Origin of the sequence: Chiayiivirga flava (assembly GCF_014202825.1) — a bacterium.
Lineage (GTDB): Bacteria > Pseudomonadota > Gammaproteobacteria > Xanthomonadales > Xanthomonadaceae > Chiayiivirga > Chiayiivirga flava.
Genome location: NZ_JACHHP010000002.1, coordinates 918,591 through 975,792, shown reverse-complemented (window position 1 = coordinate 975,792; position 57,202 = coordinate 918,591). Strand labels below are relative to the sequence as shown.

Annotated in this window: 50 protein-coding genes and 1 tRNA gene (1 of these 51 running past the window's edge); 23 read left to right on the top strand and 28 right to left on the bottom strand. The window is 68.9% G+C overall.

The window, feature by feature from the left end; all coding sequences use genetic code 11:
- Nucleotides 1-5: 5 nt before the first annotated feature.
- Entirely contained in the window at nt 6-2,330 is a 2,325-nt protein-coding gene (locus HNQ52_RS08520; protein WP_183960672.1) for a right-handed parallel beta-helix repeat-containing protein, read from the bottom strand.
- Nucleotides 2,331-2,470: 140 nt separating this feature from the next.
- On the opposite strand from HNQ52_RS08520, the gene HNQ52_RS08515 reads away from it, so the two are divergent.
- From HNQ52_RS08515 to HNQ52_RS08450, 14 genes are all read left to right on the top strand, one after another.
- Nucleotides 2,471-3,688 (top strand): magnesium transporter, encoded by a 1,218-nt coding sequence (locus HNQ52_RS08515; RefSeq protein WP_183960671.1) that lies wholly within the window; start codon nt 2,471-2,473, stop codon nt 3,686-3,688.
- 316 nt (nt 3,689-4,004) lie between these two features.
- On the top strand, nt 4,005-4,454 hold the full coding sequence (gene aroQ / locus HNQ52_RS08510; protein ID WP_183960670.1) for a type II 3-dehydroquinate dehydratase: 450 nt from the start codon (nt 4,005-4,007) through the stop codon (nt 4,452-4,454).
- 69 nt (nt 4,455-4,523) lie between these two features.
- Complete coding sequence (gene accB, locus HNQ52_RS08505) at nt 4,524-4,991, top strand: acetyl-CoA carboxylase biotin carboxyl carrier protein (RefSeq protein WP_183960669.1); 468 nt, start codon at nt 4,524-4,526, stop codon at nt 4,989-4,991.
- A 7-nt stretch (nt 4,992-4,998) separates the two neighbouring features.
- Complete coding sequence (locus HNQ52_RS08500) at nt 4,999-5,295, top strand: hypothetical protein (RefSeq protein ID WP_221281980.1); 297 nt, start codon at nt 4,999-5,001, stop codon at nt 5,293-5,295.
- A 31-nt stretch (nt 5,296-5,326) separates the two neighbouring features.
- A complete protein-coding gene (gene accC / locus HNQ52_RS08495) occupies nt 5,327-6,694 on the top strand; it encodes an acetyl-CoA carboxylase biotin carboxylase subunit (protein WP_183960667.1) in 1,368 nt (455 codons plus the stop codon).
- A complete protein-coding gene (locus HNQ52_RS08490) occupies nt 6,694-6,948 on the top strand; it encodes a DUF1902 domain-containing protein (RefSeq protein WP_183960666.1) in 255 nt (84 codons plus the stop codon). Before accC ends, HNQ52_RS08490 begins: the two co-directional genes overlap by 1 nt.
- A gap of 233 nt (nt 6,949-7,181) precedes the next feature.
- Entirely contained in the window at nt 7,182-8,090 is a 909-nt protein-coding gene (gene prmA, locus HNQ52_RS08485) for a 50S ribosomal protein L11 methyltransferase (protein ID WP_183960665.1), read from the top strand.
- 44 nt (nt 8,091-8,134) lie between these two features.
- Nucleotides 8,135-8,890: a zinc-ribbon and DUF3426 domain-containing protein gene (locus HNQ52_RS08480; protein ID WP_183960664.1), complete on the top strand. Its 756-nt coding sequence runs from the start codon at nt 8,135-8,137 to the stop codon at nt 8,888-8,890.
- Between the two features lie 231 nt (nt 8,891-9,121).
- Nucleotides 9,122-9,409, top strand: coding sequence for a DNA-binding transcriptional regulator Fis (fis, locus tag HNQ52_RS17140; protein WP_281377987.1), 288 nt, complete (start codon nt 9,122-9,124; stop codon nt 9,407-9,409).
- A 148-nt stretch (nt 9,410-9,557) separates the two neighbouring features.
- Nucleotides 9,558-11,147 (top strand): bifunctional phosphoribosylaminoimidazolecarboxamide formyltransferase/IMP cyclohydrolase, encoded by a 1,590-nt coding sequence (gene purH / locus HNQ52_RS08470; RefSeq protein WP_183960663.1) that lies wholly within the window; start codon nt 9,558-9,560, stop codon nt 11,145-11,147.
- Nucleotides 11,148-11,150: 3 nt separating this feature from the next.
- Nucleotides 11,151-12,233: a calcium/sodium antiporter gene (locus tag HNQ52_RS08465; RefSeq protein WP_183960662.1), complete on the top strand. Its 1,083-nt coding sequence runs from the start codon at nt 11,151-11,153 to the stop codon at nt 12,231-12,233.
- Nucleotides 12,230-13,516, top strand: a complete 1,287-nt coding sequence (purD, locus tag HNQ52_RS08460) for a phosphoribosylamine--glycine ligase (protein WP_183960661.1) — start codon at nt 12,230-12,232, stop codon at nt 13,514-13,516. The genes HNQ52_RS08465 and purD overlap by 4 nt, the downstream gene beginning before the upstream one ends.
- Before the next feature lie 126 nt (nt 13,517-13,642).
- Nucleotides 13,643-14,467, top strand: a complete 825-nt coding sequence (locus tag HNQ52_RS08455) for a hypothetical protein (protein ID WP_183960660.1) — start codon at nt 13,643-13,645, stop codon at nt 14,465-14,467.
- A gap of 60 nt (nt 14,468-14,527) precedes the next feature.
- A complete protein-coding gene (locus tag HNQ52_RS08450) occupies nt 14,528-16,423 on the top strand; it encodes an MFS transporter (RefSeq protein ID WP_183960659.1) in 1,896 nt (631 codons plus the stop codon).
- 15 nt (nt 16,424-16,438) lie between these two features.
- On the opposite strand, the gene HNQ52_RS08445 is transcribed toward HNQ52_RS08450, so the two are convergent.
- The 5 genes from HNQ52_RS08445 to HNQ52_RS08425 all read right to left on the bottom strand — a co-directional run bounded on the left by HNQ52_RS08445 (nt 16,439) and on the right by HNQ52_RS08425 (nt 19,978).
- Nucleotides 16,439-17,347 carry a cobalamin biosynthesis protein gene (locus tag HNQ52_RS08445; RefSeq protein ID WP_183960658.1) on the bottom strand — a complete coding sequence of 303 codons (909 nt, stop codon included), beginning with the start codon at nt 17,345-17,347 and terminating at the stop codon, nt 16,439-16,441.
- 34 nt (nt 17,348-17,381) lie between these two features.
- On the bottom strand, nt 17,382-18,344 hold the full coding sequence (nudC, locus tag HNQ52_RS08440; protein ID WP_183960657.1) for an NAD(+) diphosphatase: 963 nt from the start codon (nt 18,342-18,344) through the stop codon (nt 17,382-17,384).
- Between the two features lie 14 nt (nt 18,345-18,358).
- On the bottom strand, nt 18,359-18,724 hold the full coding sequence (gene erpA / locus HNQ52_RS08435) for an iron-sulfur cluster insertion protein ErpA (RefSeq protein WP_183960656.1): 366 nt from the start codon (nt 18,722-18,724) through the stop codon (nt 18,359-18,361).
- Nucleotides 18,725-18,812: 88 nt separating this feature from the next.
- Nucleotides 18,813-19,247: a bactofilin family protein gene (locus HNQ52_RS08430; RefSeq protein WP_183960742.1), complete on the bottom strand. Its 435-nt coding sequence runs from the start codon at nt 19,245-19,247 to the stop codon at nt 18,813-18,815.
- Between the two features lie 2 nt (nt 19,248-19,249).
- Nucleotides 19,250-19,978 (bottom strand): DUF6776 family protein, encoded by a 729-nt coding sequence (locus HNQ52_RS08425; RefSeq protein WP_183960655.1) that lies wholly within the window; start codon nt 19,976-19,978, stop codon nt 19,250-19,252.
- A 137-nt stretch (nt 19,979-20,115) separates the two neighbouring features.
- Here HNQ52_RS08425 and HNQ52_RS08420 point away from each other — a divergent pair, with 137 nt between their 5' ends.
- The 3 genes from HNQ52_RS08420 (at nt 20,116) to HNQ52_RS08410 (ending at nt 25,944) form a co-directional block, all read left to right on the top strand.
- A complete protein-coding gene (locus HNQ52_RS08420) occupies nt 20,116-20,703 on the top strand; it encodes a DUF4126 domain-containing protein (RefSeq protein ID WP_183960654.1) in 588 nt (195 codons plus the stop codon).
- A 79-nt stretch (nt 20,704-20,782) separates the two neighbouring features.
- Entirely contained in the window at nt 20,783-23,518 is a 2,736-nt protein-coding gene (locus tag HNQ52_RS08415) for an EAL domain-containing protein (protein WP_183960653.1), read from the top strand.
- Nucleotides 23,515-25,944, top strand: a complete 2,430-nt coding sequence (locus HNQ52_RS08410; RefSeq protein ID WP_183960652.1) for an ATP-binding protein — start codon at nt 23,515-23,517, stop codon at nt 25,942-25,944. The genes HNQ52_RS08415 and HNQ52_RS08410 overlap by 4 nt, the downstream gene beginning before the upstream one ends.
- A gap of 39 nt (nt 25,945-25,983) precedes the next feature.
- Here HNQ52_RS08410 and bfr read toward each other — a convergent pair whose 3' ends face one another.
- The 3 genes from bfr to HNQ52_RS08395 all read right to left on the bottom strand — a co-directional run bounded on the left by bfr (nt 25,984) and on the right by HNQ52_RS08395 (nt 27,714).
- Entirely contained in the window at nt 25,984-26,454 is a 471-nt protein-coding gene (gene bfr / locus HNQ52_RS08405) for a bacterioferritin (protein WP_183960651.1), read from the bottom strand.
- A 374-nt stretch (nt 26,455-26,828) separates the two neighbouring features.
- Nucleotides 26,829-27,032: a (2Fe-2S)-binding protein gene (locus tag HNQ52_RS08400; protein WP_183960650.1), complete on the bottom strand. Its 204-nt coding sequence runs from the start codon at nt 27,030-27,032 to the stop codon at nt 26,829-26,831.
- A 112-nt stretch (nt 27,033-27,144) separates the two neighbouring features.
- Nucleotides 27,145-27,714 carry an RNA pyrophosphohydrolase gene (locus tag HNQ52_RS08395; RefSeq protein WP_183960649.1) on the bottom strand — a complete coding sequence of 190 codons (570 nt, stop codon included), beginning with the start codon at nt 27,712-27,714 and terminating at the stop codon, nt 27,145-27,147.
- A 459-nt stretch (nt 27,715-28,173) separates the two neighbouring features.
- Here HNQ52_RS08395 and HNQ52_RS08390 point away from each other — a divergent pair.
- Nucleotides 28,174-28,250: transfer RNA gene (locus HNQ52_RS08390), tRNA-Met, on the top strand.
- Between the two features lie 222 nt (nt 28,251-28,472).
- Here HNQ52_RS08390 and HNQ52_RS17565 read toward each other — a convergent pair.
- From HNQ52_RS17565 to gpmI, 8 genes are all read right to left on the bottom strand, one after another.
- Nucleotides 28,473-32,210, bottom strand: a complete 3,738-nt coding sequence (locus tag HNQ52_RS17565; RefSeq protein WP_221281979.1) for a pilus assembly protein — start codon at nt 32,208-32,210, stop codon at nt 28,473-28,475.
- A 59-nt stretch (nt 32,211-32,269) separates the two neighbouring features.
- Entirely contained in the window at nt 32,270-32,767 is a 498-nt protein-coding gene (locus tag HNQ52_RS08380; RefSeq protein ID WP_183960647.1) for a pilus assembly PilX family protein, read from the bottom strand.
- A 14-nt stretch (nt 32,768-32,781) separates the two neighbouring features.
- A complete protein-coding gene (locus tag HNQ52_RS08375; RefSeq protein ID WP_183960646.1) occupies nt 32,782-33,921 on the bottom strand; it encodes a PilW family protein in 1,140 nt (379 codons plus the stop codon).
- A gap of 10 nt (nt 33,922-33,931) precedes the next feature.
- Nucleotides 33,932-34,459 carry a type IV pilus modification protein PilV gene (gene pilV / locus HNQ52_RS08370; RefSeq protein ID WP_183960645.1) on the bottom strand — a complete coding sequence of 176 codons (528 nt, stop codon included), beginning with the start codon at nt 34,457-34,459 and terminating at the stop codon, nt 33,932-33,934.
- Nucleotides 34,460-34,461: 2 nt separating this feature from the next.
- Nucleotides 34,462-34,959: a GspH/FimT family pseudopilin gene (locus tag HNQ52_RS08365; protein WP_221281978.1), complete on the bottom strand. Its 498-nt coding sequence runs from the start codon at nt 34,957-34,959 to the stop codon at nt 34,462-34,464.
- A 173-nt stretch (nt 34,960-35,132) separates the two neighbouring features.
- On the bottom strand, nt 35,133-36,482 hold the full coding sequence (locus HNQ52_RS08360; protein WP_183960643.1) for an NHL repeat-containing protein: 1,350 nt from the start codon (nt 36,480-36,482) through the stop codon (nt 35,133-35,135).
- Nucleotides 36,483-36,626: 144 nt separating this feature from the next.
- The gene (locus HNQ52_RS17560) at nt 36,627-37,793 is read right to left on the bottom strand and encodes a peptidoglycan DD-metalloendopeptidase family protein (protein WP_183960642.1); all 1,167 of its coding nucleotides are present in this window, start codon (nt 37,791-37,793) and stop codon (nt 36,627-36,629) included.
- 7 nt (nt 37,794-37,800) lie between these two features.
- Entirely contained in the window at nt 37,801-39,348 is a 1,548-nt protein-coding gene (gene gpmI, locus HNQ52_RS08350; protein ID WP_343059254.1) for a 2,3-bisphosphoglycerate-independent phosphoglycerate mutase, read from the bottom strand.
- 136 nt (nt 39,349-39,484) lie between these two features.
- Between gpmI and HNQ52_RS08345 the strand changes: the two genes are divergently transcribed.
- Entirely contained in the window at nt 39,485-40,135 is a 651-nt protein-coding gene (locus HNQ52_RS08345) for a DUF4097 family beta strand repeat-containing protein (protein ID WP_183960640.1), read from the top strand.
- 334 nt (nt 40,136-40,469) lie between these two features.
- Complete coding sequence (locus HNQ52_RS08340) at nt 40,470-42,209, top strand: M28 family metallopeptidase (protein WP_183960639.1); 1,740 nt, start codon at nt 40,470-40,472, stop codon at nt 42,207-42,209.
- A 338-nt stretch (nt 42,210-42,547) separates the two neighbouring features.
- Here HNQ52_RS08340 and HNQ52_RS08335 read toward each other — a convergent pair whose 3' ends face one another.
- The 11 genes from HNQ52_RS08335 to HNQ52_RS08285 form a co-directional block, all read right to left on the bottom strand.
- On the bottom strand, nt 42,548-43,306 hold the full coding sequence (locus HNQ52_RS08335) for a hypothetical protein (protein WP_183960638.1): 759 nt from the start codon (nt 43,304-43,306) through the stop codon (nt 42,548-42,550).
- Nucleotides 43,303-44,235, bottom strand: coding sequence for an alpha/beta fold hydrolase (locus HNQ52_RS08330; protein ID WP_183960637.1), 933 nt, complete (start codon nt 44,233-44,235; stop codon nt 43,303-43,305). Before HNQ52_RS08330 ends, HNQ52_RS08335 begins: the two co-directional genes overlap by 4 nt.
- Nucleotides 44,236-44,259: 24 nt before the next feature.
- On the bottom strand, nt 44,260-46,134 hold the full coding sequence (locus tag HNQ52_RS08325) for a M1 family metallopeptidase (RefSeq protein WP_183960636.1): 1,875 nt from the start codon (nt 46,132-46,134) through the stop codon (nt 44,260-44,262).
- Between the two features lie 300 nt (nt 46,135-46,434).
- Complete coding sequence (gene ubiE / locus HNQ52_RS08320; RefSeq protein WP_183960635.1) at nt 46,435-47,196, bottom strand: bifunctional demethylmenaquinone methyltransferase/2-methoxy-6-polyprenyl-1,4-benzoquinol methylase UbiE; 762 nt, start codon at nt 47,194-47,196, stop codon at nt 46,435-46,437.
- A 7-nt stretch (nt 47,197-47,203) separates the two neighbouring features.
- Nucleotides 47,204-47,962 (bottom strand): glycosyltransferase family 2 protein, encoded by a 759-nt coding sequence (locus HNQ52_RS08315; RefSeq protein WP_183960634.1) that lies wholly within the window; start codon nt 47,960-47,962, stop codon nt 47,204-47,206.
- Nucleotides 47,959-49,212, bottom strand: coding sequence for an O-antigen ligase family protein (locus tag HNQ52_RS08310; RefSeq protein ID WP_183960633.1), 1,254 nt, complete (start codon nt 49,210-49,212; stop codon nt 47,959-47,961). The genes HNQ52_RS08315 and HNQ52_RS08310 overlap by 4 nt, the downstream gene beginning before the upstream one ends.
- On the bottom strand, nt 49,199-50,296 hold the full coding sequence (locus HNQ52_RS08305) for a glycosyltransferase (RefSeq protein ID WP_183960741.1): 1,098 nt from the start codon (nt 50,294-50,296) through the stop codon (nt 49,199-49,201). The genes HNQ52_RS08310 and HNQ52_RS08305 overlap by 14 nt, the downstream gene beginning before the upstream one ends.
- Nucleotides 50,297-50,328: 32 nt before the next feature.
- Nucleotides 50,329-50,517 (bottom strand): zinc-finger domain-containing protein, encoded by a 189-nt coding sequence (locus HNQ52_RS08300; RefSeq protein ID WP_183960632.1) that lies wholly within the window; start codon nt 50,515-50,517, stop codon nt 50,329-50,331.
- Nucleotides 50,518-51,054: 537 nt separating this feature from the next.
- Complete coding sequence (locus HNQ52_RS08295) at nt 51,055-51,630, bottom strand: YceI family protein (RefSeq protein ID WP_183960631.1); 576 nt, start codon at nt 51,628-51,630, stop codon at nt 51,055-51,057.
- Between the two features lie 130 nt (nt 51,631-51,760).
- Complete coding sequence (locus tag HNQ52_RS08290) at nt 51,761-52,390, bottom strand: malonic semialdehyde reductase (protein WP_183960630.1); 630 nt, start codon at nt 52,388-52,390, stop codon at nt 51,761-51,763.
- A gap of 210 nt (nt 52,391-52,600) precedes the next feature.
- A complete protein-coding gene (locus HNQ52_RS08285) occupies nt 52,601-53,308 on the bottom strand; it encodes a pirin family protein (protein ID WP_183960629.1) in 708 nt (235 codons plus the stop codon).
- Between the two features lie 86 nt (nt 53,309-53,394).
- On the opposite strand from HNQ52_RS08285, the gene HNQ52_RS08280 reads away from it, so the two are divergent.
- From HNQ52_RS08280 to HNQ52_RS08270, 3 genes are all read left to right on the top strand, one after another.
- Nucleotides 53,395-54,312: a LysR family transcriptional regulator gene (locus tag HNQ52_RS08280; RefSeq protein WP_183960628.1), complete on the top strand. Its 918-nt coding sequence runs from the start codon at nt 53,395-53,397 to the stop codon at nt 54,310-54,312.
- A gap of 361 nt (nt 54,313-54,673) precedes the next feature.
- Nucleotides 54,674-55,627, top strand: a complete 954-nt coding sequence (locus HNQ52_RS08275; RefSeq protein WP_183960627.1) for a mitochondrial fission ELM1 family protein — start codon at nt 54,674-54,676, stop codon at nt 55,625-55,627.
- Between the two features lie 367 nt (nt 55,628-55,994).
- Nucleotides 55,995-57,202, top strand: the 5' portion of a protein-coding gene (locus HNQ52_RS08270) for a putative DNA modification/repair radical SAM protein (RefSeq protein WP_183960626.1). 13 nt of this gene lie beyond the right edge of the window; 1,208 of the gene's 1,221 nt are visible here — the first part of the coding sequence; the start codon lies at nt 55,995-55,997; its stop codon lies off the right edge, out of view.

Here is a 57,202-nt window from a genome sequence, read left to right as displayed (position 1 = left end):
TCGATTCAGTTTCCTTCGAAATCGTCGGCGAACAGCCGCGCGGCACCGAGTTCGTGCGCGCCCAGATCGCGCAGGCCGAAGCGCGTCGGGGCCCCGGGCGCGTCCTGGCCGCGCGGGATCCCGTCCACATCGAAGCCGCCGCTGCCCAGGTCGGAGAAATCGAGCGCGGGCGAGCCGGGCAGCGGGCGCACGTCGCCGTTCGCGGCGTCGGTCAGCAGCGGATCGGCACGCACGATGTCGGCGCGCACCGGCAGGCCCGCGCCGTTCTCGACGATCACGCTGCGCGCGTCGATACCGGCGGCATTGCCTGCGTGCACCGACAGGAACGGCTGGTACACGATGCTTTCGATCACGTGCAGATCGAGGCGCTTGCCGATCACGTAGTCGGTGCCGATGCCGTTGCCGGCGATGGTGCTGCGTTCGATGCGGACCGGTCCCATCGCGAATGCGGCATCGGGCGGGAAGTTGACGACGCCGGGCGGCGCACTGTCGAGCAGCGCGTTGGTGGCCGTGTTGCCGGCGAGGATGCTGTCGAGGATCTCGACGTTGCCGTCCGGCGGACCGCTCACGGCGTCGGCGGGCATCGAGGTCAGCACCGAGCGCCCGACATTCCCGACCACACGCGCACCGACGATGCGCATCGGTACCGGGTCGGCCGTGTTGTCTGCGGCACGGAACAGCGCCGCGCCGCCGAACACACCTTCGCCGCGGTTGCCCGCGATCAGATTGCATTGGGCCGGATCGGCGCAGGCGCGTGCGTCCGGCGGGAGGTCGCCGCCGTCGAAATCCGCGCAAGCGCCACCGGCACGGCGCGCGGTGCCCATGCAGAACGCGGCGCCCGTCCCGGACCCGAATGCCACCATGGTGACGCCGCCGCCGACCGGCGCATCGTTGTCCACGATGCGCGCGTCGAAGACGAAGATCCGGATGCTGCCGCCGTAGGGATAGGCGGAAATGCCGCCGCCCAGCGCGTTCCCCCCCACGCTGTTGCCGACGATGCCCGCCGGCACCGCGCCATCGGTGGTGTAGAGACGCAGATCGGATCGCCCGGACAGATACACGCCGCCACCGCCGGTCTCCGCATGGTTTCCGGCGATGCTGCCACCGGGCTGGCCGGACCCGATCGCGACCGTGCCGTCGATCACCAGCATCCCGCCGCCTTCGCGCGTCGCGCTGTTGTTGCGGATCGCGTGACGCGGCGCCTGCGTCATGTCGAGAGCGGCCCGTTCGAGACGGATGCCGCCACCGGACTCCGCCGCGTTGTCTTCGACGATCGCGTCGGCCTCCAGGTGCACGCGCGGCCCGACCGTCTCGTCGCTGCTGCCGATGGCGATGCCGCCGCCGTCGGTCGCGGTGTTGCCGGCGATGCGGCTGTCGCGGATCCGCACCAGTCGGTCCCCCGCAACGCGCAGGCCACCGCCGCGGAAGCCGCAGTTGTCGACGATCTCCACCTCGGCGAGCACGGCGTCGCCGCCGGTGCCGTCGATGGACATGCCTCCGTTACCGCTGTTGCCGGGGACGCAACTCGCACCCGTTCCGTGGTGCGCCACACGCACGGCGGTCAGGTCGAGACGCCCCGATCCGGCGTGCTGGATGCCGCGTTGCGCATCTTCGACCACCGAATCGACGATGCGCAAGGCGCCCGTTCCCGCCATGTCGATGTTGACCAGTCCGTTGCCGATCACCTGCAGTCCGGCCAGCAGCACGCCGCCGCTCTCCTGCACCCGGAGCCCGTATGCGCCCTGTCCGGCGATCGTTGTCAGCGCGATGGACACGGCGCCGGTCGTGTTCGACAGCACACCGCCTCCGGCATTGCCTTCGATGACGCTTTCCGCGACCGAGAGCGCGCCTGTGCCCGTGACCGACACCGCGGCGGCGCTCGCGTTGACGCCGTGCAACCGCACGTTTTCCAGCGCGAGCGTGCCGGCCCCGGTGTGCGACACGCCGCGCACGCCGATGTCCAGTTGCCGCAACGTGACGTTGCCCGGACCCGTCACGCGCACGGCCGGCTGCGACGTGCCTCCGTCCAGCGCCGTGCGCTCGCCATCGCGCGCGGAAAAGCAGCCGGCGTAGCCGCCCTCGATCGCCACGCTGTCGACATCGTTCACCAGCAGCGCCTGGTTCGTATAGGTCAGCAGGCGGGTGACCCGGATCGTCTGCGGTCCGGGCGCACTCGCGGCCGCGTCGAGCGCCGACTGGATGCTGCCGAATTCGCATTCGATCCCGGTTCCCACCGTCCACGGATTGACCGGCGAAATGACGCCGGCGCCCACGGATGCTGCGGCAAGACAAAGCAGGGCGGCCGCGGTGACGCGGGTGCACATGGGCATGACGGAGACCTCGCGATGGACAGAGATCCGGTCAACGCCGTGCCGCCGCGGCATGCGACATCTCGACGAGCGCCGGTCGGCATGTGCGGGATCGGCCACATCGGGTAAATTCGCCATCCACCCGAGAGGACGCCGGCACGATGTCCACCGCTGCCCCGCTGGAACCTGCCGATCCGCTGCTGTCCCGCGTGAACCGGCTCGATCCCAAAAGCGCCGCCGAACTGCTGGCGCCGCGCGACGATGCCGCGATCGCCGCGCTGCTGGCGCGCCTGCACATCGGCCACGCGGTCGAGATCCTCGAGGAGTTCGCGCCGGAGCGGCGCGAGCGCATCGCCAGGGCAACGCCGTTCGGGCTCGAACCACTGTGGCTGGTCGGCCACACCTTTGCGGAAAACACGGTCGGCCGTCTGATGGAGCGTCCGCCGGCGGTGTTCGCCACCGGCGCGAGCGTCGGCAGCGTGATCGAGGCGCTGCGCGAAATCGTCAAGCAGCGCATGGTGACGTACGTGTTCGTCATCGAGCCCGCCGGCCGGCTGGTGGGCGTGGTGGCGTTCCGCGAACTGGTGTTTGCCGATCCGAACCAGACGCTGGACCAGATCATGCTGCGCGAGCCGTTCTCGCTGCGGCCGCAGCAACCGTTCGTCGATGCGATGCGCGAAGTCGTGAAGCGCCACTATCCGGTGTACCCGGTGTGCGACGACGCCGGCCACCTGCTGGGCGTGGTCAAGGGCCAGACCCTGTTCGAACAGCAGGCCTTCGAAATCTCCGCGCAGGCGGGCTCGATGGTGGGCGTGGAGAAGGAAGAGCGCCTCGCGACACCCTGGTCGCGCAGTTTCCGCTTCCGCCATCCGTGGCTGCTGATCAACCTGCTGACGGTGTTCCTCGCGGCGGCCGTGGTCGGATTCTTCGAAAGCACGATCAACCAGCTGGTGGTGCTCGCGACCTTCCTGCCGGTGCTTGCCGGGCAATGCGGCAACCTCGGCGCGCAATCGCTCGCGGTGACCCTGCGCGGCATGACGCTCGGCGAGTTGCGCGGCATGTCCAAGCTGCGGCTGGTCGGCAAGGAGGCCTGGCTGGGGCTGTTGAACGGGCTGGTCACCGGCGTCGTCGCGGGCGTGGGCATGTACTTCGCCTCGCGCGGCCAGACCGTGGCCGACCCGGTCTGGCTGGGCGCGGTCACGACGGCGGCGATGGCTCTGTGCTGCGCACTGTCGGGCATCGCGGGCGCAACGATCCCGATCGTGATGCGGCGCATGGGCGCCGATCCGGCGACGGCATCGGGCATCTTCCTGAGCACCATTACCGACATCAGCAGCATGGGGGTGTTTCTGGGGTTGGCGGCGTTGCTCCTGGCTTGAGTGCGGGATCGCCTGCGTGCCGCGCCGAGCGTGCACCCCCCTTCCGCCTGCCGGCACCTTCCCCCGCGGTGCGGGAGAAGGACTCCCTCGATGAAGCTCCGTGGTTCGGCGACGCCCACGAGTATCCATGCCCGAATCGAAACATCCCTTCTCCCGCTTGCGGGGGAAGGTGCCGGCAGGCGGAAGGGGGTGCCCCCCGAACCGCACGAAATTTTCAAACACCCGATTAAATCGCCGAACGTCGCCGATCCCACCGCGAACGGCTGGACAAGCCTGCCTCCCGCCGCCACACTTCGCGGCCTTGCGGAGGTGCCCGTTGGCCAAGCTGCTCGTCCTGCACGGACCCAATCTCAACCTGCTCGGCATGCGTGAGCCGGCCATCTACGGCCACACCACGCTCGACCAGATTGACGCCTCCCTGCGCGCCCAGGCGCGTGCCGCCGGGCACACGCTCGACTGCCTCCAGGCCAACGCCGAACACGTGCTGATCGACCGCGTGCAGGCCGCGCGCCTGGACGGCACCGGCGCCATGGTGATCAACCCCGGCGGCTACACCCACACCAGCGTCGCGCTGCGCGATGCCTTCGCCGCCGTCGGGATTCCGTTCTACGAGGTGCACCTGTCCAACCCGCACGCGCGCGAACCGTTCCGTCACGTCTCGTACTTTTCCGACATCGCGGTCGGCGTGGTCTGCGGTTTCGGCGCCGACGGCTACCGCTTCGCGCTCGACATGGCGATGAAACGCCTGACCGCCGAAACGCACTGACCCGCCCACATACCCCGCTCACACCCGACGTTCCCGCCGAGGAACGCGCATCCGACGAAGGAAGCCACCATGGACCTGCGCAAGATCAAGAAGCTCATCGATCTGCTCGAAGAGTCGAACCTCACCGAGATCGAGATCAAGGAGGGCGAGGAGTCGGTGCGCCTCTCGCGCGGCGGCCACGGCGCCCCGCAGATGGTCTACGCCCAGGCCCCGGTCCACGCCGACACCCCGCGTGCCGCCGCGCCGGCCGCGGCGCCCGCCGCCGCCTCCGACGCCCCGGGCGGCCGCGGCGACCTGCCCGAAGGCCACGTGCAGCGCTCGCCGATGGTCGGCACCTTCTACGCCTCGCCCAACCCCGACGCGCCCGCCTTCGTGAAGGTGGGCCAGAGCGTCAAGGCCGGCGACACCCTCGGCATCATCGAGGCGATGAAGATGTTCAACCCGATCGAGGCCGACGTCAGCGGCACCGTCGTCGCCATCCTCGGCACCAGCGGCCAGCCCGTGGAATTCGACGAACCGCTGTTCGTGATCGGTTGATCGTACCGTGTTCGCCTATCGCGACTTCGTGCCGCAAGACGCAACCCGCACCTTCGCGCTGACCCGCCGCATCGAGCCGATGAGCGCGGTGCTCGCGCGCGCGCAGCAGTGGGTGGCGTCGGAGAACATCGACGTGATCAACGTCGAGACCGTGCTGCTGCCCGAAGGCGCCGTGGGCGAACGCAGCGGCAGCGATCCGCAATTCACCGACAACATGCAGGTCAGCATCGGCATGTTCGAAGTCGGCACCCAGCGCGTGCAGGTGATCCGCGTTTGGTTCCGACTGCCCATGACCGCGCGCTGACCCGCGCCGCAGAACTACAGGACTTCCCATCATGCTGGACAAGGTCGTCATCGCCAACCGCGGCGAAATCGCGCTGCGCATCCTGCGTGCGTGCCATGCGCTGGGCATCAAGACGGTGGCGGTGCACAGCACCGTCGATCGCAACCTCAAGCACGTGGCGATGGCGGACGAATCGGTCTGCATCGGCCCGGCGCCGTCGCCCGAAAGCTACCTCAACATCCCGGCGATCATCGCCGCGGCCGAGGTGACGGATGCGCAGGCGATCCATCCGGGCTATGGGTTCCTGTCCGAGAACGCCGATTTTGCCGAACGCGTGGAGAAGTCCGGCTTCGTCTTCATCGGCCCGCGCGCCGACACCATCCGGCTGATGGGCGACAAGGTGGAAGCGATCCGCGCGATGAAGGCCGCGGGCGTGCCCTGCGTGCCGGGCTCGGGCGGTCCGCTTGGCGACGACGTGACCGAGAACACCCGCATCGCGCGCGAGATCGGCTATCCGGTGATCGTGAAGGCGGCCGGCGGCGGCGGCGGACGCGGCATGCGCGTGGTGCACACCGAGATGGCGCTGATGAGCGCGATCACGACGACCAAGGCGGAAGCCAAGGCCGCGTTCGGCAACGACCAGGTCTACATGGAAAAATTCCTGGAGAACCCCCGTCACATCGAGATCCAGGTGCTGGCCGACGGCCAGGGCAACGCGATCCATCTGGGCGAGCGCGACTGCTCGATGCAGCGCCGCCACCAGAAGGTGGTGGAGGAAGCGCCGGCGCCGGGCATCACGCCGCAGCTGCGCGCGCAGATCGGCAAGGTCTGCGTCGACGCCTGCATCCGCATCGGCTACCGCGGCGCGGGCACCTTCGAATTCCTGTTCGAGGACGGCCGGTTCTACTTCATCGAGATGAACACGCGCATCCAGGTCGAGCATCCGGTGACCGAGCGCATCACCGGCGTCGACCTCGTGCGCGAGCAGCTGCTGATCGCCGGCGGCGAGAAGCTCTCCATCACGCAGGACGACATCGTGCTGCGCGGCCATGCCATCGAGTGCCGCGTGAACGCGGAGGATCCGGACACCTTCCTGCCCTCGCCCGGCCTGATCAGGCACTACCACCCGCCCGGCGGCCCCGGCGTGCGCGTGGACAGCCACATCTACGAAGGCTACCGCGTGCCGCCGAACTACGATTCGATGATCGGCAAGCTGATCGTGCACGGCGCCACGCGCGAGCAGGCGATCGCCCGCATGCGCGTGGCGCTGTCGGAGATGGTGGTCGACGGGATCAAGACCAACATCCCGCTGCAGCAGCGCATCATGGCCGACGCCGGGTTCCAGAGCGGGGGGATGAACATCCACTACCTCGAGAAGCGGCTGAAGGACCACAAGGATGCGGCGATCGGGTTGGGGTGATGGCGCCGCTGATGATTCACGCCGCCTGGGATCGCGTTGCGTGTGTTTGGGTTGCCGAGTCGAGTGACGTGCCCGGACTCGCCACCGAAGCAAAAACCGTCGAGGCGCTGGTGGAACGATTGGCCGCGATGATTCCGGACCTGTTGTCGGCGAACCGGGTCAAACCGACTCCGGACGTGTCCTTTGTCCTGTTGGCGCGTCGGTTGGAGCCTTTGCACGTTCCTGACCATCAAGTGAGCGACCGCGGCGCGTAACGACGAAACAGTGAGTCGGCGACATCGTTCACCCGTCATCCCGGCGCACGCCGGGATCCAGTGACGTTGCTCGGTTTGCTCTGACTTGCTGTTCGATCAACGCAACACCGAGAAGAGTCACTGGATCCCGGCCTGCGCCGGGATGACGGCGTGGTGGAGGTCGCGGGAATAATGCCCCGCGACTCGGTTGCGGGAATTGAACGCGGCCTGATGCCGCGCACCGGAATGGATACATGCCCTACCTCGAACTCACCCTCCCCTGCACCGAATCCGCGCAACCGCGCCTGGAACTCGCACTCGAAGACATCGGTGCGCTGTCGGTCACGCTGATGGACGCCAACGCCGACGAGCCCGACGAGCAGGCCATCTTCGAACCCGGCGTCGGCGAGCAGCCGCTGTGGCGCGCGATGACGCTGACCGCGCTGTTTGCGCACGGGACCTCGCCCGAACTCGTGCTGGTCGCGCTCGAAGCCATCGATGCCGAACTCGATCTCACCGGCGCCGCCTTCCGCGAGGTGGCCGACGAAGACTGGGAACGTGCCTGGATGGACCAGTTCCGCCCGATGCAGTTCGGCGCGCGCACCTTCATCGTGCCGTGGAACCAGGACCTGCCCGCCGCCGCGAGAACGCCCGACGCCGCCATCGTCCGGCTCGATCCGGGCCTTGCCTTCGGCACCGGCACGCACCCCACCACCGCGCTGTGCCTGGCATGGCTCGATGCGCAAGCGCTCGCCGGCACCACCGTGCTCGATTTCGGCTGCGGGTCGGGCATCCTCGCCATCGCCGCGCTCAAGCTCGGCGCCGCGCGCGCCGTCGGCATCGACAACGACCCGCAGGCCCTGATCGCGACACACGACAACGCCGAACGCAACGATGTCGGCGCACGCCTCTCGGCCTTCCTGCCGCACGAGGAATCGCCGGCGTTGTACGACGTGGTGGTGGCGAACATCCTCGCCGTCGCGCTCGACGCGCTCGCGCCGCTGCTCGCGCAGCGCACGCGTGCCGGCGGTCGCATCGCGCTGTCGGGCATCCTCGCCGGGCAGGAACCCGAGCTGCTGGCGCGCTACGGCGAATGGTTCGACGCCCTGCGCGTGGCCCGGCAGGACGACTGGATCCGCATCGACGGCGTGCGCAAACCCTGAGCCGATGCGCCCTCGCACGGGCGCATGCTAGCCTCGCGGCCGCCATGTTCACCCAGTGCCCGTACTGCCTCACCGTCTACGAACCCTCGCCCGAACAGCTGGCGCGCGGCCGCGGCGTGCTGCGCTGCGGCTTCTGCGAGCGCCAGTTCGACGCACTGGAGCGGCTCAGCGACGAGCCGGCGTCGAGCAGCATCTCGCCCATCGCGCCGGCGAGCGCGGTGCCACGCATCGAGCCGCCACGCGCCGCGCCGCCGGCGCTGCTCGATCTCACCTCGCCCGACACGCCCAGCTTCGTCGTGCGCCGACGTCCCGCCACCGCCGCGGAGCGGTCGCTGCGCATGCGCACGCTGTGGTGGGCGGGAAGCGCCCTGCTCTGCCTGACCCTGGGCCTGCAGATCGTGCTGGCACAACGCGCCGAACTTGCCGACGACCCGCGCCTGCGCCCGCTGCTTGCCCGCCTGTGCGGAGCGCTCGGCTGCGACCTGCCGCTGTGGCACGACGCACGCGCGCTGCAGCTGCTCACGCGCGACGTGCGCCCGCATCCGTCCGTGCCCGACGCGATGCTCATCAGCGCCAGTTTCCGCAACGCGGCGCCGTGGCCGCAGGCCTGGCCAGTGCTGGAACTGGCCCTGTCCGACCTCAACGGCAAGACCCTCGCGCTGCGCCGCTTCCAGCCCGACGAATACCTGGGCGCCGTCGATCACTCGGCCACGCTCCTGCCCGGCCAGTCGGCCAGCGCCACGCTCGAAGTGCAGGATCCGGGCAAGCAGGCCGTCGCCTTCGCCTTCGATTTCCATTGACCGGCGCGCGCTTGCACGCGCTCCTTCATGCGGATCGGAAACATGCGGCACAAATCCGCCCCGCCATCCGTCTTGTGCATGGTTGCACCATCGTCGCGCTCGCCAAGCGCAATCGGCAGCGCTAAACTCGTTTCCCCGTCGAAGAAGCGTCGCCGTCGACGGCACCGTGGAACGCATCGACAACGATGCGCGGTCGAGTCGCACGCTGTCACGCTGTCGGAGTCACGGATCTTGAACGTCCCCTCATCGCACCGCACGGATTCCGCGTCCGTCGATTCGTCGTCGCCGCCGCCCGCGGCGTTGCGCGAGTACGTGGCGCGTGCGGTCCGACGCTACCTGAGCGATCTGGACGATTGCCCCGCCGACGATCTGTACGATCTGGTGCTGCGCGAGGTCGAGGCCCCGCTGTTCCGCGAGGTGATGCGGCATTGCGACGGCAACCAGACCCGCGCCGCCGCCGCGCTCGGCCTCAACCGCGCCACGCTGCGCAAGAAGCTGCGCGAGCACGGGCTGGTCTAGCGTCCGCAGTCGGCCGCCGTGCCGGACCCGCTCGGCACGTGACGGGCGTCGCTGCAGTGGTTGCTCCGCCGTTTCGCGACACGCAGTCGCACCGGCACCTCGTCCCCGAGCCGCTATAATTCGCGATCCTCCCGTCGCGCACCGAACCATGACCGAGTCTTCCCCCGTGGACCGCGTTCCGATCCGCCGTGCGCTGCTGTCCGTGTCCGACAAGACCGGCGTGATCGAGCTGGCCCGCGCGCTGGCCGCCGCGGGCGTGGAACTGCTGTCGACCGGCGGCACCGCGCGCGCGCTGCGCGAGGCCGGCCTCGCGGTGCGCGACGTCAGCGACGTGACCGGCTTCCCCGAAATCATGGACGGCCGCGTCAAGACGCTGCATCCGGCGATCCACGGCGGCCTGCTCGGGCGCAGCGGCACCGACGATGCGGTGATGGCGCAGCACGGCATCGCACCGATCGATCTTCTCGTGGTGAACCTGTATCCGTTCGAGGCGACCGTCGCGCAGGACGGCTGCAGCTACGACGACGCGGTGGAGAACATCGACATCGGCGGCCCGGCGATGCTGCGCGCGGCGGCGAAGAACCACGCACGCGTCGCCGTCGTCACCGAGCCGGGCGATTACGCGCTGCTGCGCGACGCACTCGCGCACGGCGGCACCACGCTGACGCAACGCCGCAGCTTCGCGGCGAAGACCTACGCCCACACCAGCCGCTACGACGGACAGATCGCCCAGTGGCTGTCGCCGCGCGCCGACGATCCGGCGACCCCGGCGGCGTGGCCGCAGACGCTGCATCCGGCGTTTTCGCTTTCGAGCGCGCTGCGCTACGGCGAGAACCCGCACCAGCGCGGTGCGCTGTACGTCGAGCGCAACGCCGCGGCGGAAAGCGGCATCGTCGCCACCGCGCGCTTCGTGCAGGGCAAGGAGCTCAGCTACAACAATCTCGCCGACGCCGATGCCGCGCTCGAATGCGTGAAGGCCTTCGACGCGCCGGCCTGCGTGATCGTCAAGCACGCCAACCCGTGCGGCGTCGCCGTGGCCGCCGGCATCGGCGATGCCTACGACCGTGCCTACGCCGTCGACGCCACGTCGGCCTTCGGCGGCATCATCGCGTTCAACCGCGAACTCGATGCCGCCACCGCTGCCGAGATCCTCAAGCGCCAGTTCGTCGAAGTGGTGCTGGCGCCGTCGATCGCCGCGGATGCGCTGCCGCACTTCGCGAAGAAGCCGAACGTGCGCGTGCTCGCCACCGGCGCGTTCGCGCCGGCCGCGCCGTCGCTCGAGTTCAAGCGCATCGCCGGCGGCCTGCTGGTGCAGGATGCGGACAGCGACGCGCTGACCGTCGACGATCTGCGCGTGGTCACCCGGCGCGCACCCGCCGCGCGCGAGCTGCGCGATCTGCTGTTCGCGTGGAAGGTGGCGATGCACGTGAAATCGAACGCCATCGTCTACGCGCGGGACCTGCAGACCATCGGCATCGGCGCCGGCCAGATGAGCCGCGTCATCAGCGCGCGGATCGCCGCGATCAAGGCCGCCGACGCGCGCCTCGACGTGCCGGGCTCGGTGATGGCCAGCGATGCGTTCTTCCCGTTCCGCGACGGCATCGACGCCGCAGCGGCAGCCGGCATTGCGGCGGTGATCCAGCCCGGAGGCTCGATGCGCGACGACGAAGTCATTGCCGCCGCCGACGAGCACGGCATGGCGATGGTGTTCACCGGTCGGCGCCACTTCCGCCACTGAGCCATGCAAGAGACGCTTCTCCTGCTCGGTGGCCTGGTGCTGCTTCTGGTCGGGGCCGAAGCCCTGATCCGGGGCGCCTCGCGCCTGGCGCTCGCCGTCGGCCTCTCGCCGCTGGTGATCGGGCTGACCGTCGTCGCCTTCGGAACCAGCACGCCGGAACTCGCCATCACGGTGGATGCGGCGGTGCGTGGCGCGCCCGACATCGCGCTCGGCAACGTGGTGGGAAGCAACATCGCCAACGTGCTGCTGATCCTCGGACTGACTGCGATGATCGCGCCGCTGATCGTGAACCGGCAGCTGATCCGGGTCGACGTGCCGGTCATGATCGCCGTCTCGCTCGGCGTTTGCGCGATGGCGCTCGATGGCGTGATTGCGCGCTGGGAAGGCACGCTCCTGATCGCCTGCGCCGTCGTCTATACCGTCGCCCTCGTGCGCATCGGACGACGCCGGACGAAGGGTGCCATCGGCGGTGAAGCGCCTCCGCCCCCGGGCACGTGGTGGGTGAATCTGCTCTTCATGGCCGCAGGCCTGGCTCTGCTCGTCCTTGGCGCGCAACTGCTGGTGCAGGCGGCGGTGTCGATCGCGACCGGACTGGGTGTGGGAGAACTGGTGATCGGGCTGACCGTCGTGGCGGTGGGAACATCGCTGCCGGAGATCGCCACCTCCATGCTCGCGGCGATCCGGGGCGAACGCGAGATGGCGGTCGGCAACATCGTGGGCAGCAACATCTTCAATCTGCTGCTGGTGCTCGGCATCAGCGCGGGCGTGGCGCCGGACGGCGTTCCGGTGAGCGACGCGGCCATCCGCTTCGATCTTCCGGTCATGGCCGCCGTGGCCTTCGCCTGCCTGCCGATCTTCTTCACCGGGCACTGCATCGCGCGCTGGGAAGGCACGCTCTTCTTCGGTTTCTATCTCGCCTACATGGCCTATCTGCTGCTGCAGGCGGCACACCACGACGCGCTGCCCACGTTCAGCATGGCCATGTTCGCCTTCGTGCTGCCACTGACGTTCATCACTCTGGCCGTCGTGACGCTGCGCGCCTATCGCCTGCAATCGCGGCCATCTTTCGGGAACGACGCCTCGTGAAACTTCTCGTCATCGGCGGCGGTGGCCGCGAACATGCACTCGCGTGGAAGCTCGCGCAGTCGCCGCGGGTGAACGAGGTCATCGTCGCGCCCGGCAACGCGGGCACCGCGACCGAAGCCGGATGCCGCAATGCCGACATCGCCGCGAACGACATCGACGGCCTGCTCGCGCTCGCGCAGCGCGAGGGCGTGGCGCTGACCGTGGTGGGGCCGGAGGTCCCGCTGGTCGCGGGTGTGGTCGATCGGTTCCGCGCCGCCGGTTTGCGCATCTTCGGGCCGACGGCCGCGGCCGCGCAGCTCGAGGGCAGCAAGGCCTTCGCGAAGGACTTCCTCGCGCGGCACGGCATTCCCACCGCGCACTACGCGGTGTTCACCGACGTCGATCCGGCGATCGCCTACCTGCACGCGCGCGGCGCGCCGATCGTGGTGAAGGCCGACGGGCTGGCGGCCGGCAAGGGCGTCGTGGTCGCGACCACGCTCGCCGAGGCGGCCGACGCGGTGCGCGACATGCTGTCGGGCAATGCGTTCGGCGCGGCCGGCGCGCGTGTGGTGATCGAGGAGTTCCTCGACGGCGAGGAAGCGAGTTTCATCTCGATGGTCGACGGCACGCACGCGCTGCCGATGGCGACGAGCCAGGACCACAAGCGCGTCGGCGACGGCGACACCGGCCCGAACACCGGCGGCATGGGCGCGTACTCGCCCGCGCCGGTGGTCACGCCCGCGGTGCATGCACGCGTGATGCGCGAGATCGTCGAGCCCACGGTGCGCGGCATGATCGCGGACGGCGTGCCGTTCACGGGCTTCCTGTACGCCGGGCTCATGATCGATCGCGACGGCGCGCCGAAGGTGATCGAATTCAACGTGCGGTTCGGCGATCCTGAAACGCAACCGGTGATGCTGCGGCTGCGCAGCGATCTGGTCGACCTGATCGACGCCGCGATCGACGGCCGCCTCGCTGCGGTCGAGGCGGACTGGGATCCGCGCCCGTCGCTCGGCGTGGTGATGGCGGCGGCGAACTATCCCGACGCGCCGCGCGGCGGCGACGTCATCGCCGGGCTCGACGCGCCGGTGGCCGACGGCAGCAAGGTGTTTCATGCCGGCACGCGTCTGCGCGACGGCGTTGTCGTGACCAGCGGTGGCCGCGTGCTGACGGTGTGTGCGCTCGGCGACGACATCGCCGACGCGCAACGGCGCGCGTACACCGCCACCGCGGCCATCACGTGGGACGGCGAGTTCCACCGCAACGACATCGGCTGGCGCGCGATCGCGCGCAAGGCGGACTGAGCGCCGGACCGCGCTACACTCCGGGCACGGCGCGACGGCGGCCGGTCCGTCGCGATGCACGCTTCCGCATCGCACAGCCGTCCGGCCTCTGCGCGCGACCGTCCCCGCCTCTGCAAGGAGTCTGCGATGCGTCTTTCCTCCCTTGCCCGGATCGTCGGCCTGCCCGCGTTGCTCGCGGCCGCGCCGTTCGCCGCCGCCATCGACGTGCCGCTGGCGCCCGCGCTGCATCCGGCGGTGCCGGCGTCCACCGCCGACATGTTCTACGCGCTGTTCGCGACCAATTGCGGCAAACCCCGACTCGATCCCGCGAACCCGCCCGTGGTCACGCGCGGCGCGCCTGCAGAGGGGTCGCAGGGCGTCGTCGAGACGATCACGGTCGCGTATTCGCTGCTGCCGCCCGAGTCGGACGTGTGTCCCGCCGTGCTGCAGCCGGACGCGCTCACCGCCATCGAGCTGGGCCACCTGCAGCGTGGCACCACGCTGGTGCTGCAGACCTTCGACCTGGTCGGCGAAGACGATCTCGCCTACGTCGACTGGGCCGTCGTGGGCCACACGCCAGATCCGGCCGTGTCCGGTACCTGGTTCGATCCGGACGCGCCCGGCACCGGCGTCTCGCTCAGCCTCGCGCCCGATGCCGGGCATGCCGAGCCGACCGCGGTGCTGTTCCTCGCCACGCTCTCGCCGGACGGCGCGCCGCTGTGGCTCACCGGCGCGGGCAAGTTCGAGGACGCGGTGCTGACCGTGCCGCTGACGCGCAGCAGCGCCGCCGGCAGCGCACCGGTGCAGACGACGGCGGCGGGCACGGCGCGCTTCGAATACCTGGGCTGCGGCGATGCGGTGCTGTCGGTGGACGGCGTCGAGGTGCGTTTTCCCGACGGCGACGCCGCACTGCGGCAGTTGACCACCACGTTCGGCCTGGACGACTGCAAGCCGCCGACCACGCGCCCCTGACCGGCGGCCGGCGCGCACGCGCCGCCCGCCGCGTGAGCGTCCGCTGCTAGGCTTGCGCGCATGGCCCGATCCCAGTTTTCGCTGCTGCGTCAACGCCGTTTCCTGCCGCTGTTCGCGGTGCAGGCCATCGACGCGTTTGCCGGCAATCTGTTTCGCGCCGCGCTGGTGATGTTCGTGGTGTCGCACGCGGGTCTGCGCAGCGGCGAGATCGACATCTATTCCAACCTCGCGGCGATGCTGTTCGTGCTGCCGCTGCTGGTGTTTTCCGCGTTCGCCGGGCAGTGGGTGGAAGCGCGCGAGAATGCGCGGCTCGTGCGGCGGCTGCATCTGGCCGGCATCGGCATCGCGCTCTGCGCCGCGGCGGGGTTGTTGTCCGGGTCGCTGGCGTTGCTGCTGGGCGCGCTGTGCGGTTACGGCGTGCTGACCGCGCTGTTCGGCCCGCTGAAGTATTCGCTGCTGCCGCGCGTGCTGCGACCGCAGGAGCTGATCGGCGGCAACGCGCTGGTGGTGACGAGCACCTTCGTCGGCATCCTGCTTGGCGCCGGTCTCGGCGACTGGTTGCTGGCTCGGCGCGAGGACGGGCCGCTGTTCGCCGCCGCGGCGCTGGTGATTCTGGCGCTGGCGGCATGGTTGTGCGCGCGCGCCGTGCCCGAGGCACCGGCCGCGGCGCCCGCGCTGCGCATCGATCGCAATCCGCTGCGCGCGGTGGCCGACCTCGTCGCGCAGCTGCGCGGCGACCGCGCCGTGCTGCAGGCCGTGCTCGGGGTGAGCTGGGCATGGTTCGTCGGCACCGTGCTGCTGGCGCAGTTGCCGGGCTACACCCGCCTGTATCTGGGCGGCGACGCCGGCGCCGCGGTGCTGGCGATGGCGTGTCCGGCGCTGGGCATCGTCACCGGCGCGCTGCTGTGCGAGCGGCTGTCGCGGCGCACGGTGGAAATCGGCCTGGTGCCGCTCGGTGCGCTCGGCATCACGCTGACGCTGGTCGATCTTTATCTCGCACGGCCGCAGATCGCGGCGGTCACCGGGCTGCCGTGGCGTGCGCTGCTGCAGGCGCCGGGCACCCTGCGCCTGTGTGCCGACCTGCTCGTGCTCGGCGTGTCGGCCGGCTTCTTCACCGTGCCGCTGTACGCGCTGATCCAGCAGCGCACCCGGCGCGACCGTCTGGCGCGCGTGATCGCGGCCAACAACCTGCTCAACGGCGTGTTCATGATCGCCGCCGCGGCATTCGCCGTGGCCCTGCTGCAGGCCGGCTTCAACGTTCCGCAGCTGTGGCTGGCGCTGGCGCTCGTGAACGTGGCGGTGGCCGTGGCCATCTTCGCGATGGTGCCCGAATTCGTTGCGCGCTTCGCCAGCTGGCTGGTGGTGAAGATGCTCTACCGCATCGAGCTGCGCGGCCTCGAACACATCCCGGCGGAGGGGCCCGCGCTGCTGGTCTGCAACCACGTCAGCTACATGGACGCGCTGCTGATCATGGGCGCGGTGCCGCGGCCGACGCGGTTCGTCATGTATTACCGGATCTTCGACATCCCCGGCATGAACCTGGTGTTCCGCGCCGCGCGCGCGATTCCGATCGCGGGCGCAAAGGAGGATGCGGCCGTGATGGAGCGCGCGTTCGAGCAGATCGACGCGGCGCTGGCGGCGGGCGAGATCGTCGGCATCTTTCCCGAAGGCGCGCTCACGAAAGATGGCGAGATCGCCCCGTTCCGCGGCGGCGTCGAGCGCATCCTCGCCGCGCGCCCGGTGCCGGTGGTGCCGATGGCGCTATGCGGCATGTGGCAGAGCATGTGGAGCCGGCGCAACGCGCTGGCCGATGGCGGACCGCTGCGCCGGATGCGGCTGCCGCGGCGGATCCGGGCGCGCATCGGCATCGTGGCCGATGCACCGATCGCGCCGGAGCAGGCCACCGCGCCCGCGCTCGAAGCGAAGGTCCGCGCGCTGCGCAACGACCGGGCCTGAGGCCCGAGGTTGTCGTCAGTCGACGAATCCGGCCAGCACGAACAGCGCCAGCACCGCCAGCCACACCAGCAGCACGCGCCACACCAGGCTCATCGCGTCGGTGACGGCGCCGAGCGCGGGCCAGTCCGGCGTCGGCGGTTCGATGCCTTCGAGATCGTCGTCTTCGCGTGCGTCGGCCAGATCGCAGTTGACCCCGGCGCAGGCGGCGGCGCCGAGAAAGCCGTGGTCGAAGTCGAAGCCGTGCGCGCGGCGCGCGGCGTGCCAGTCGCGCCAGGCGCCGAACACGGCGTCGAAATTGCCGGCCAGCGCCAGCGCCAGCACCACCAGCTGCGCCACCGGCCAGTCCAGGATCAGCGCGAGCCGCCGGTAGGCGTCGGCATGCTCCGCCGGCAGGTGCGCGGTCGCGGCCGGCTGGCTGCCGCGGCGCGCGAAACGGTACAGCACCGCGCCGAACGGGCCGAGCACCAGAAACCACAGCAGCACGCCGAACCAGCGCGCCAGCGCCCCCTCGAACACGGCTTCGACCAGCGCGGGCTGGTCCTGCGGCAACGGTGCGCCTTCGCCGGCAAGGCGCTGGATCGCGATGCGGCGCTGCTCGGCGTCCTCGGCATCGACGATGGCCGACACGTCCACGTCCAGGTCGCGCGGTCCCCAGCAATAGAACAGCACGGCCAGCGAAAACACGAAGCCGGGCAGGCCGAAGAAATGCAGGGCCAGGGCCCACTGCAGGGCGCCGACCAGCACCAGCAGCGGCCCGAGCGTCAGCGCGATGCCGTAGCGGCTGGCGAACCAGCGGCTGTCGCTGCGCACCGCCAGCCAGCCGAGCCAGCGTTCGAACCAGCCGTACTGGCGCAGTTGCACCAGCGGCGGCGCGGCGTGGTCGAGCACCAGGGCGAGCACGACGGCGATCAGCGCTGCGGACATCGGGGATTCCGGCGAATCGGAAGACGGGTGGATTCTACGCCCGCCCGGGTGCGCCCGCCGCGCGACCGCGACGTGCGGCCAGCGCCCGCGGTGCGTCCGGGCCGAGCGTGTCTTCGAGCCAGTCCTCGATCAGGCGGCGCGAGATCGAGATGGCCGGCGGCAGACCGATGTCGCCGCGCAGCGCGGCGTCGAACAGGTCCTGCGCCTCGAACCAGCGTGCGTCCTCGAGTTCGTCGCCGAGCGCGATGGCCGCGTCGGCGCACGACGCGCGAAAGCCCACCATCAGCGCGCCGGGAAACGGCCACGGCTGCGAGGACTGGTAGCTGCACGCATCCACGCGCACGCCGGACTCCTCCTGCACCTCGCGCCGCACCGCGTCTTCCAGCGTCTCGCCGGGCTCGACGAAGCCTGCGAGCGTGGACCAGCGCTTTTCCGGCCAGCCGGCCTGACGCCCGAGCAGGCAGCGCGTGCCGTCGGTGACGAGCACGATGATGGCCGCGTCGGTACGCGGGAACTGCTGCAGTCCGCAGTCGGAACCGGTGCAGCGCACGCAGTGCCCGGCGCGGATGCGCTGCGTGGCCGTGCCGCACGCGCCGCAGAAGCGCGCGCGCGTCTGCCACAGCAGCAGGGCCTTGGCGTAGGCGAACAGGCCGCTGTCGAAGCGCGACCACAGCGCCGCGGCCTCGCGCAGGCCGGTCCACGCCGTGTCCGCGGGCGGCACGCCATCCGGCAGATGCTCGGCGGGCAAAGCGAACCACGCCGTGTCGGGCGCGGAAAAGCCGAGCAGGCTGGCGGCGGCGAACTGCGGATCGGAGAGATCGTCTGCGGACAACACGTGCGGGCCGGCGCCGGCGGCCGGACAACGGCCTTCGAAATCGATCGCCAGCACGCGGGCATGCTGCCACGCGCGGCGCACGGCGTCGGGCTGCAGCCGCACCGCATCGCCACGATCGAGCGCCAGCGCCGCGAAATGGTTGCGCCGGCTGCGCTCGTCCATGCGTGGTGCCCCGCTCAGGCGGAGAACGACGACCCGCAGCCGCAGGTGGTCTTGGCGTTCGGATTGCGGATCACGAACTGCGCGCCGGTGAGGCTTTCGGTGTAGTCGACTTCGGCGCCGTGCAGGTACTGCAGACTGAGCGGATCGACCACCAGCGTGACGCCGTCGCGCTGCACGGCCACGTCGTCGTCGGCCTGTTCCTCGTCGAATTCGAACCCGTACTGGAAGCCCGAACACCCGCCGCCGCTGATGTACACGCGCAGCTTGAGCGCGCCGTTGCCTTCCTCGCGGATGAGCTCGCCGACCTTGGCGGCGGCCGCGGGCGTGAACACCAGCGGCGGCGGGGCGGCGGACGGAAGCGGGACAGTCTGCAGGCTCATGCGGATCGGTGTGCTCGAAACGGCGCGGGGATGCGTTGCAAGATGCGGGCGATCGGCGTCGAATCAAGCGTCGCCGCTCGTCCTCGCATCAGGCCGCCGCGTCGGCCAGATCCTTGACGATCTCGGGCTTGGGCAGCTGCTTCTGCGGCGCATCGCCGTGGATCAGCCGCCCCGTCAGCATCGCACCGGCGGCCATCTCCACCACCTGGTAGTGCACGTTGCCCTGCACCCGCGCCTTGGGACCGAGCTCGATGCGCTGGCTTGCGTAGACGTCGCCGTGCAGCTGCCCGTTGATCACGATGTGCGGCGCACGCACCTCGCCTTCGATAACGCCGCTGTCGGCGAGCGTGAGCACCGCATCGGTGCTGCCATCCTCGGCGAACACACCGCCCTGCACGGTGCCCTCGACGTAGATGCCGCCGCTGAAGAACACGTCGCCGCGGATGCGCACGCGCGATCCGAGCAGCGTCTCCACGCTGCCGTTGCCCGCACGCGCGGCCTTGCCCTTGTCGTTTCCGAACATGCTCATGAGACTCCTGCGGTCTGGGTGTCCTGCCAGGGGAACACCCGCTCGGTCTGGCCGGCATCGGAACGCAGGCTGACGCGCACCCGATGCGGCGTGAACCCCGTCGGCAGCATCACGCTGCCTTCGAGCTGTTGAAAGTACTTGAACGAAAACCCCTGTGGCTTGGCCTGCGGCGACTGCAGCAATTCGCCCCACGCAAGTTTGCTGAGCTTGCCGTCCTGCACCCCTTCCACCTGCAGGGTCAGCTCGCCCTTGCTGACCGACGCCTTTTTCAGGTTCTGGGTCAGGGTCAGAGTGTAGCGCCAACTGCCGTCGCTGCCGGGCGTGAGCGCAAGACTGTGCACGGCCAGTCCGCCGCGCTGCGCGCTGCCGCCGACCAGGCGCTCGTAGAAGGCCACGTCGCTTCGCAGGTCGGCCAGCTGGCTGTCGCGCTCGGCGAGGGTTTCCTGCAATTCCTGGTTGGCGCTGCGGCTGGTTTCGTCCGAGCGCGTGAGCGTCGCGTTGCGCTGGCGCAGGCGTTCGATGCGGCGCTCGAGTTCGACCTTCTCCTCGTGCAGTGCGGCCAGATCGGTCTGCGTCTTGCCCAGGCCCGGCGCGCTGTAGCGGTAGGTGAGCGCATGCACCGCCCAGAGCGACAGCAGCCACAGCACGGCGAACGCCGTCACCAGCACGCGCGTGCGCGGGCGTCGCTGGACGATGACGAAGCGGCTGGGCGAGGGGTCGGTCATGGGGTCGGCGGCGGGCCGGACGACGGGCCACGGGACTCCGGACGTTAGTCCTCCGTGCGCTGCACGGTCAAGCGCCGTGGCTATACTTCGTGAACCGGCGCGCGCTTCTGGGTGCGGCCGCAATCGCGGAGCTGCCGATGAACGAGGCGCACCTGTTCGCCCTTGGCATGACGCTGGCGTGGCTGGCCGGCGTGCGCGCGTATCTGACCGTCTTCGGGCTCGGACTTGCCGGCGTGCTGGGCTGGATCGAACTGCCCGGCACGCTTGCGCTGTGTCAATCGCCGTGGGTGCTGGGCACCGCCGGCGTGCTGGCCGCGGTGGAATTCTCGGCCGACAAGATCCCCGGCGTCGACTCGGGCTGGGACCTGCTGCAGACGCTGCTGCGCATTCCGGCCGGCGCCTTTCTCGCGAGCGCGGCGCTGGCGGGACCGGACGGCGACATGAGCTGGGGCTGGGCTGCGACCGGTGCCGGCGCCGCCGCGCTCAGCCACGGCCTCAAGGCCGGCACGCGTGCCCTCATCAATACCTCGCCCGAACCGCTGAGCAACTGGACCGCATCGCTGGGCGAGGATGCCGTCGCGGTGGGCGCGCTCGGCCTTGCATTCGCCCATCCGTGGCTGGCGCTGGCCCTGTTGCTGGGCTGCAGCCTGGCCGCGCTGGCGGCCGTGGTGTGGGTGCTGCGGCGCGTGTTCCGGCGGCGGCCGCAGGGCGTGCCCGCCGCATGATCCAACCCCCGGCGCGGGCGCCTGACAGACGCGCGGCGGCGCAGGTATAGTCGCAGGCCACGAGGGGCGATACCGGGACATGCCAGCGGCCGATACCCAGCAGCGCGCGGAACTCAGGCTTGCCTTCCTGCGTCACCTGCCGCGTCGCATCGACGTCATCGCGCAGCGCGCACGCCGGTTCCTGCGCGACGGCTGGGACATCAACGGACTGTCGGTCCTGCACGAGGACGTCCAGCGCCTGTCCGGCGTGGCCGGCCGCTACGGCGAGGTGGCCGCCAGTGAACGCCTGACGGTGCTCGAGGGCGTGCTGGCCGAATCGCTCGCGCGCCAAGTCTTGCCCGATGCCGAAGCCGACGCGCAGCTGCAGCAACTCATCGACGACCTCGCGCCCGCCCCGCTCGCGCCCCATGAGCAGGGCGTCGAGGCGCCACGGGTGCCGCACAGCACGTCCGATCGCAGCGAAGTGGCACCGCCGCGTTACTGGCGGCGCTGGGCCGGCGATGCGCCGCCGCCTGCCGCCCAGACCCGCGACGCTGTGGACCACGCTGCGGCGGACGTGACCGCGTTCGAGCCGGACGCCGACACCACACCCGATCCCGGACGCCCGCGCGACCCCGCACCCGAACCGGCCGCACGGCCCGAGCCGGCACCCGAGCCGGTCCGCATCCTGCGCAGCGTCCCGACGACGCCCCTGCCACCGCCCTCGCCGGCCGCGCCGCGCGCGCTCACGCCCGTTCCGCCGCCGATGCCTCCCGCCGGCATCGGCACGCGGCGCCGCGTCTATCACCTCAGCGACGGCAACCGCGTGTCCGTCGAACTCGACCAACGCCTGGAAACGCTCGGCTACGAGCTCGAACTGCTCGACAACGGCGACGAACTCAAGGAACTGCTCGGCGCGGTCGCGCCCGATGCCGTCCTCGTGGATGCCGGCTTCATCGAGGAAATCGAAAGCATCGGCGCGGTGCTGCAGCACACGCGCGAACGCAGCGGCGCCCGCATTGCCCTGGTCGCCATCAGCGCCGAGGACTCGATGCAGTCGCGCCTGGCCGCGCGCCGCGCCGGCGCCAACGCGCTGCTGCTGCGGCCGCAGGGCGCGAGCGAGGTGCTCGGCAAACTCGACGAACTGCTCAACGCCGCCCGCGACGAAACCTACCGCGTGCTGATCGTGGAGGACGACCGCTCGCAGGCGCTGTTCGCCGAGTCGATCCTTCGCAACGCCGGCATGGAAGCGCGCGTGGTCACCGACGCGTTCGAAGTGCTCGACGCCATGGCCGGCTTCAAGCCCGACATGGTGCTGATGGATCTCTACATGCCGCAGTGCGACGGCACCGAACTGACCGCGCTGATCCGCGAGCGCGAGGAATTCCTGCACACGCCGATCGTCTTCCTCTCCGGCGAAAGCGACCAGGACAAGCACTTCGAGGCACTGAGCGTCGGCGGTGACGACTTCCTCTCCAAACCGATCCGGCCCAAGCACCTCATCGCATCGGTCAGCAACCGCGTGCAGCGCGCGCGGGCGGTGCGCGCGCGCGCCGCGCTGCGCGACCCGGTGGATCCGGACACGGGCCTCTACCACCGCAGCTACCTGCTCGACCGCGTCAACGAATCGATCGACCAGGGCAACGGCGGCGATCGCAGCGGCGGCGTGCTCTTCATCGAGATCGACAACGTGCCGGACCTGCGCGAACGGCTCGGCCTGTCGAACGTCGAAACGCTGTTGCGCGACCTGTCGCGCTACGTGGTGCGCCACATCGGCGAAGGCATGCTGGCCTCGCGCTACGGCGACGCGTGCTTCGTGGTGTTCGATGGCGCCGGCGAAGGCGCCTCGCTGGAAACCCAGGCGCGCTATCTGCGCGATCGCGTCAATGGCCACAGTTTCATCGTCTCCGGCCAGCCGATCCGACTGCGCGCGGCCGTGGGCGTCACCGCGTTCGAGCATGCCTTCGCCGACGCCGGCGCCGCGCTCAACGCAGCCGAGCGCGCGTGCCGGCAGGCGCGCCTGACGGACGTGGGCGTGCGCCGCTTCGAACCGCCGCGCCGCGCCGAGCAGGAACAGAACGACGCCCTCACCGCCACACTGCGCCGCGCCATCGACGGCGACGCGCTGGAGCTGCTGTACCAGCCCATCGTCGCACTGCAGGGCGGCGAGGACGCGCAATACCAGACCCTCGTGCGCATGCGCGACGAGGCCGGCCGCATCCACGCCGCGGCCCAGATCGTGCCGCTGGCACGCGCCGCCGGACTGCTGCCCGCACTCGATCGCTGGGTCCTCGGTCATGCGCTGCAGGTGATCGACGAGCGGCGCAGCGAACTGCGCCCGGTGAAGCTGTTCGTCAGCCAGTCGGCGGCGTCGCTGGCCGAGGCCGGGCACGGCGACTGGCTCGCCAACCAGATCGGCGCGCGCAAGCTGGCCGGCGACTCGCTCATCATCGAACTGGTCGCGCGCGATGTGGCCGACAGACTGCAGGAAACCCTGGCGTTCTGTACCGCGCTGGTGGCGCACGGCGTGCGGTTCTGCCTGAGCCAGTACCGCGCCGTGCCCGATATCGACGGCGTGCTCGAACTGCTGCCGGTCGATTTCCTCAAGCTCGACGGACGCTACTTCGAACCGAACGCACCGGCCGGAACCCGCGACGAGATCCGCCTGATCGTGGAGCGTTCGCACCGGCGCGGCCTGTCGGTGATCGCGCCGCGCGTGGAAGACGCGCAATCGGCGGCGCAGCTATGGATGTCGGGCGTGGACTACATCCAGGGCAATCTCGTGCAGCTGGCCGGACGCGAGCTCGAGTTCGATTTCCAGTCGGCGGTGCTGTGATCCCGGGCTCCACGCGCGCCGCGATCCTGCGCCTGACGGCAGCTGCGGCGATGGCCGTGGCGATGGCGGCCTGCGCCATCTGGCTGCTCGGCAACACGCCCGGCCCGTGGCCGGCGGTGGGCGTGGGCGCGTCCTTCGTCGCCCTGCTCGCGCTGCTGGCCCAGGGCAGCCTGCTCGCCGGATTCGGCACCGCCGCCGCACCGCCGCCGGCGGCGGCGCCCGCGCCGGACAATCTCCAGACCCTGCTCGCGGAGCTGGAGAAGCACAAGCGCCTGGAGCGCGAGCTGATGGGCGCAAAACATGCCGCCGAAGCGGCAACCATGGCCAAGGGCGAGTTCCTCGCCACGATGAGCCACGAGATCCGCACCCCGCTCAACGGCATCATCCCGCTGCTCGACCTGCTGCTGGGCACCGACCTGGGCGTGGACCAGCGCGACTACCTGCAGACCGCGCACGGCTCCGCGCGCCAGCTGCTGCGCATCGTCGACGACATCCTCGACTACTCGAAGCTCGAGGCCAACAAGCTCGAACTGGAAACCGTCGGCATCAACCTCAAGGACATGGCCGAGGGCGTGCTGCGCCTGATGGACAAGTCGGCCGACGCGCGCAACCTGAAACTGGCGCTGGTCATCGACCCGTCCGTGCGCCTGGCGGTGCGCGGCGATCCGGTGCGGCTGCGCCAGATCCTCACCAACCTCGTCAGCAACGCGATCAAGTTCACCGACCGCGGCGGCGTCACCGTGCAGCTCACCCGGCGCGGCGAATCGCGGACGCAGTACGACATCCGCTTCGAGGTCCGCGACACCGGCGTCGGCGTGGCGCCCGACCAGGCCGCGAAGCTGTTCCAGCCGTTCTCGCAGGCGGACGCGTCCACCACCCGCACCTTCGGCGGCACGGGTTTGGGCCTTGCCATCTGCAAACGCATCGTCGATCTGATGGGCGGGCAGATCGGCGTCGAATCCGAGCTCGGCCGCGGTTCCACGTTCTGGTTCCAGATCCCGCTGACGAAGGCACCGGGCGACATCCAGGCGCGCCAGCGCGAGCTGTCCTCGTCGCGCGTGCTGCTGGTCACCGCCAACGCCGCGCAGCACCGCCGCTTCGCGATCGCGCTGCCGAGCTGGGGCACGATGTTCGTGCACGCAAGCAACACCCAGGAAGGCCTGGCCAAGTTGCGCGCCGCCGCCGGCCGCGGCGCGCGCGCCTTCGACCTGCTGCTGGTCGATGCGGGCTCCATCCCCACGACCGTGCTCGCGCTGCACCGCACGGTAATGCGCGAGGCCGTGTTCGACGAACTGCTGACGATCTACCTGCGCGGCGACGATCCGCTGCCGGACGAGATCGTCGAGAACGAACGCGTGAAGATCCTCTCGCGCGACCTCAACGACGTGGAGATGCGTGTCCAGGTCACGCGCAAGTTCGAGGAGATGTCGCATCCCACGGTGCCCGCACCGAGTGTCGCGCGCGCCACGCCGCCCCCCGTCCAGCGCAGCGGAGACCTCGCGCCGCAGCGCCCGCTCACGCCCATCGCCGGGCTCGGCACCAGCGCGCCCGTCGCCGCGGCGCCGTCGTCCGGCGAACCGCTGCGCGGGCATGTGCTGCTGGTGGAGGACAACCCGGTCAATCGCCAGGTCGCGCATCGACTGCTCAGCCTCGCCGGTCTCACGCTCGACACCGCCGAAAACGGCAAGGAAGCCGTCGATCGCATGGCCACCACCCGCTACGACGCGGTGCTGATGGACTGCCAGATGCCGGTCATGGACGGCTACACCGCCACCCGCCAGCAACGCTCGCGCGAGGCGGAGACCGCCAGCGCGCACGTGCCCATCATCGCGATGACCGCCAACGCCATGGTCGGCGATCGCGAAAAATGCCTCGCCGCCGGCATGGACGACTATCTCAGCAAACCGCTCAACCGCGGCCTGCTCGAACAGACGCTGCGGCGCTGGATCGGCGCCACCGTCACGCGCCCGGAACCGGCCACGCCGCTGCCGCCGCCGGTGACGCGTCCGCCCACCCCCGTGCCACCCGCCCGCACGCATGCAACGCTGGTCCCCGCGCCCGCACGCACGACGCCCGCGCCCGCACCGGCCGCCAAGGTGCTCAACGAACGCATCGTCGACGACCTGCGCGAAATCATGGGCGGCGAATTCCTGACCCTGATCCGCGTGTTCCTCGAAGATGCGCCGGGTGCGATCCGCCGCCTGCAGGCCGCGGCCGACAACAACGACCTCGCCGCGCTCGTCGCGCCGGCGCACACCCTCAAGTCGACCAGCGCCAACCTCGGCGCGCTGGACCTGTCGGAACAGGCCCGCGTGATCGAAACCGGCGCGCGCAAGCGCGACCTGACCGATCCGGCGGCCCGCGTCGCCGAACTGACCCGTGAATTCCAGCGTGTCGAAACCGCGCTGCGGGGCTTCCTCGGCTGACGCCCCGGCCCGCCGCAAGACGGCGGCATGGGCGATGCGCTATTCGCGGATCTTCGACTGCAGGTACGGCGACAGGCCCAGCTGCTCGATCAATCCGAGCTGGGTCTCGATCCAGTCGATGTGCTCTTCTTCCGATTCGAGAATGTCCTCGAACAACTCGCGCGAGGTGTAATCCCCCACCGACTCGCAGTACGCGATCGCGGCACGCAGATCGGGCAGCGCGGCATACTCGAGCTTCAGATCGCACTCCAGGCACTCTTTCGGCGCCTCGCCGATCAGCAGCTTGTCGAGCTTCTGCAGGTTCGGCAGCCCCTCCAGGAACAGGATCCGCTCGATCAGCTTGTCCGCGTGCTTCATCTCGTCGATCGACTCGTGGTACTCGTGATCGGCGAGCGCCTTCAGCCCCCAGTTCTTGAACATGCGCGCATGCAGGAAATACTGGTTGATCGCGGTGAGCTCGTTGCAGAGCGACCTGTTCAGATGCTCGATGACCTTTGCATCGCCTTTCATGGGTGGCTCCTGCCGATTCGTTCGTCGGCGAATCTACCGCCTTGTGCCGCGCGATGACGAAACGAAAATCGCACGCATTCCGAACGGCGGGGACGGGCACTGCGAACCGACAGCGATGAAAGGCGACGTGTGGGCGCTGACCAGCACCGCCGGGTCTACTCCGGCGACACGACAGCCACGCTACGCCGGCGACGCATGTCCGCCGCGCCTGCCCGGAAATCGCGCGTGCGCTGCCATGGACGGAGTGACGCGTCTCGTCCAGGACTTCGACGGGAAAGTGTGCATCGGGCACGTGCGACGTCCCACAAAAAAGCCGCACGTCGATCGTGCGGCTTCGGAAGCGGCCGGGAATCGCGCCGTGCGCGCGGTCGGGCTCAGGCCGCGAGCGGGATCAGTGCCAGCGGAAACCTGCGCTCGGGCCGGGCTTCGTCGAGGATCTGCATGGCGACGTCCGCGCAGCTGCCGCACGACGACGCACAACCGGTCATCGCGATCAGGTCGGACAGGTCACGCGCACCGGACAACGCGGCATCGCGCACCGCGCGCTCGGTGATTCCGTTGCAAAGACACACGTACATGGCGGCACCGGCTGGAACGTGCGCCCATTCCAACGCGAATACGAATGATTGTCAACACGCCCCGCGATCCATTCACATCCGGCTGCCGGTGCGGCGGTCAGGAGCCCGCCAGCTAGCCTATTCCGCGACGATAGCCGCCGGCCACTGCGCGCATCGGTTCGGCGGCGCCCAGCGGCGGCGCCGTATCGAGGATGGCGGCGGTTGCCGCCAAGGTCTGGGCCTTGGGCGCCAGATGGTGCAGTGCCTTTTCATACACTTGGCGCTTGAACACCACCACGTGTTCGAGCGGATACCAGAAATCGACCCAGCGCCACAGATCGAATTCCGGCCGCTCGGTAGCATCCAGCCGCACCGCTTGCTCGTCGGCCACCAGCCGCAGCAGGAACCACACCTGCTTCTGCCCGATGCACACCGGACGCTGTCCGTTGCGCACGAAGCGGCGCGGCAGGCGGTAGCGCAGCCAGCCGGGTGTCGCGCCGAGCACCTCCACATGCTCGGGAAACAGCCCGGTCTCCTCGTGCAGCTCGCGGTACATGGCCTCCAGCGGCGTCTCGTCGCTGTTCATGCCGCCCTGCGGAAACTGCCAGCCGTCGCGTGACGTGCGCCGCGCCCAGAACACGCGACCGTCGTCGTGCATCAGGATGATGCCCACGTTCGGGCGATACCCGTCCGGATCGATCACGGACCGACTCCGATAAATGATGCCCCGACTGTGCCACAGCGGCGCACGCAGCGACAAGGCAGGCCAGCGGGCGACATGCGTGTCCGTGTCCGCACCCCGTCCGCCGGCAGGCCGCGGCGAATCGAACGACGCTGCGCAGGGGACGCAGGCAGCCGATCCCCCCGTGGAGCGCCGGTCGCGGTCGTCTTCGGGAGAAAACAGAGGTGACGGCGGCCGCGACGGCGGTCGCGGGCCCGCATCGAAAGCGTCACCGGGGTGCGCCGTTCCTTCAACGTGCCCCTCGCGCGTGGAGGCCGGGGATCGGCTCTGGTGCGGACCGTGGGTACCCAGTCCGAAGAAGCACGCAAGAGCGCCGGCGAGTTGACGCCACCGGCCTGCGCATGGATAATTTTCGGTTCGCCTCGGACGCTCGGCTCGCCGCTCCGAGGCAAGGCAGTCCCGCAGCGGGACGCGTCGCTTGGCTATGTAGCTCAGCCGGTTAGAGCACAGCACTCATAATGCTGGGGTCGGTGGTTCGAGTCCACCCATAGCCACCAACCCATCCCGCAATGCCCGCTTCCCGATTGCTTCGGCAGACGTCGGCCTGCTGTTGCCTTTGCCGTTGTTGTCGTCGATGTGCTGTCTGCAGGAGTCCGCCGCGTCGGTTTGATCGGTGCAACTGTCCGGGACGCAACCCGGCCTCGGATGCTGCAACCGCCGTCGGCGTTCCATGCAGATCGCGGCGCTCCGTCAGTGCGGAGCGCCGCGACCGGGCAGCATCACTGAAGCTGCTGCCAGGATTGTCTGCCGCACGTGAGTCGGTCGAACACGAGCAGTCCATCACCAAGCAGCACGCCCAGGTTCGTCCGACAGCCCGGGCTCGGTGCCGACAGCACCTGCCCTTGTTCATCAGGCTCCGGCAACGGACAACCCGGGGAACCGGGAACACAGGCAGGCGGCGGCGGCGACGTGATCACCCCGGGTTGCTGAATCGGCCCGCGACCCGCCGATGCCGACGGAATATCGATCGCCCCGTACGTGCCGTCCCCGCCGGGCAGGGCCAGTTCGCCGACACCGCTCGTCGCCGACAGTGAATAGAAGCGGTTCGTCCCGCCGCCGGAGCAGGGGTCATCCGACAACGGCTGATAGGTTGCAAACATCACTCGTCCCAATGCCACGACGGGATGGCCGATGAATTTTTCGCCGGTCAGCGGCTGCCCGTCGATGAGGAAGTCCAGTGCCCAGCCCCGCTGTGTGCTCCAGTCGACCGGAGCATCGGAGATACGCCGCGTCTCGACACCTTGCACGTTCTCCTGCGAGAGAATCGCCCTCGATTGAAGATCGTTGCGGTCGATGAACCCGGGTTGCTCGGGATCGTCCCAGATTCCGTAGAAGCTCTCTTCGGTGACTGTGGGAGCGATGTCGGTATTGGTCTTCAAATAGCGCCCGCTTCCGAAAAACACCATCTGGCCCCTGATGTGATGCGGGAAGGCGTCAATGCCGCCCGTCACGATCTGCGGTCGGCCCAGCTTGTTCACCGCCCTGAACAGCGGCGCACCACCATTGCCAAGCGCGATCGGGTCGACATCGTCAATATCCAGCCGCCACAGATAGCCGTCATAGTCGGCGGCGTAGACGGTGTCCGCGCGGAGATCGTAGTCGGCGTCGACGGGTACGAGATTGACGAAGCCGTCGTCCAGGATTCCGTCGTCTCCGTAAGGCATCTGAGCGAGCACCTTGGCGATCAGCTCGCCGGAGAAGAGATCTACAAAGTAGATGTAGGCATGCGTCTCAACCGTTCCCGGATCCGGTACGCCGTCGATTCCGCTACCGAACACCGCCGCCCACTTGCCGTTCTCAAGCAACACCACATGCGGTTTCCCCAGCGTCTCGTTGAGGCCCGGATCGGTGAACTCCCACAGGAAGTTCTGCGGCCCGAACGACGCGGCCGGGTCGGTCACGTCCAGTGCCATGATCGACTTTCCACCTGCGCCCATGGGCACGAGCAGCACCGTCTTCCACGCGTTGCCGTCGTACGCGTCGCCCTGCACGGGCGAGCCGTCGACGAAGTAGCGATGTTTGTAGGTGGGATCCGGCAGCACGCCCAGATTGGACATCACTGCCTCCGGGATGATGGCGAACAGCTCCTTGCCGCCGTTGGCGCCGCCGGTTGCATCGAATGCATGCAACATCCCGTCGTTTGCTCCGACAAACGCCACCGGAGTCCGGTTCTTTTTTGTCGTCTGCATGAATTCGCCGTAGCTTCCAGGACCGAATCCGCCGCCCTCGCTGTCCGGCAGACCCGTGTAGCCGAAGCCCGCCGACGTCAGCACCTCGGGCTGCGAACCGAAAATGTCGCCGATCCGTGAGCTGCGATTTCGCAACGTGCCGCCGGGATTTTTCTGTTCGAAGGTGTGATCTCCGCGCAGATAGTCGACAATCTCCTCGACTGTGCGTCCGTACGGCGGATCGGCAGGCAATCCCATCCGCGTGATGGCGGCCGCGTCGCCGCCGAGGGCGTCCACGCTGAACGGGTGGAGTGTTTTCGTCTTCGGATCCGAGAAGTAGATTTTTCGGTCGTCGACATCGACGTCCTCGAGCTGCTCGGCCGCGCTCCAGACCTGCGCATCGAACTGGCCATCGTCCTTCGTCGAGTGCGCGGTCAGGTCGCCGGTCCAGTCTTCGGCGTTGTAGCGCGGAACGTAGCCGAGAAAATCGAGATCGCGACGCGTGCTGCTTCCCGACAGCCCCCCGGAGAACGACGTGCCAACGCTCGACAACTTGAGTGCATTCTTCAAGGCATCCGTTACATCCGAGGGACGCGCGGCGCTGACGAACGACCCCCTGCCGTTGAGCGTGGCATGCCAGAGTTCATCGACGACCACGGGGCCATTGGACGCCTTGGGTGCACCCAAGGCATTCCAATCCGGATGGTGCACAAAAGGCTCTTCCGTCTTCTGCGCATCGACACCGTAGACATGACCGGTGGGACCGAACGCGACAGCATGGAACCGCATGTGCAGATCCCGTTCGCAGTCGGCCCAGGGCTCGGGGCTATCTTCGCAGCTGGCCACGACGGGGACCTTGCCTGTCGGCAGATCGGCACGCAGTGGCACACGGGCGCCTTCGAAGTACGCGGTGACGATGTCCGCCATGGTGTCGGCATAGCCATCGGAAAGGGGTGCGTCAAGCGATCCGTCCGCGTTTCCGAAAAGCACGGGGCCATCGCCCTTGCTGGTGTATCCGTCGGTGAACAACATTCCGGTGTTCAACTGGCAGGCCGCCTGGATCGGCGCCTGCGAGTCGGTGCGCAGGAACTGCTCGCCCAGATGGTTGACCCCGCTGCGATTGGGAGTGTTTATCGAACCTCCGTACAGGATCGCCGACGTCGTCAAGGCGGTGATCTGGTCGAAGAACGCGATGCGATCCAGGTCGACCGACAGATCGTACATTTTCACGTCCTGCAGGTGGTTGATGGCGAATTGCCCCACCCGCACGTCACGCACGTCGAAGAACGCCTCCGTCATCGATGCCACGAGCGCAAGGATCTTGTTGCCGTGGTACTGGAACCAGTTCGCAAAATTCTGAACAGCCGCGTTGTACGCTGGCTTGCTGGAGAAGTTCTCCGGACGAATCTCGTACTTGTACAGTCCCACGCCACCGGGGCCCAGTGCATCAGGAATGTGGACCGGGTCGGCCACATATCCGAACTCGGGCGGAAGCGATGCCGGGTCCTTCAGGAAAAACACCGCGGGAAACCGTTGCAGGTTGGCTGTGCACGCACTCTGTATAACGGTGTCCTGATCGAGTGTCGCCCACGCGCCATTTGTTCCAGGAAGCGAAGCACTCTCACCGCAATCCGCAATCGCGTTGCTGTCGGTCCGGTAAACGGTGCCGGCGGGCACTTTCATGCCCGCAAGCAGGTAGAATCCCCGGTCACCGTCTTCTCGGCGCCCATCCTGATCGACGAAATCGAACACCGACGCGTAGCCGATCTTGTACGGTGTCCCGAGTCGGGGGTCGGCGCGCGCCGCGGATGGATCGGCGTCCGGCCAACGCGTGCCGTCATGTTTGCGCCAGGGTTGATAGGTCACCGCCGGGTTGAAGTAAAGTTTGTTGAAATCCGGCGAACGCGCAAAACCAAAGTCGTCGAAGGGTGGAATCGACGGACTTAGGAAAATGTAGTTCGACCCACCATCATTGGCGCTCCCGTCGCCATGGATCGATCCATAGGCACCGAAGGGCGGCGCCGGATCCGGCAAATTCATCGACTCGAGATAATACAGCTGCTCGGGCGCCAGGAAAAAACTCGCGTTGTCCTCGTTCCATGCGATGTAGGGAGAATTGGCACCGGGAAAAATGCGCTGCTCGCCCATCGAGCCCGAGTCGTCGACGGCGAGAATGAAGTTCGGCTTGACATCGAGGCCAAGAAACAACGGCGTCTGCGCGATGTTCAATGCCAGAGCGCGATCGAATGCGCCTGTCACCGACAGGGCGGCGAGGACGGCGATCTTCACGATCAAAGAGAGACGGGGAGTAGACATGGGAATCTCCGGGATTCGCAATGTGGACTGCTTCAGGGCACAAACACGGATGTGGTCACGGCGGCTGCCGTCGAGTCGCCGCCGGGCACATCGAAATCGATGGCGCTGACCTCGAAGTACGCGCAGCGGATATCGCCCACGAGTGCGGGAGAACCAGCCTTGCTGCTCCCGCGCCAGCCGAATGCACGTGCCGTCGGGCCGCGGCCCATGTTGCGGTAGTGTTCGGTGCCCGAGGCGGGTGGCGCATCGATCCAGGCAGTGCTGGGATCGGGGTCGCCCGCGTGGCAGGGATCGGTTTCGTCCACGATGGTGCGTTCGGTCGCGCGCAGACGCGCTTCGGCGTGCTGAAACGCGAGGTGCTCGGAACGGTACGTGCTCGCCATCCGCTCCTGCAGACCGGTCACCGTGGCAACCGACAGGGCGAGCAAGCTCAGCACGATCAGAAGCATCATCGCCAGAAACAGCACCGAGCCTCGCTGGCGGGGTGCGGGCTGTCGCGCGACGGTGATGCGGGAGTCTGTCTGTTTCATCGTTTGTCCTCGTCTCAGCCGCGGATGCGGTTGCGCAGCGCGACCTGGGTTTCGTAGACATGCCGCAAGCGCGAATCGGCAGGGATCTCGAGTCGCACGTCCGCGACGAGAGACGGCGCCGTGGGTGCTGCCGCGGAAGCCCGCGTCTCGCTGCGCACCAGAACACCGACGCGGGCCGTGGTGACCGACGACCAGCGCTGGCTGGCCGATGCATCCGCGGGCCACGGCGCGGCGCCCTCTTCCACCGCCGCCGCCGTGAAGTACGACGATGGTCGATCGCCACGATCGCGCAATGCCGTGTCGGCACCGAGCACGACCTGCACCGACTCGACGCCCGCAACGAGTTCCTCCGAGGCAAGGGTTCCGCTGTCGTCGAACTGCCGCCGGAACAATGCAGGCCCGCCGTCCGCGCCGGTGGCCACGTAGTACGCCGCAAATTCGAAGCGATGCAGCGGAACATCCGGTCCGTAGCTGTTCTCAAGACCGCTCCATCCCACGAGATTCAGTCCACCAACGCCGACGGATTTGCCGCCCAGCGCTTGGAACAGGCTGAAATTGCGACAGTCGCTCACTGCATATACGCGACCGGCAGACAGGAACGACGGATCTGCGACATCCAGCGTGCCGGCAGCGGCTTCGACACCGATGCCGGTCAACACCGTCGATTCCGCACTCATGTACCGGACGACGACGATGTCGCTGCCGTCGAGTGCCTTGCCCGCAATCCCCAGATCCGCTGGCAACGGCGGAGCCCACGCATCGGCGGCCGGTGTCGTGCGGTTTTCGGCGAGACCATAGGTCTGACCCGGCGCGGTGCCGACGAACTCGTACACCTGAAACGCTTGATCGATTCGATAGAGCCACGGCGCCGCGGCCGGCACATCCGCCGACAGATGGTTGAACAGACGCCCTGCGAAGCCCTGGTCGTTGAGGCATGTCATGTTGCCGGTCATGCGCAGGTCGTGCTCGATGAAGCCGAGAGCGAAGCGGCTGTTTTCCTGCACCCGTGCCAGCGATTCGTTGGCTGCGAACGCGACCCGCTGGGCCGAAAACACCTGCACCAGGCCCAGGCCCAGCACCACCGCGATGGTGATGGCGATCATCAGTTCGACGAGCGAGAAGCCGTGTTGCGTGTGTTTGGAGGTGACGGGCATGGCACGCACCTCAGAGCTGGCTGGTGATCGCGAACGGCTGGCCGCCGAGCGCTTCGCTCGGATCGGAACAGTCGCTCGTAACAGCGGGATCGAGGCCACGATCGTCGTTCCAGCACAGGCGCACGGTGATCTGCGGTGCGGCGAGCGAGGTGTCGAGCAGCACCTGGCCGCGGCCGTTCGGCATGGTGCGGCAGATCTTCTGCGCCCAGCGTTCGCGGTCGCAGTTGAGTGCGTCGGCGCTGGACCCGCAGGCGTAGCCGGGTGGCGTGCCGATCTCGCACATCTGGCTCCAGTCGGTAAAGTTCTGCACCAGCGCGACGAGGTTGCTCAGGTCGCGATCGGAGTAGCTGCGCGCGGTGTCGATGAACTCGTAAGCGAGGTTGGTCGCCTGGGTGCGGTAGTTCGCGCTCTGGTTGTAGCGCATCGATACGCCCTGCAGCGCCGCCATGCCGAGCAGCCCGAGCGACAGCACGAGCACCGCCACCATCACCTCGATCAACGAGAATCCGGCATCGGCACCCTGGACACGCGCCGACACGTTCACAGGCAGGCTCCCTTCATCACCGACACGCTGCCGGTGCGCTGCACGCTGAAGAGCCTGCGCATCGGCTTGCCCGCACCGCAGTCCACGGGCCGCAGCTCGAACGCGTTCGGCGCGACGGCCAGCATGCCGCGTGCATCGAAGGTGATGGATTTGCTGGTCGGCGACTCCGAGGTGAACTGATCCTTGTCGCTGAATTCGCCGAGCGAGAGCACGGTCGGCTCCGTCGGCTTGCCCGCGAAGACCAGCCAGCGATCACCCCAGTCGCCATCGCAGACGACGCCGGACTTGGTGGGACACACGCCCGCCGCGCCATTGCGACGGATGGCCTCGGTCCGCGCGTAATTCAGTCCCGCAAGAAACGCGTTGGCGGACGAGGCGATGCGGTTGCGTGCGATGGCATCGGCCATGCTCGGCAACGCAACGCTCAGGAGGATGGCGACGATGGCGATGGTGACCATCAGTTCGATCAGCGAGAAGCCGCGCCGGCGGCACATCGGGCGGGCGGCGGACGACACAAGAGCAGCGTGCGATGTCTGGTGCATGGCAGAGTTCTCCGTTCTTGTGATGGCGTACGCCGCTCGGAACGGTGAGGCTCACGCTGCCGCCGGGCGGCACGATCCGCGGGACGGGCGGCACAGACCCGGACCGCGGGTCCGGCCCGATCGCGCTACGCGTGCAGCGCCAGCGCGCAGTACTTGTATTTCATCTCGCACTCGAGCATGTGGCCCGCGACAAGAATGCGGTTTTCCAGTGCGTGCAGGCCGCTGATGCTGTCCACGCACACGCCGTCGGTGCGGCCGATGCCGTGGCTGAAGCCGCAGATCAGCGAACCCGCGTCGCCGAACGCCTCGTCGCGTCCGCCGTCCGGCAACCAGCGCGACACGGTCACGCGCTGGCCGCCCGGCTCGGCCCACGGCGTTCCGGCAAGAAGGAGCGTTCCGTCCCGCTGGATGGCGCAGGCCTGCGGTCGCTGGCAGGGGGCCGTGCCGCCGAGCGGTGCGATCAGCACGCCGTTCCTGGCGAAGCTGCCATCGAGCGCGCCATCGGCCTGCAGCTGGATCACCTTCGGAAGGGAGACGGCGTCGCCGGCACCGGTCTGCAGCACCACGGCCACGCGCCCGTCGGCACGGCAGGCGAGATCGCGCAGTGCGTCGTTGCGCGTCTGCGGCAGGCGCACGATGCCGCCGCGCCCGAACCCCGCCGACGGCAGGCCGCACGCATCGAGCGCCGACACCGCCACGCCGGCGGGCTCGGACTCCTGCTCGCACAGCACGTCGCCCGCCAGCAGGATCCTGCCATCCACCGCCAATGCCAGCGACCACGGCCGGCGCAGACGCGTCGCCGCCGGGCGCGGCACCCAGGCGATTCCGGTCGGTCCGGCGCCCGTGCCGAACCCTGGATCGGGCACTCCGCCGGGCGTCAGACGCAGCAACGCGAGTTCGGCGCCGTGGAACCGATCCAGGTGTGTCGTCGCGAGCACCAGCAGCCCGCCATCGGGCATCGGCCGCAGGCCGTGCAGCATGTCCAGCGTCGACGCGGGTGCAAATTCGAGCGCGCCGCCGCGCGGCTGCAGAAAGTCGAGATCCACGGCGCCGCACGGCCGCAGCCGTCGCAGCAGCACATGGCGACGTTCCGACCCCTTCACGTCGAACCCGACGACGAGACTGCCGTCATCGAGCGCCACCACGCAGCGCAACCACGCCGAGCCGGTCGGCAACTGCGTGGGCAAGGTGACGAATCCACGCAGGCCGAACTCCGCGTCCGGCGTGCCGTTGGCGTGGAACCGCACCAGACTTGCGACCAGCGTGCCCTGCGCGTCGAAGCTGTGGCCGGCAACGATGAGACGATCCTGCGCATCGACCGTGCTGGCATAGGCGATGCTTTCCGACCCCGCGCCGCCGAAGTGCGGATACTCGGCGGACGTGCGGCCGAGCACGCCGTAGCCGGCATCGGGCTCGCCGCCGAGACTGGCGCGCGCGTGCGCGGGAGCAGAAGAAAGGCGTGTGGACTGCACCATGCGAAAGCTCCGCGGAATGGACTTGATTTCGTCCGGACGCTTTCGCGTACGCACGCCGCACGCCTCAGGGATCGCAGGCCAGCGAGCGACACGCAGGGCGATAGGCGACAGCGCGTGTCGCCCGCAGCTGCGCGGCCAATCGCTTCAGCGCGGTGCGAACCAGCCGCGCGGGTCCACCGGCCGGCCGTTGCGGCGCAGCTCGAAATACAGCGCCGGGCTGGACTGGCCGCCCGAGGTGCCGACGCCCGCGAGCGTGTCGCCCGCCGCGACCCAGTCGCCGACATCGCGCTGCAGCGTGTCGTTCTGGGCGTAGAGGCTCATCCAGCCGTCGCCGTGATCGAGGATCACCAGCAGGCCGTAACCCTTGAGCCAGTCGGAAAAGGCCACGCGGCCCGGTGCGACGGCGCGGATCGCGGTCCCGGCCTCCGCGGCGACGAGCTGCCCCCGGCTGGTGCGGCCGTCGGGCATGCGCGCTCCGAAATTCGCGAGCAGTTTGCCGACGAGCGGCGGGGCAAGGCTGCCTTTTCGCTGCGCGAACGGCTTGGCATTGTCCAGTTGCTGCGGAATGTCGGCGAACACGTCGCGCAGGGATTCGAGCAGCCGCACCACGGCCATCTCGTCGCGGCCGAGGGCGGCGATGCGCTGCTGCGTATCGCTGAAGCGGCCGTCGAGTTCGGCCAGCAACGCGCGCCGCGCGCCGCGCTGGGCCTCCAGGTCGGCGATGCGTGCGGTCTGTTCGGCGCGGCTTGCATCGAGCCGCTCGCGTTGCGCGGCCACGGCCCGGACCACCTCGGCCAACTGCGCGAGCTCGGCCAGCAGGCCTTCGATGCGGTCGACGCGATCGCGCTGGAAATAGCGGTGGTACGCCAGCACGCGAGCGAGCTTGTCGAGACGATCCTGCGCGAGCAGCAGTTTGACCTGCTCGTGCCGGCCAAGCGCGTACGCCGAACGCAGCAGTGCGGCGAGGGCCTCGCGCTGCCGCCCGAGGCTGTCCTGCAGCGCTGTCTGCCGGGACTCGAGGACGGCCAGTTCGTCCTGCTGGGACCCGATGCGGTCGTCGATGTCGCGCAGCCCGCGCGCTTCGCGATCGATGGCCTCATCGGCCTCGCGCACGGCAGCGGCGGCCGTGCCGCGTTCGGCGTCGAGCGCACGCTGCGCATCGCCGAGCGTGCGCAGTTCGGCGCGAATCGCGTCGAGTTTGCGCTGGGCCTCGGTTTCGCGCGCGCTGCGGTCGGCCGGCTGCGCGTGCAGCGTCAGCGCGAGGCCGAGCGCAACCAGCGCCAGCGCCACCCGCACGCAGCGCGCCGCCACCGGACCGTCAGCGCACAGCGTCCGCGCCCTCGAACCGCACGAGGTTGCGGCCGAGCATGTCCGCCGGCTGCGGCAGGCCGAGCAGGTGCAGCAGCGTCGGCGCCACGTCCTTGAGCGCGCCGTCGGCGGCGAGCGTGGCGCGGCGGCCCAGGTACACCAGTGGCACCGGGCCGGTAGTGTGGGCCGTGTGTGCCTGGCCGGTAGCGGCATCGCGCATCATCTCGAGGTTGCCGTGATCGGCGGTGAGCAGCATTTCGCCTCCGACCTTGCGCAGCGCGGCGACGATGCGTCCGATCGCCACATCGATCGCCTCGGCCGCGCGGATCGCCGCGTGCAAATCGCCGGTGTGGCCGACCATGTCGGGATTGGCCAGGTTGCAGACGATGACGTCGTAACGTTGCGCCTCGATGGCCTCGACCAGCCGGCCGGTCACTTCCGGACAACTCATCTCCGGCTGCAGGTCGTAGGTGGCCACCTTCGGGCTCGGCACGAGGATGCGTTCCTCGCCCGGATAGGTGTCTTCACGCCCGCCACTGAAGAAGAAGGTGACGTGCGCGTACTTTTCGGTCTCTGCGATCCGCAGCTGGGTGAGGTGATGCGCGGCGAGCACCTCGGGCAGCGTGTTCTTCAGTGCGTCGGGCAGGAAGGCCACGGACGCGGGCAGCGATGCGTCGTACTCGGTGAGGCAGACGAAACGCGAGAGCGCGATGCGGCGCGGCCGGACGAAGCCGTCGAAGTCGTCGCGCACGAAACACGCGGTGATCTCGCGCGCACGGTCGGCGCGGAAATTCATGAACACCACCGCGTCGCCGTCGCGCATCGGTGCGGCGCCGTCGAGCACGGTGGGCTTGACGAACTCGTCGTTCTCGCCGCGCGCGTATGCGGCGGCGAGCGCCGACAACGCGTCGCCGGCGCGGTGGTCCGCCTGCACCTGCGCGATGGCGCGGTAGGCGAGTTCGACGCGCTCCCAGCGATTGTCGCGATCCATCGCGTAGTAACGGCCGCCGACGCTGGCGATGTACGCACCGGGGGTCTTCGCGACGGCGTCGCGCAGCCGTTCGAGACTGGCCTGCGCCGAGCGCGGCGGCGTGTCGCGTCCGTCGAGAAACGCGTGCACCGCCACGTTCCGCACGCCACGCTGCCGGGCAAGGTCGAGCATCGCGAACACGTGCGCCTCGTGGCTGTGCACGCCGCCCGGCGACAGCAGGCCGAACACGTGCAGCGTGCCGCCGTTGGCCACCACGCCGTCGCACGCGGCACGCAGTTCGGCGTTCGCGAAGAAGCTGCCGTCGGCGATGGCCGCATCGATGCGGGTGAGGTCCTGGTAGACGACGCGCCCGGCACCGAGATTCATGTGCCCCACTTCCGAATTGCCCATCTGCCCGTCCGGCAATCCGACATGCAGGCCCGAGGTGTGAATCAGCGTGTGCGGGCACGCGGCCAGCAGCGCCTGCCAGTTCGGCAGCGCGGCCTGTGCGATGGCGTTGTCTGTCGGATCGTCGCGGTGGCCCCAGCCATCGAGGATCAGCAGCAGGACGGGCTTGGGTCGCGACACGGCATGACTTCCGGCAGGGTGACGAGGCGCAATGATAGCGGAGGCACGCTTTAAACCGTTTGCCGCGCAGGCGAATCCGATGTCACGAGTGTCGCCGCAACGGCGTCGCGTCATCCCATCCCACAAGGAGCATCGCATGCGCAGTCTGGTTCTGATTTCCGTGTTGCTGGCCTCGTCTACCGCGTTAGCGGCCGGCGACGACATCAGCAAGGTCAACAAGTCCATCACCGCCGACGCCGGCGCCGAATACGGCGACCTGTCCACCGTCAACGGCTCGGTCACCGTGTCCGAAGGCGCCGTGGCCGAAAGCGTCGAAACGGTCAACGGCAGCGTGCGGCTGCGCGATCGCGCGTCGGTCGAGAGTGCCGAGACGGTGAACGGCAGCGTCACGCTCGGCCAGGACGTGGCCGTGGCCGACGATGTGTCGACGGTCAACGGCGCGATCACCGTCGAGCGCGGCGGTCGCATCGGCGGCAAGGTGGAAACGGTCAACGGGCGCATCAAGATCGAGGCCACCGAGGTCGGCAACGGGCTGTCGACCGTCAACGGCGACGTCACCGTCGGCGCCGATTCGTATGTGCGCGGCGGCATCCTCATCGAGAAGCCGAAAGGCAACTGGTTCAACAGCGGCAAATCGCGTCCGCCGCGCGTGGTGATCGGCCCGAACGCCACGGTGGACGGCGTGCTCGATTTCCGTCGCGAGGTGGAGCTGTACGTGCATACCAGCGCGAAGGTCGGCACGATCAAGGGCGCGACGGCGAAATCGTTCAGCGGTGCGACGCCGTGAGGTGACGGCGGGGCGGTTGGGGCAGAGCACCCCCTTCCGCCCTGCCGGGCACCCCGGATCGAGTCCGGGGCAGGCTCTTCCCCCGCTGCGCGGGAGAAGGGATGCTTCGATCGATAGCGCGAGTTGCATTGCGCGTGCTCGGGACCCGAAACCGTGCAACGAAGGAAACCCTTCTCCCGCATGCGGGGGAAGGTGCCCGGCAGGGCGGAAGGGGGCACAGGCATGACAGGCACGTGATGCGGCCCCACTCGCCCCAGCGCACCACGTCGCCACAACCCGGCAGCGTCGCGCCCAGCCGCTACAATCGGGATTCCCCCGTTGCAGGAATCCGCTGATGCGACATCGCCTGATCCTCGCCGCCCTGACCGGCGCCGTGCTGGCCGGCTGCCAGCAGGCCGAGGCGCCGCCGGCGCCTGCGGCTGCGCCGGCCACACCCGCCGCACAAACCGCCGCGCCGCCGGCCGCCGCACCCACGCCCGATTCGTACTCCTTCGGTCCGGAAATCTCGGTCGAGGACTTCGTCCAGCACGTGAAGGTGCTCGCGTCCGACGAGTTCGAAGGCCGCGCACCGGGCACGCGCGGCGAGGAGCTCACCACGAGCTACCTCAAGACACAGTTCGAACGCCTCGGCCTCAAACCCGGCAACGGCGACAGCTTCTTCCAGCGCGTGCCCATGACCGAAACCACGGCGCGCCCGGCGCCGGCCACGGTCACCGCCGCCGGCGGCGCGAACGTGAGCTGGAGTTTCGGCGACCAGTACGTGGTCGGCACCCGCACCGGCCAGCCCGAGGTGAAGATCGAGAACAGCGAGCTTGTGTTCGTCGGCTACGGCGTCAACGCGCCCGAGGCCGACTGGAACGACTATGCCGGCCTCGACGTGAAGGGCAAGACCGTCGTCATCCTGGTCAACGATCCGGGCTTCCACGCCGGCGACGAATCGCTGTTCGGCGGCAAACGCATGACCTACTACGGCCGCTGGACCTACAAGTTTGAGGAAGCCGCGCGCCAGGGCGCGGCCGCGGCGCTCGTGGTGCACGACGACGCCGGCGCCGGCTACGGCTGGGATGTGGTCAGGAACAGCTGGAGCGGCGCGCAGTACGACCTGCCCGCCAGCGACGATCCCGAACCGCGCCTGCCGCTGCAGGGCTGGATCAACGGCGAAGTGGCGAGCGCGCTGTTCGCTGCCGCCGGCCTGACGCTCGACGAGCAACGCGCTGCGGCCAACAAGCCCGGCTTCAAGGCCGTGCCGCTCAAGGCGACCTTCAGCAGCACCATCCAGAGCCAGATCCGCAGCGCCGAATCCAACAACGTGATCGCCCTGTTGCCCGGCACGGACAAACCCGACGAGGCCGTCATCTACATGGGCCACTGGGATCACCTGGGCAAGCACGAGGGCGAAGGCGACCAGATCTACAACGGCGCCATCGACAACGCCACCGGCATCGCCGGCATCCTGGAAATCGCCGAGCAGTTCACCGTGCAGGACCCGAAGCCCGCGCGTTCGGTGCTGTTCATGGCGGTGACGCTCGAGGAATCGGGCCTGCTCGGCTCGAAGTACTACGTCGCGCATCCGGTGATTCCGCTCGCCAACACCGTGGGCGTGATCAACCTCGATGCAATGACGGTCGTCGGACGCACGCGCGACATCGTGGTCAACGGATTCGGCGCTTCGGAACTCGAAGACCTGCTGCGCCCGATCGCCGATGCGCAACAACGCGTGATGCACGCGGAAGCCTCGGTGGAAAAGGGCTTCTACTACCGCTCCGATCACTTCAACTTCGCCAAGGCCGGCGTGCCGGCGCTGTACGCGAAATCGGGCCTCGACGCGATCGAGGGCGGCGAAGCGCACGGCATGGCGATCTCCGACGAATACGGCGCCAACCGCTACCACAAGCCCGCGGACGAATTCGACCCGTCCTGGGACCTCGGCGGCGTGATGCAGGACCTCAATGCGCTGTACCTGCTCGGCCGCGAGCTCGCCGGCGGCGATGCATGGCCGAACTGGAAGGGCGGCAACGAGTTCAAGGCCGCGCGCGACGCGATGATGGCGGAGAAGGCGAAAGCGGCGAAGTAGGATCGGTTTTCGTCGATCGCACTGACGATCGATTGAACGAAGAACGGTGCCGATGGGCGCCGTTCTTCGTTGTGCGCGGGGATACGCACTTCGAAACCATGCAGCGCCAGCGCACTGGGCGCAGGTCTTCGGCCTGCGCTTCACGCCTCCCGCGCATCACACCGCCCGCCTTGCACTCGCACCGAGCTCGCGCCTCGTCGTGCGACAGCCTCTGCTGTCCTTCTCCCACCGGGAGAAGGTGGTGCGGCAGCACCGGATGAGGGTCCGGATAGAGCGATGCGGTGAACCTCCCCGCGTCGGATGTGGACCTCTCCGATAGGCTGCTCTTTGAGCCGCAGTCACAGCTCCCCGATCGTCGCCGCGTTGTACTCGCCCACCTCGAACTCCAGCGTCTTCGCGCCACCCTGCTGCAGAACAACATCGATCCGCACCGTGGTCGCATCGGGAAGCGCAGGCACGAACCGCCTGAAATCCTCGACGAAGATCGCAGGTTCGCCGGTTTCCGGCAGGTACGCCGGCACATCACGCGCGGTGCCGTCGTCGAACTGCACCTTGACCGTGCACTTGCCCTTGCACACGAACCCGCCGTCGGCCAGCAGATACACATCGTCGCCCCACTGCGGATGGCGCCGCAGCACCAGGCGTGCACGTTTCTCGCTGCCGTCGAGCTCGGCGCCGACCGGATCCTTGCTGTAGATGTACGCGGTGCGGACGACGCCCTTGGCCTCTTCGTCGTCGACGCTGTGATACACCCACAGATCGGCGAGCCGCTTGGTTTCGCGTGCGCCTTCGACCTGCGCACGCAGCGTGTCGGCCTGCGGCCTGATCTGCGCCGCGACCTGCGTGCCAGGATACGTGCGCAGGATGTACTCGGCGAAGTTCAGTGCCATGTCCGGACGCCGCCCGGTCAGCGCGTCGTTGAAATTCTTGAGCTGCACCTGGGCTTCGGCTTCCGCGCGTGCCGCCTGCGCGGCCTGCTTCTCCTCCGGCGTCGGGCCGGTGTCGCAGGCACCGAGCGCGGCCGCGACGAGCAGCGACAGCAGCACGGATGCCGCGCGCGAAGACGCGGATTTCGACGATATCGGACGATCGTTCATTGCAGGAATTCCTTGAGCGCGCGGGCGGTGTCGGTCGGTTGTTCCATCAGCGGCATGTGGCTGCAGCCGTCGAGCAGCACGGTGCGGCTGTCGCGCAGCGCCGCAGCGTAGATCGCCGCGGCGCTGGCGTCGATGACGCGGTCGTGGCGGCACCACAACAGCAGCGTCGGCGCCGTCACGCGCGCGGCCTCGGCACCGGGCAGGAACGCGTCGGCGCCGCGTCCGATGCTGTCGAGCACATGCTGCTCGAACTGCGCATCGCGCACGCGCCGCGCGATCAGTGCGCTGTCGGCCGGCCACGGAATGTACGGTGGAGCGTCGAACAGCAGCGCCATGTAGCGCGCAAGATCATCGCCGTCGCGCACCGCGAAGGGATTCTCGCCGCGCAGCACCGCCTGGCCGAAGGCGTTGTCGCGGAAACGCACGCCGCCGGCATCCATCAGCACCAGCCGACGCACGTGTTGCGGATGGCGGGCGGCCAGGACCGCCGCGATGCCGCCGCCCATCGAATGGCCGACGACATCGACCGGGCCGATGCCCAGCACATCGATCAGGCGCGCCACGCGATCGGCCTGCGCCGCGTAGCCGTAGTCCGCGCCGTCGCGCCGGGTGCTGTCGCCCCAGCCGGGAAGATCGGGCGCGATCAACCGGTGCGTCGCCGACAGGTGCGGCATCAGCACGAGGAAGTTTTCCTTCATGCCGGTGAAGCCGTGCAGCAGCAGCACGGGGCGGCCCTCCCCCGCTTCCAGCAACTGCACGGCATGGTCGTCGACGGACACGCGGCGCACCTGCGCGTCGGCGAGGTAGCGCAGCCGCGCGTACTCCGCACGCAGCGCCCACTCCGGCCACACGACGCCGAGCGCGACGACGCCGATCACGCCCAGCAGCAGCGCGATCGCCAGCGCGCGCAGGCGCGGATGCGGCTTCATCGCAGGCCGCTCCGCGCCACGGGATCAGGGCTTCTTCGCGAGCAGCGCTTCCACCGACGCCGTGGTGATCGGGTGATACCCCGGTTTCGCCTTCTCGAACACCTGGCGCGCGAACTCCTTGCCGTCCGGCGTTGCGACGAGCGCCTCGTACGTCGGCATCACCAGCTTGCGCCGGCCGATGCGCTGCAGGAACTGCGCGATTGCCGGCCGCGCTTCGAAGTAGCCGCTGCGCACCGTGAGCGGGAACCAGCGCTGCAGGATCTCGCCGTTGTCCGACGTGGTGAGCTTGAACGCCTCGTCGAGATCGACGGCCTGCTGGCCGGTGAGCACCTCCGGCATGCCTTCGAGGAAACGCACCCACTCCTGCGTGGTCCACGCCGCGGTCAGGAGTTCGCCGGCGGACTTGCGGCCGTCGAGAAACGCCTTGCGCGCCGCATCCACCGCATCGAACCGCGCGGACTTGGCGGCCGTGGCGAACGCGGGGATGCCCGGCTGGTTCAGCCACGCGTCGAGTTCTTTCTGCGTGACCGCGTCCGGATTCTTCGCGATCAGCTCGCTGTTCAGATACTCGACGAACTGCGCGGTGTCGATGCTCTGGAACGCGAAGTGATTGAAGTAGCTGCGCAGGAACGGATCGAAGGCCTCGCGGCCGAAGCGCTGCTCGAGGAATTCGAGGAACCACGCGCCCTTGATGTAGGCCACATCGGTCAGCGCCTCGTCCGGATCGACGCCCGGCAGCGCCGGCAGTGCCAGCACCTGACGCTCTTCGGCCATCTCCTGCATCTCGGCGTGCAGCCCGAACTGGCTGATGACGTTTTCCATCTGCGACAGATCGGTCCCGTACACCGCCTCGACGATGCGGTTCTCGACGTAGCTCGTGAAACCCTCGTTCAACCACATGTCCTTCCAGCTCGCGTTGGTCACGAGGTTGCCGGACCACGAGTGCGCGAGCTCATGCGCGATGAGGCTGGTGAGCGACTTGTCGCCGACGATGACGGTGGGCGTGATGAACGAGAGGCGCGGATTCTCCATGCCGCCGAACGGGAACGACGGCGGCAGGATCAGCAGGTCGTAGCGTTCCCAGCGGTACGGGCCGTAGAGCTGCTCGGTGGTCTGGATCATGCGTTCGGTGTCGGCGAATTCCTTCACCGCCACGTCCACCGTGCCGGGCTCGGCCCACACGCCGGCGCGTTCGGAGATCGGACGGAAGACGAGGTCACCGACCGAGATCGCCATCAGGTACGACGGAATCGGCTGCTGCATGCGGAACACGTAGTCGCCGTCGCGCGAGGCGTCCGGCGCGTTGTCGGCGCTCATCAGCGCCATCAGTTCCGGATCGGTCTCGATGTGTGCGCTGTAGGTGTAGCGCACGCCGGGCGTGTCCTGCAGCGGCACCCAGCTGCGCGCGTGGATGGCCTGCGACTGGCTGAACATGAAGGGATGTTTCTTGCCGGCGGTCATCGACGGTTCCAGCCACTGCAGGCCGGACGCTTCCGGCGCGGTGGCATAGCGGATGCGCACGATGTCGTACTGGCGTTTCATCCGGATCGTGAGCTTCTGGCCGAAGATCGCATCGCGTTCGCCGAGCGAGAACTGCAGGCGGCGCCAGTTGCCGTCTCCGGATTTGCCGAGCACTTTCGCGATGCTGAGATCGCGCGTGTCGAGCAGCAGCTCGCGCGCGGCGGGGTCTTTCCATGTCAGCGCGAGATCGGCGCTGCCGCGCAGCTGTTTCTTGCCGAAGTCCACGCGCAGGTCGAGACCGAGGTCGCGGATGACGACCTTGTCCGGTTCGGCCCACGAATGCTCGTCGTGGTGGCGCGGCGGGGCGTCGTGGGTCTTCGCGGCGAACGCGGGGAGGATCATGGCGATGGACAGGGCAAGCGGCAGCAGGACGCGCATCGGAGGCTCGGGCAGGCGGGCGAAAGGCCGAGTTTAGCGCAGGGTGGCGCCGGACCCGAGCGTGGCGCGACGGTGCGAGTTCCGGCGCTGCGAACCCCTGCCCGTCGTCCCGGCGAACGCCGGGACCCAGTGACGTTGCTCGGTGTTGTCCTGCTGGCCGCACAAGCGAAGAGCCGACGCCGCTGGGTCCCGGCCTTCGCCGGGACGACGGGTTCCGGTTGCGCGCGGCGGGACGTGCGGCGCGAACTCCGCAGGGACTTCAGGCGGCGTCACCGCCGCCGAATCGGGACACGGACACTTTCAGACGCGGTAACCGCTGTGGATCGCGCAGATGCCGCCGGAGAGGTTGCGGTACTCGCAACGCGCGAACCCCGCCGTCTCCATCATCCTGCGCAGTTCGTCCTGCGGCGGGTGCTTGCGGATGGATTCGGCCAGATACTGGTACGAATCCGCGTCGCCCGCGAACAGGCGCCCGAGCCGTGGCAACACCTTGAACGAGTGGAAGTCGTACACCGGCCGGAACCACGCAGGCTTCACCTGCGAGAACTCCAGCACCAGCGCCCATCCGCCGATCTTCAGCACGCGATGCATCTCGGCCAGCGCGCGCTGCTTGTCGGTGACGTTGCGCAGGCCGAACGCAATCGTGACGAGATCGAAACTCGCGTCCGGAAACGGCAGCGCTTCGGCGTTGAGTTGCGTCCAGTCGAGCCCGCGCACGAGGCCGCGGTCGGTCATGCGGTCCCGCCCCACGGTCAACATCCCCGCATTGATGTCCCCGACGACCACCGACCCGGTTTCGCCCACGCGCTCGTGCAGCAGTGCCGCGATGTCGCCGGTGCCACCGGCGAGGTCCAGCACGCGGTCGCCGCGCTTCACGCCCGAGGTGGCGACGAAGTAGCGCTTCCACACCCGATGGATGCCGAGCGACATCAGGTCGTTCATCAGGTCGTACTTCTGCGCCACCGAGGTGAAGACCTCGCCGACGAGTTTCTGTTTCTGCGCGCGCGGAACGTCGCGGAAGCCGAAGTGGGTGGTGTCGCCGGCGGGGTCGTTGGTGGTCATGCGGCGATTATCGCACCGGATCGCGCCGGGCCGCTTCCAGTACCTTGGCGTACTTGAGGAACGCGTAGAACGCCTGTGTGCGCGCCGCGAAGTAGCCCGCCCAGCCGTTGAGGAAGTAGCGCTTGCCGACGTAGAGCCTGAGGAAGGCGAACGGCGGGTACAGCAGCAGGCGCAGCGCGACGAAGCGGACTCGCTTGCCGCGCTTGTGATCGACCAGGCCGGTGGAATAACGATTGACCTTGTCGACGCGGGTCGCGAGATCGGGCTCGCCGTAGTGGCGGAACGGCGCGTCGAGATCGACCACGGTGCCGTCGACTTCGGGCGCCGCATGCACCGGCACCGCGTTCATGCGGCCGCGACTGCGGCGGAACAGGCGCAGCTGCCAGTTTGGCCGCGTCGCCGGATGCGGCCAGCGCCAGAACAGCCACTCGTGCCGCGGCAGGCGGTAGCCGTCGGCGCGCGGTGCGGCGAGTTCGCGCTCGATGGCGGGACGCGCGTCGGGCGCGAGCGATTCGTCGGCGTCGAGCAGCAGGATCCAGTCGTGCGTCGCCTTGTCGATGGCCGACTGCTTCTGCGGACCGTAGCCTTTGAACGGTTCCACGACGATGCGTGCGCCGAACCCGGCGGCGATGGTGCGCGTGGCGTCCGTGCTGTCGGAATCGAGGAGCACGATTTCCTCGCACCAGACGAGGCTGTCGAGGCAGGCGCGCAGCGTTGCCGCATTGTTGAAGGTGGTGACGACGGCGCTGATCGGTGGCCGGCTCATCCGTCGCCCTCCGGCGCGGCCAGCAGCGCAAGCCAAGCGGCGAGCAACAACATCAGCAGCAAGCCCCAGACGCTCGAATACATCGCGTAATGCGTGTTGATCGGAAACAGCGCGGCGCACAGGGCATACGCCGCCGGCGCCGCACGTCCGCGCGCGGCAGCGGTGGCGGTAAACCATGCGCGCAACGCGGCGAGCGCGCCGAGCAGCCACGCCAGCAGGCCGAACGCACCGGTTTCGCTCCAGACCTCCAGCAGCAGCTGGTGCGCGTGCAGCGCGCCGGTGCCGTCGCGCACCCACCGGTCGCCGTCGGCGGCGTGCGCGGGATACGCATGGCGGAAGGCGCGCACCCCGACACCGTTGATCGGATGCGCCGCGCCCATCGCGAGCGCGGTGTGCCAGATCGGCACGCGGCCGGACAAGGCGTGATCGATCGCGGCGCTGTCGCCGGTGAAGGCAGCCGCGGTGCGGTCGACGCGCGCGGCGAAGCGGGGCGATGCCGCGTAGCTCGCAACACCCGCGGCCGCGGCGATCAGCAGCGCCGCGGCCGCGGCGAGCAGGCCGCGCCGTGGCCCGAGCGCACGCCAGCACACCAGCGCAAACGCGATCGCGAGCACCAGCCACGCCGCGCGCGCGCCGGCCAGCAGCACCACCACGAGCAGCGGCACCAGGGCCAGCGCAAGACCGCGCGCGCGGCCGCGCGTCCACGCGAACCACAGTCCGAACGTGGCCAGTGCCGCGACCGCGCCGCCGAGCTTGAGATTGTCGTCGCCGAAGATGCCGCTGAGGCGATCCACCGTGCCTGCGCCGCCCAGGCTCCAGCCGGTGAGTGCCTGCACCAGCGCATCGGCGCACCACAGCGCCAGCACCGCGGCGATGCCACCGACGAGCCGCGCCGCGTCGCGCGGTGCGCGGCAGGCCGTCGCGGCGAACAGCAGGAACGGCAGATAGCGCAGATCGCTCGCCACTTCGAGCCAGCTCTTGCGCGGCGCGACGCTGTCGACGGCGGACACGAGCTCCGGCAGCCAGTACGCGCCGAACAGCAGCAGCGCGAGACGTGCGTACGGCGTGCGCAGCAGGCCCGGCGCGCGCGCCACATCGATCGTGCCGACGATGGCACCGATCAGCAGCGGCAGTTCGCCCAGCCGGCCGAACGGCAGCAGCAGCGGCACCGCAACCAGCAGCCAGACGCGCCACGGCCGCGCCACGGCGTGGTCGGCGACGGCGATCGGCGTCTGCTCAGCCGCGCGCATCGGTGACCTCGGCGTACAGCGCCAGCGTGGCGGCCTGCATCGCGGCCAATGTCGTGCCGGTGTACGGCGGCACGGACGGCGGCGCGTCGAGCAGCGCGGCGGCACGCCGCGCCAGCGCGTCGATGTCGGCGGGCGGCACACGTCCGGCGGGAAAGTGCGCGGCCAGCACGTCGCCGACGCCGCCGTGGTCCCAGCCCAGCACCGGACGCCCCAGGCTCAACGCTTCGGCCACGGTGCGGCCGAAGGCTTCTGGCTTGTTCGAGAGCTGCAGCACGAGCGCGGAGATCGCGAGCACCTCGCGCACGTCGCGCCGCGGCGGCGACAGCACGACGGCATCGGCGATGCCCAGTTCGCCCGCGAGCGCGGAGAGTTCGGCGACGTAGCGTTCCCGACCCGGCTCGGCCACGCCGAGCAGCAGGCCGCGCACGTCGCGGCCGTCCTTGCGCAACCGTGCGATCAGCTGCAGCGCATCGTGGTGGCCCTTGAGCCGCGTGCCGCGTCCGGGCAGGGTCAGCAGCGTGCCGCCGGCGAGGCGCGGGTGGTCGGCGAGAAACGTTTCGCGCCACTGCGCATCCGGCCGGAGCCCGCGCGGGAACTGCGCCGGATCGATGCCGCGCCGAATCACGCGCAGGCGCCTCGGATCGCAGCCCGGATAGTGCCGCAACACGTGCGTGCGCACCGTGTCGGACACGCAGATGACGCGCTCGCCGTACGTGAGGATGGCGCTATAACGGCCCGGCGAATTGAGACCGTGGATGGTCGACACCACGGCAGGTTTCGACGCACGCAATCCACGCCGCGCCCACCACACCAGCCACGCCGGCAGGCGCGAGCGCACATGCACGATGTCCGGCCGCTCGCGCGCCAGCAGCCGGCGCAGCGCGCGCACCTGCAGCAGGGTCGCGAGCGACTTGCGCCCGAGATCGAGGGTGACATGCGTGCTGCCGCCGCGTTCGAGCTCGGCCACGCGATCGCCGCCCGCGGACACCACCAGCGAACGGTGCCCGGCGGCCACCAGCGCGGCCGCAATCTCCAAGGTGGAACGTTCGACCCCGCCGGTGCCCAGCGCCGGCAGCACCTGCATCACGGTCAGCGCGCGCGGCACGCGCGGCGCGATCAGTCGATCAGCACGTACTGCGCACCGCAGTACGGACACTTGGCCGAGCCGCTCGCCTCGACCGGGAGATACACCTTCGGATGCGAATTCCACAGCGCCATCGCCGGCATCGGGCACGACAGCGGCAGGTCGGCGCGGGTGACTTCGTAGCGCTGCTGCGCGTTGGCCTGGAGGGCGGCGTGGGACATGGGATCGCGCGGTGTGCTGGGTGGGGCGGGATTGTAGCGCGGGTGGGGTTGCGCGGGGATCGGGGCGGCGACGGGAGCAGGGTGGTGCGAGGCCGAACCCGCATCACCTGCGTTCGGCGGCAGCTGATTCTCGTCCGGGGGGACGGACACTCATCTGCTCCGGTGCAGCCAGCGCCTGCAGGCCGGCGCCTGTCGCCAGAGCAAGGAAATGTCGATGCGTTCCTTCTCCCTGCGGGAGAAGGTGCCGGCAGGCGGATGAGGGCGCCACCCGCACGCTGCCTCGAACTGGCGGCCATTGCGCGTCCGATGCAGCACGACGACACGAAGCAGAGCAGGCTCGCACCAATGTTCGCAAGCCCTGACGTGGCTCGCCCTCATCCGCCTGCCGGCACCTTCTCCCGAGGGGAGAAGGATCGGGCTCACGGCTCTTCGCAAGAGCGGGGCGTTCCGGCACGCCCGAAGGCGCGCCGGAATTCCGACCGCGGTCATCCAGCCCCGATCAGTCCCATCTGGACCCGATCACCCGCACCTGACCGATCACTCGGCCAGGGCTTCCGCCGTGATCGACAGCTTCACGTCGTTGCCGGTCGCCTGCGCGTACTGCTCGATGCCGAACTTCGTGCGATCGATCGTGCCGACCGCGTCGAAACCGGCCGCCGGCTTCTTCTTCATCGGATGTTCGGACACGGTGTTGACGGTGACGTCAAACGTGGTCGGCAGCGTGACGCCATGAATGGTGAGATCGCCGGTGACCTTGAGCTTGCCGGTGCCGGCCTCTTCGACCTTGGTGCTCTTGAACGTGGCCTCGGCGAATTTGGCCACGTCGAGGAAATCGTCGGCCTGGAGGTGCTGGTCGAGCTTCGGGACGCCGGTGCTGACGCTGGCGGTGTCGACCTTCACCTCGACCGAGGACGCCGTCACGTTCGACGGATCGTACGTGATCGTGCCTTCGAGGCGGTCGAAGCGTCCGGTGATGTTCGAGTAGCCGAAGTGGCTGTAGGTGAACTGCACCTGGGCGTGGGTCGGGTCGATCGTGTACACGACCGGCGCGGCGACGGCCGGCAGGGTGAAGAGCGTGCCGAGGACGGCGGCGGCGAGGAGGCGGGTGTTCATGGCGTGACTCCGGTTGACGGGTTGAGGGTGGAGCAAGAGCTGGGAACGAGTGGAGAGGAGTGAAAAGAGAGAGAGAGCGGTCGTTTCGATGCGGCGTTCACTCGTTTCTCCCTGCTCGTTTCCCGTTTTGCTAGACGACCGCGCAGGCCTCGTCGAACGACAGGCGTGGGCTGCGCGGCATCAGGCTGGCACGGTTGCCGTAGCCGATATTGCACAGGAAGTTCGACTTGACCCGCGTGCCGGCAAAAAATTCCCGGTCCACGGCGGCGTTGTCGAAGCCGGACATGGGGCCGGTGTCGAGCCCGAGCGCACGCGCGGCGAGGATGAGGTAGGCACCCTGCAGCGAGCCGTTGCGCAGCGCGATGGTGTGAAGTTCGTCCTGCGGTTTGGCATCGAACCAGGACTTGGCGTCGGTGTGCGGGAACAGGTACGGCAGCTTCTCGAAGAAGGCCAGGTCCATGCCGACGATGGCCGTGGCCGGCGCTTCGACGGTGCGGACGCGGTTGCCGTCGTCGAGCAGCGGCGCAAGCCGTGCCTTGGCCTGCGGCGAACGCACCCAGACGACACGCATCGGCGACATGTTGGCCGAGGTCGGGCCCCATTTGGCGAGCTCCCAGACCTGGCGCAGCTGGTCGTCGCTGACCGGGCGGTCGAGCCAGGTGTCGTGGGCAAAGCCGAAGGTGCGCGCGTGGCGGAAGAGCTGGTCGAGGGCGGGGTCGGCGATGGGGGTGTTTTGCGTGGTGGTGGACTGCGTGGACATGGAACACGAACTCCTTCGGATCACTCCGCCACGTCATTCCCGCGAATGCGGGAATCCAGTGACTTTGCTTGGTTTTGATGTCTTACGGTAAGAACAAAGGCGCTGGATTCCCGCATTCGCGGGAATGACGATTGTGAGGTTGGCCCAGTGGTGTGTCGCCTCGGGCGGTGACAGGCCTACCTGTCACCGAATCAATGGATCGGTGAAAAATCACGGCACCAGATCGAACAGATACAACTCCGTCCCATCCGCCACCGCCGATACGTTCACCGCCGTTTCCCCGACGATGGCTGCACCATCGCCAGCATTCAACGTATTTTCGCCGACGCGAACACTGCCCGCAGCCACCTGCAGCCACAGCTTCCGATTCAGGGCCGCGGCGTAATCCAGCGACTCGCCCGCATCCAGCACCGTCCCGAACAGCCGCGCATCCTGCCGGATACTCAACGCACCGTCGCTGCCGTCCGGATTCACCAGCGGCAGCCAGCGCCCGCGACGGTCCTCCAGCGGAAACATCGTCTGCGCATACCCGGGGGCAGTGTTCTCGCGGTCGGGCATGATCCAGATCTGCAGGAAGTGCACCGGCCTGTCCTTGTCGCCGTTGAACTCGCTGTGCTGGATGCCCGAGCCTGCGCTCATGCGCTGCACCTCGCCCGGCACCAGCGTCTGCACGTTGCCCAGGCTGTCCTTGTGCGCCAGGGTGCCGTCGAGCACGATCGAGATGATTTCCATGTTGCGGTGGCTATGTGGCGCGAAGCCGCCGCCGGCGGCGACCTTGTCCTCGTTGATCACGCGCAGCGGGCCGAAGCCCATGTGGCGCGGGTCGTAGTAGTGGCCGAAGGAGAAGGTGTGGCGGCTGTCGAGCCAGTCGAGCCGGGTCGGGCCGCGGGTGTCGGAGGTGCGTACGGTGATATTCATGGCGCCCAGTCTATGGACGCATCTGGCGTACGATAAGCCCGATTGGATCGAATTCCTCGTTCGATCCGCGTGAACAGTGGGCACCGATGGACCATCTCGCCAGCATCCGCACCTTCCTGCGCGTCGCCGACGTGGAGAGCTTCTCCGAAGCCGCGCGCCAGCTCGGCCTGCCGAAGTCGCTGGTGACGCGCCGCATCGGCCAGCTCGAAACCGCGCTCGGCACGCCGCTGCTGGTGCGCACCACGCGGCGCGTGCGGCTGACCGAGTCGGGCGCGCTCTATCGGCAGCGCGTGGCGGGGCTGGTGGAAGAACTCGACGCGCTCGAAGGCAACCTCTCGGAAGACCAGCTGCGCCTGCGCGGCCTGCTGCGCGTGTCCAGCCCCACCGCGTTCGGCATCATGGCACTGCGCCCGGCGCTGGACGAATTCCTACAGTCGCACGCGGATCTCACGCTCGAACTCGTGCTCAACGACCAGCCCGTGAATCCCGCCGAAGAAGGCTACGACGTCGTCATCACCGACCGCGCCGCGATCTCCGGCCAGTTCCAGGAAGAACCGCTGTTCCGCTTCGACCTGATCCTCTGCGCCTCGCCCGGCTACCTCGCACGCCGCGGCACGCCGCAGGTGCCCGCCGACCTGCGCGAGCACGACTGCATCCAGTACCTCTACCACGAGAGCGGCCACGAATGGCGTTTCCGCCTCGGCGACGACACCGTGCGCGTGCTGGTGCATCCGCGCCTGTCGAGCAACAGCGGCGCGGTGATGCGCGACTCGGCGCTGGACGGGTGCGGCATCGCGACGTTGCCGCACTTCCTCGTCGCGCAGCACCTGCTCGACGGCACGCTGGTCGAAGTGCTGCCCGGCTACGCGCTGCCGCAGCCGACGATGAAGGCGGTGCTGCCGCGGCGGCGCGAGGTGGTGCCGAAGAGCCGGCAGCTGGTCGAGTTCCTCAAGGGCAAGATGATGAATCTGTGTGCGGCGCGTGGGGCGCTGCGGGTGCGGTGATGGGACGGCTTGATCGGCGCGTTGCTGGCACGGCGCTGTCCCGTGGGGCGCTGTCCCGTTGGGCGCTGGCACGTTGTCTCGCCTGCTCGCGGCAACGCCCGCGCTCCTCGCAACGAAGCCAGCGTCGATCCTTTCCTGCCGCACCCTCCCATCCGTCGTCCCGGCGAAAGCCGGGACCCAGTGACGTTTCCTGGTTTTGCGCGCGACCGACGCGAGCAGAGCAACGCCACTGGGTCCCGGCTTTCGCCGGGACGACGGTGAGGAGGTTTGCGCTGACCTGCCCGATTCGCTGGACTGCGGTCGGACTGCGCAGCGACGATCTTCATTTCGTCGATGTTCCCCGAGCAGCGGCTCCGCAGCGATGAGCATCTCGCCCACCGCCTGGGTCATCACCGACGGCGCGGCCGGCAACGAAAAGCAGGCCCTCGCACTGGCCGCGGCGCTCGACTGCCCATCGGTGACGATACGACTCGCCACGTCGGCGCCATGGCGCTGGGCTGCACCGCACCTCATCCCGCCACAGGCGGCCACGTTCGGCCCATCCGTCGCCACCCATTTCGACAGCGAACCACCCCGCCTCGCCATCGGCTGCGGCCGCCAGGCCGCACTCGCGCTGCGCTGGCTCAAGCGCCGCCACGGCAACACCATCCGCACCGTGCAGATCCTCGACCCGCGCATCGACCCGCGCCACTTCGACGCCGTCGTCGTTCCCGAACACGATGCGTTGCGCGAGCCCAACGTGCTGACCACGCTCGGCGCCCTCAACGCCATCGACGATGCGTGGCTCGCACAGGCCCGCGACGCCTGGCCCACGCTGCGCGCGCTGCCGTCGCCGCGCACCGCGGTGCTGCTCGGCGGCCCCACACGCGCCTACGCCCTCGACCGCGCCGCGTGGGCGGCACTCGCCGCGCAACTGCGCACGCAGCACGCACGCGACGACGGCAGCCTGCTCGTCACCACCTCGCGGCGCAGCCCCGACTGGCTGCGCCGCGCCGCGCGCGCCGACCTCGCCGACCTGCCCGGCGTGCAGTGGCACGGCGACACCGACGGCCCGAATCCCTACGCCGGCATGCTCGCCATCGCCGACCGCATCGTCGTCACGCCCGACTCCATCAACCTCGTCAGCGAAGCCTGCGCCACGCACGCCGCCGTGTGGGTTCCGGACATCGCCGCCGTGCGCGGCAAGACCGAGGCTTTCCTCGCCGACCTCCTCGCACGCCAGCGCATTGCCGCGCCGGGACGCGACACCGATCGCACGCCGCTGCGGGAGACCGCACGCATCGCGGCCGAGCTTCAGTCCAGATTACTGCGCTGATCCACGCCATCGAAGGGCAAAACAAAGCAATCCTTCTCCCCGCGGGAGAAGGTGCCCGGCAGGGCGGATGAGGGCGAGCCGGTCCGCACTGCCCTTGACCGATCACCTGGCCGCAGACACAGAGCTCAGCAGGCAAATCCCGCATCGAATCCTGCCGGGTGGCGCCCTCATCCGCCCTGCCGGGCACCTTCTCCCGCGGGGAGAAGGAAACGCTTTCACATCGTTGCAACCTGCAACATCCGAAGCGCGTCTTCCGCACGTAGAACTACCGACGCTTGCCATCCCGCACCGCGTCGCCACATCTGAGACACCCCCACGCTTTCCTCGTCGATCCGCTCCCGCGGATCACGACCAGCCGCGCGAATCCATGGACATCCCCACCAAACTCGCCATCCTCGCCGACGCCGCAAAATACGATGCCTCCTGCTCCTCGAGCGGCGGGCCGAAGCGCGATGCCGGCAAGGGCGGCCTCGGCTCCACCGGCGGCGCCGGCATCTGCCATTCCTACGCACCCGACGGCCGCTGCATCTCGCTGTTGAAGATCCTGCTGACGAACTTCTGCCTCTACGACTGCACCTACTGCATCAACCGCCGCAGCAGCAACGTGCAGCGCGCGCGTTTCACGCCCGAAGAAGTCGTCGAACTCACGCTCTCGTTCTACCGCCGCAACTACATCGAAGGCCTGTTCCTGTCGTCGGGCATCATCCGCAACCCGGACTACACGATGGAACAGGTGGTCGAGGTCGCTCGCAAGCTGCGCGTCGAGCACCGCTTCCGCGGCTATATCCACCTCAAGACGATCCCGGACGCGTCGCCCGAATTGCTCGCCGCCGCCGGCAAATACGCCGACCGCCTCAGCATCAACGTCGAACTCCCGACCGAACACGGCCTCGCCGCCCTCGCACCGGAGAAAAACCTGCGCGACATCCGCGGCGCGATGGGCCGCATGCGCCTGAAGATCGACGAGGCCAAGGAGGAAAAAAAGGCACCGCGATTCGCCCCCGCCGGCCAGAGCACGCAGATGATCGTCGGCGCCGACGCCGCCACCGACCGCGACGTGCTCGCCAGCAGCACCAACCTCTACGCCAACTACCAGCTCAAGCGCGTCTATTACTCGGCCTTCAGCCCGATCCCGGATTCGGCCTTGTCGCTGCCGCTGAAGCCGCCGCCGCTGATGCGCGAGCATCGCCTCTACCAGGCCGACTGGCTGCTGCGTTTCTACGGCTTCGATGTCGAGGAGATCGCACCGAGCGGCGAATCGCCGATGCTCTCGCTCGACATCGATCCGAAACTCGCGTGGGCGCTGCGCCACCGCGACCTGTTCCCTGTCGACATCAACCGCGCCGCGAAGGAATCGCTGCTGCGCATCCCGGGCCTGGGCGTGCGCAACGTCAAGCGCATCGTGCAACTGCGCAAGCTGCAGCAACTGCGCCTCGACGACCTCGCGCGCCTGCGCGCACCGCTGCGCAAGATGCTGCCCTTCATCATCACCGCCGACCACACGCCCGGCCTGCGCGACGAAGACACCTCCACGCTGCGCGCCCGCCTCGCACCGCCGCCGAAGCAGGGCGGCCT

What these genes read in the sequence shown, in the direction of transcription:
- HNQ52_RS08520 (WP_183960672.1), bottom strand. Translation starts at nt 2,330, where the DNA reads ATGCCCATGTGCACCCGCGTCACCGCGGCCGCCCTGCTTTGTCTTGCC.
- HNQ52_RS08515 (WP_183960671.1), top strand. Translation starts at nt 2,471, where the DNA reads ATGTCCACCGCTGCCCCGCTGGAACCTGCCGATCCGCTGCTGTCCCGC.
- accB (WP_183960669.1), top strand. Translation starts at nt 4,524, where the DNA reads ATGGACCTGCGCAAGATCAAGAAGCTCATCGATCTGCTCGAAGAGTCG.
- accC (WP_183960667.1), top strand. Translation starts at nt 5,327, where the DNA reads ATGCTGGACAAGGTCGTCATCGCCAACCGCGGCGAAATCGCGCTGCGC.
- HNQ52_RS08490 (WP_183960666.1), top strand. Translation starts at nt 6,694, where the DNA reads ATGGCGCCGCTGATGATTCACGCCGCCTGGGATCGCGTTGCGTGTGTT.
- prmA (WP_183960665.1), top strand. Translation starts at nt 7,182, where the DNA reads ATGCCCTACCTCGAACTCACCCTCCCCTGCACCGAATCCGCGCAACCG.
- HNQ52_RS08480 (WP_183960664.1), top strand. Translation starts at nt 8,135, where the DNA reads ATGTTCACCCAGTGCCCGTACTGCCTCACCGTCTACGAACCCTCGCCC.
- purH (WP_183960663.1), top strand. Translation starts at nt 9,558, where the DNA reads ATGACCGAGTCTTCCCCCGTGGACCGCGTTCCGATCCGCCGTGCGCTG.
- HNQ52_RS08465 (WP_183960662.1), top strand. Translation starts at nt 11,151, where the DNA reads ATGCAAGAGACGCTTCTCCTGCTCGGTGGCCTGGTGCTGCTTCTGGTC.
- HNQ52_RS08455 (WP_183960660.1), top strand. Translation starts at nt 13,643, where the DNA reads ATGCGTCTTTCCTCCCTTGCCCGGATCGTCGGCCTGCCCGCGTTGCTC.
- HNQ52_RS08450 (WP_183960659.1), top strand. Translation starts at nt 14,528, where the DNA reads ATGGCCCGATCCCAGTTTTCGCTGCTGCGTCAACGCCGTTTCCTGCCG.
- HNQ52_RS08445 (WP_183960658.1), bottom strand. Translation starts at nt 17,347, where the DNA reads ATGTCCGCAGCGCTGATCGCCGTCGTGCTCGCCCTGGTGCTCGACCAC.
- nudC (WP_183960657.1), bottom strand. Translation starts at nt 18,344, where the DNA reads ATGGACGAGCGCAGCCGGCGCAACCATTTCGCGGCGCTGGCGCTCGAT.
- erpA (WP_183960656.1), bottom strand. Translation starts at nt 18,724, where the DNA reads ATGAGCCTGCAGACTGTCCCGCTTCCGTCCGCCGCCCCGCCGCCGCTG.
- HNQ52_RS08430 (WP_183960742.1), bottom strand. Translation starts at nt 19,247, where the DNA reads ATGTTCGGAAACGACAAGGGCAAGGCCGCGCGTGCGGGCAACGGCAGC.
- HNQ52_RS08425 (WP_183960655.1), bottom strand. Translation starts at nt 19,978, where the DNA reads ATGACCGACCCCTCGCCCAGCCGCTTCGTCATCGTCCAGCGACGCCCG.
- HNQ52_RS08420 (WP_183960654.1), top strand. Translation starts at nt 20,116, where the DNA reads ATGAACGAGGCGCACCTGTTCGCCCTTGGCATGACGCTGGCGTGGCTG.
- HNQ52_RS08415 (WP_183960653.1), top strand. Translation starts at nt 20,783, where the DNA reads ATGCCAGCGGCCGATACCCAGCAGCGCGCGGAACTCAGGCTTGCCTTC.
- bfr (WP_183960651.1), bottom strand. Translation starts at nt 26,454, where the DNA reads ATGAAAGGCGATGCAAAGGTCATCGAGCATCTGAACAGGTCGCTCTGC.
- HNQ52_RS08400 (WP_183960650.1), bottom strand. Translation starts at nt 27,032, where the DNA reads ATGTACGTGTGTCTTTGCAACGGAATCACCGAGCGCGCGGTGCGCGAT.
- HNQ52_RS08380 (WP_183960647.1), bottom strand. Translation starts at nt 32,767, where the DNA reads ATGAAACAGACAGACTCCCGCATCACCGTCGCGCGACAGCCCGCACCC.
- HNQ52_RS08375 (WP_183960646.1), bottom strand. Translation starts at nt 33,921, where the DNA reads ATGCCCGTCACCTCCAAACACACGCAACACGGCTTCTCGCTCGTCGAA.
- HNQ52_RS08365 (WP_221281978.1), bottom strand. Translation starts at nt 34,959, where the DNA reads ATGTGCCGCCGGCGCGGCTTCTCGCTGATCGAACTGATGGTCACCATC.
- HNQ52_RS08360 (WP_183960643.1), bottom strand. Translation starts at nt 36,482, where the DNA reads ATGGTGCAGTCCACACGCCTTTCTTCTGCTCCCGCGCACGCGCGCGCC.
- HNQ52_RS08345 (WP_183960640.1), top strand. Translation starts at nt 39,485, where the DNA reads ATGCGCAGTCTGGTTCTGATTTCCGTGTTGCTGGCCTCGTCTACCGCG.
- HNQ52_RS08340 (WP_183960639.1), top strand. Translation starts at nt 40,470, where the DNA reads ATGCGACATCGCCTGATCCTCGCCGCCCTGACCGGCGCCGTGCTGGCC.
- HNQ52_RS08335 (WP_183960638.1), bottom strand. Translation starts at nt 43,306, where the DNA reads ATGAACGATCGTCCGATATCGTCGAAATCCGCGTCTTCGCGCGCGGCA.
- HNQ52_RS08330 (WP_183960637.1), bottom strand. Translation starts at nt 44,235, where the DNA reads ATGAAGCCGCATCCGCGCCTGCGCGCGCTGGCGATCGCGCTGCTGCTG.
- HNQ52_RS08325 (WP_183960636.1), bottom strand. Translation starts at nt 46,134, where the DNA reads ATGCGCGTCCTGCTGCCGCTTGCCCTGTCCATCGCCATGATCCTCCCC.
- ubiE (WP_183960635.1), bottom strand. Translation starts at nt 47,196, where the DNA reads ATGACCACCAACGACCCCGCCGGCGACACCACCCACTTCGGCTTCCGC.
- HNQ52_RS08315 (WP_183960634.1), bottom strand. Translation starts at nt 47,962, where the DNA reads ATGAGCCGGCCACCGATCAGCGCCGTCGTCACCACCTTCAACAATGCG.
- HNQ52_RS08310 (WP_183960633.1), bottom strand. Translation starts at nt 49,212, where the DNA reads ATGCGCGCGGCTGAGCAGACGCCGATCGCCGTCGCCGACCACGCCGTG.
- HNQ52_RS08305 (WP_183960741.1), bottom strand. Translation starts at nt 50,296, where the DNA reads ATGCAGGTGCTGCCGGCGCTGGGCACCGGCGGGGTCGAACGTTCCACC.
- HNQ52_RS08300 (WP_183960632.1), bottom strand. Translation starts at nt 50,517, where the DNA reads ATGTCCCACGCCGCCCTCCAGGCCAACGCGCAGCAGCGCTACGAAGTC.
- HNQ52_RS08295 (WP_183960631.1), bottom strand. Translation starts at nt 51,630, where the DNA reads ATGAACACCCGCCTCCTCGCCGCCGCCGTCCTCGGCACGCTCTTCACC.
- HNQ52_RS08290 (WP_183960630.1), bottom strand. Translation starts at nt 52,390, where the DNA reads ATGTCCACGCAGTCCACCACCACGCAAAACACCCCCATCGCCGACCCC.
- HNQ52_RS08285 (WP_183960629.1), bottom strand. Translation starts at nt 53,308, where the DNA reads ATGAATATCACCGTACGCACCTCCGACACCCGCGGCCCGACCCGGCTC.
- HNQ52_RS08280 (WP_183960628.1), top strand. Translation starts at nt 53,395, where the DNA reads ATGGACCATCTCGCCAGCATCCGCACCTTCCTGCGCGTCGCCGACGTG.
- HNQ52_RS08275 (WP_183960627.1), top strand. Translation starts at nt 54,674, where the DNA reads ATGAGCATCTCGCCCACCGCCTGGGTCATCACCGACGGCGCGGCCGGC.